Origin of the sequence: Cobetia sp. Dlab-2-AX, from assembly GCF_024124625.1 — a bacterium.
Lineage (GTDB): Bacteria > Pseudomonadota > Gammaproteobacteria > Pseudomonadales > Halomonadaceae > Cobetia.
Map to the genome: position 1 here is coordinate 403,055 of NZ_JAMXRV010000002.1, position 57,671 is coordinate 460,725.

Below are 57,671 nucleotides of genomic sequence, written 5' to 3' on the forward strand. Positions count from 1 at the left end.
AGCAGCAGATTGGCCGCCAGCGGCAGCGATACCATCGAGGACAACAGGTACTTGGACCACTGGGAAAGCAGCGCCTGCTCATCGGGGCCGCTGTGGTGAGAAGCGGCGTCTGCCGAGCTGGTCTCGTATTGCATGCCATGCGCGGCGATGCACGCCGCCAGCCAACCGGGGCTGAGCACATCGCGCGCCGGCACGACACGCTGGAGCGACGCCTCATCGCCTTCCTGCACCTGAGTGTAGGTAGTGATCAGGTCGCGATAGGCAACCATCGGACCGGCAAAGAGCGGGGAAAGCGCGTCGATCATCGGGAAGCTCGCAGACGTGAAGAAACAGACAGTGCCTCACATACTAACGAAAACTATTAGCATTTGCATATCAAAAGAGCATGATAAACCAGCAGGGCTTCCCATGGGGGAGCCAGCTCACTGCATCAGGCTCGTCGGCACTCACAACCTGCCATCCCGACACAGTCGACGCCGCACCCAGGCGTCGTAGACTCGCGTCAGCGCCGGCTCGATCAGCGGCCGCGTGATCAGCCACCCCAGCCAGGCAAGGCCGGGGATACGCGCTAGCAGCAGGCGGTACGCCGGCATGCCCTCACGGATCTGCCCTTGCGCTGTCTCGACATGCAACGACAGCAATGCCTGCTCAAGGCCGATGCCGCGAGCGGCGAGATGCTCGGCGTTATCCGTCGCATCCCACCACTCCACGTTGGCGTCTTGGCGCGACAGCCGCTCGTAGCGGGCGCGTTCACGACGACACACCGGGCAGCGCGCGTCGTAGTAGATCTTGATGAGTGGCAAACCGTCACGCTGAGGTCGCTGGCTGGCGGCATCCGGCATGCTGGCCCCCCTCTTGTGATGAAAATGCGCGGTACGCGTTCCTCAATGAGCGTTCAGCGCGACATGAGATCAGGACGCCGCGCCGATGCGGTCGGAATATTCCTTGTCTTCATAGCGATGCAGCGGCGCGTCTTCGGCACAGTCCGGGCTGGTCTGGAAAGTCTTGCGCACATCGAGCACACCCAGGCTCTGAATGGTGCGACGCCCCAGCAGCACGGGATAATTCATGCCGTCACGATCGCGCAGACTGAACTGCTCCTCGTAGCGCTCGCCGCCCATGCACAGCGTCATCAGCACCACCGGGCGCGTATCACGTCCGCCTGCACCGGACACCGTCAGGTCACGATACAGGGGGCGTTCGAAGGTATTCTCGACCTTTTCACCCTTGGTCTCATCCTCGACCTCGACATCGAAACGCACCCATTCCTCGTCATCACGCTCGAAGGTCTCGATATTCTCGGCATGCATCGAGGAGGTCAGCGCGCCGCTATCCAGCTTGGCCTTCACCATCACGCCCCACGGCTCGATGGTCGCCTTTTCCACCCAACCGAAGACTTCATCGTCTGCCGCCTGGGCCACGGCTGGCGCGGCAAGCGAGGCAATCAAACCGATACCGGCGAATTGACGTGCGGCGCGTGCGAGGGATGTAGCAGCGTGTCTCGACATGATGGCTCCAGGAAAAAGTGGCGACGTTGCAAGGACAATACCCGACATCCTTCACCATGGAGGCTTGCGGCAAGGTTAACAAGGCGTGAGAGCACACCCTCGCCTGTTCTTCTGCCCCCTGTCCCCCTGTCAGGCGAAAGCAACTGGCGGTTGCGAGCAGGCGATGACAAGCCACCCTTGATATGGCGCGCTGCCCCCACCAGCTATCAAGGAGGGCCGCGCCATCAGCGGGCTGCCACCTGCAACATCCACTCGACGGAGGTCATCATGCAAGACCTGTTACGTGAGTCACTTTCCCACTGGAGCCTGCTGCTGTGCTGGCTGTTGCTGATGGTACCGGCGCTGATCTGGGTCGTGCGCGATCTGACCACGAAGAATGCCCACCTGGCCCCGATGATGAAGTGGGTGTGGGGACTGACCACGCTCTACTCCGGTGTCGTTGGCCTGCTGGTCTATCGTTTCGCCGGGCGCCGCCAGATCGCCGCCAACGGTGATGCCCGCAAGGGGCTGAGAAGCGTCGCGCACTGCTACTCGGGCTGCGGACTGGGGGAATTCGTCGGCGTCAGCCTGGCGGTGGGCCTGTTGGCCATGGGCAATATCTCCACCGCCATCATCACCTTCCTCTTCGCTTACCTGTTCGGTTTTCTGCTGACGGTCGGCCCGATGCTGCAGGGTGGCAGTGACGACAAGCCGCAGGTGATTCGTGATGCCTTCAAGAGCGAGACGGCCTCCATCGTGGTGATGGAAGTGGTGGCGATTTCCGTGGACCTCTGGCTTGCGGGCGGCGCCGGCATGCATCAGCCGCTGTTCTGGAACTCGCTGATCATTTCCTTGAGCCTGGGTCTGCTCGCCGCCTGGCCCGTCAACGTCTGGCTGGTGAAGCATGGCGTCAAGGGTGGCATGGCGGACCCACGCGAGACGGCCCCGCAAGCGCAGCACCATGCACATTGCTGAAGCGCGTGCACTGCTGAGACACGCCGAGCGTTGAGTATTGAGTGTCGAGACATGAAAAAGCCCCGTCGGCATGCCGACGGGGCTTTTCTCTGACTGACCTCCCACACTGACATTCACATTTCTGTCAGCGTGAAGCCGCCAGTCGCATCACGTTCAAGATGCTGCCTCAGACGAACTCGCCATTGTGATAGACCTGCTGCACGTCTTCACAATCATCCAGCAGCTCGAGCATCTTGTTGAGCAGCTCGGCGTCATCGCCGCCGACTTCGGTATGGATCTGCGGAATGAAGCTGATCTCATCGACTTCGAAGTCGAGATCTTCACCGTAGATATCGGTCAGTGCCCCCTTGGCCTTGAAGTACTCGGTCGTCGGCGCGAGAACCGTGATGATGCCGTCGTCGAGCTCGATATCACTGACATCGACGTCGGCTTCCATCAGCGCTTCCAGGACCTTTTCCTCATCCTCTTCCGCACCCTTGAAGGCCAGGATGGCGCGGTGGTCGAACATGTGCGACACCGAACCCTGCGCGCCCAGCTTGCCCTTGCCCTTGTTGAAGCAGGTGCGGACTTCGCCGAAGGTGCGGTTGTTGTTGTCGGTCAGACAATCAACGATGACCATGACATTGCCCGGACCAAAGCCTTCATAGCGCGCCAGAGCGAAGTCTTCTCCGCCGGTGCCCTTGGCCTTGTCGATCGCCTTGTCGATGACGTGAGTCGGCACCTGGTCCTTCTTGGCCTTCTCGATGAGACGACGCAGGCTCAGGTTGCCGTTGGGGTCGAGGCCACCGTTCTTGGCCGAGACGTAAATCTCGCGCCCGTAACGTGAATACACGCGTGCCTTGTTGAGAGAGGTACGCGCCATTGATTCTTTACGGTTCTGGAATGCTCTTCCCATGCAAGTCGACTCTTGTCCGCCTGAATTCAAATGCCCTTGCGACCATGTCGCGGGACCTGAAGCAGTGTCGGCCTCCTGGCCGACACTGCAACGCTGTGACGAATAGTAACGCAGACAACGCCGTACGTCGCCATCCCTGCCGGGTCTTGCGCGTTGAGCGCAGCGCACCACGACGGGCAAGGCGACTCAGGCATGCTGCTGACCGTCACAGACAGTTGGTCGGCTTGGGCAGCCCGGCGATGCGCGCGCCCACCTTGGGCGGGCTGTCCGGGAACAGGCGCATCAGATGCAGCGAGCGGCCCTTGTCGGAGCCAAACCGCTGGGTCATCGCCTTGCTCAGCGGGCGCATGGCCGGCGAGAGCGAGAAGCGCTGATAGAAGTCACGCAATACCTCGATCACCTCCCAGTGCTCCGGCGTCAGTTCACGCCCCTCCTCGGCGGCCAGCATTTCCGCCAGCGCCGGGCTCCAGTCATCCAGATCGACCAGATAGCCTTCCGCATCCAGTCTGATATCACGTCCATCAAGCGTCAGTGTGCGCACCGTTTCACTACTGGCCATACAGATCCTGATTCACTGTCTTGCATGAAAATTGAAAGGGAGAAGCGCCTGACGCCTCAGAACCAGCTGACGGTCTTGTCGGCGGCCTCGGTCAGGGCGACGAAACCGTCGACGTCGACCACGATGACGTTCTCCGCGCAGCGTCCCAGCAGGCCGCGGGACTCAAGGTCTTCGCGCAACGCGAACAGCCGCCCCTCAAGCCCGGCAAGGTGCTGCTCGGCGTTGTCGAGGGCGCCATTGACGCCATCCTCGATCAGCAGCAGCTGGTCTTCCGGGCCCATGGCATTGAGCACATCATCATGGATGCGGCTGGAGAATGGCGAACGATTGAGTAGATGTAGATTCATGCAATTATCCAGGCAAGGAAAGCTGGGGCTGACGCTGGCCATCAATCAAGAGATATCAACGACATGGCATCAGGAAACTGATGCGAGCATATCAGTCGCCAGCGTTGGCGGCAGTGACGTGTCAGAAGCTCAGCACGCGCGAGAACGCGACTGTCAGCGCGACCACCTCGTCGTGCTCGAGCAGCGTGACCGGCAACAGCGTGACATCCTGCGCTGTCAGGCCCCGTGCGCGCAGCGCCGCCGCATCGACATAGCAGCGCTCGACGTCATACATCTCAAGCGCCGCCAGCAGGTTGTCACTGCCCTTCTGCCCCAGCGGCCCGACCTGCTGCCCTTCCAGCAGCGCCATCACACCATCACCGGTGAACAGCAGCCCGACCTCGCGTCCGAAGGCCGCCGCGACCATCGCCGCCTCCAGCCCTTCGCGCAGCCAGCTGCTGCCATGCGGGCCATGGCGCAGCATGACCAGCAGATCACCGGCGGCCATCCCGGCGTCTTCACCTGCCAAGGGTGCCGTCATCACATCGCTCATGGTCTGCTCCTCACTTGATAAGTGGCGTCATCATCAGTGATGACAAGAAATGACGTCATGCAAAGGTGATCAAGTGTTCATTGTCCAACGTCGCCTCGACCAGCTGGCCCAGCCCCGTCAGCTCGAACGGCGCCTCGAGGGTGTGCCCCTGCTTGCCATGCCGCGCCGCTTCGCGCTCATCGAGCATGCCGCGCCTCAGGCCCGCAGCGACACACACCTGCAGGCGGGTAGCGTGGTTCTCGGCAAGCGACAGCCAGCGATCACGCAGATGCGGCTCGTCCTGAGGCGGCGCCATCATGTTGGCGGCGTTGTAGACGCCATCGTGATAGAAGAACACCGTGGTCAGCTGATGGCCGCGCGCTAGCAGGGCATCGGCAAAGCGCAGCGCCGAATGGCTGGCCTGCTGGCTGTAGGGGCCGCCGTAGACGGCCAGAGCATAACGCATGCGAACCTCGTGTGACTGCTCATGAATGGCCGCCATTCTAGCGCGAGTCACGCCACCTGACACCCGAACGCAAACGACCCCGCCGAGGCGGGGTCGTTTGCAGGTCTCATGTTCCTTCGCTTGACGATCAATCGTCGGAAGCGAAGCCCAGCAGGGCCAGCAGGCTGACGAACATGTTGTAGATGGAGACGTACAGGCTCACCGTCGCCAGCAGGTAGTTGGTCTGCCCGCCGTGGATGATCTGGCTGGTCTCGAACAGGATCGCCGCGGAGGCGAACAGCACGAAGCCGGCGGAGACAGCCAGTGCCAGGCCGCTGATGTTGAAGATCATCGCTGCCAGCATCGCCAGAATCAGCACGATGGCGCCGGCGAACAGGAAGTTGCCCAGGAACGAGAAGTCCTTGCGCGTCACCAGTGCCACCGCGGACAGGCCGGCGAAGGTGATGCCGGTCATGCCGAGCGCGGTCATCACCAGCTGGCCGCCGTTGGGCAGGCTCAGGTAGGCATTCAGTACCGGACCGAGCGTGAAGCCCATGAAGCCGGTGAAGGCGAAGGTCGCGAAGATGCCGGCGGTGGAGTTCGCGGTCTTGTGGACCAGGAACATCAGGCCGTAGGCACCGATCAGCAGCACGAAGATGTTCATGCGGCCGACGCCCATGCTCATCGCCACGCCAGCGGTCAGCGCGGAGAACAGCAGCGTCATTGCCAGCATCATGTAAGTGTTGCGCAGTACCTTGTGAGTACTGAGCGAGCGGCTCGCGGTATCCTGCGAGACCTGCCAGGAGCTGTTAGCCATGGTGTCTATCCTCAGGTTGCTACGATGGATTCATCGAATTGACCCCAGCATGCCCTCAGGGGTTTGCCTAATCAAGAGACAGAACGATGAAAAGCCCCATTGAGGCAACCATCCGGCGCGCGCAAGGCAACGACATCGTCAGTCTCCGCGGCCATTGTGGCATGTGCGACCTTTCAAGCATCTGAACGACAAGGAAATTTACGCCAAGTCCTTGACGCTGACTGAAAAATCCGTAGTATTTCATCCCGTGAGTCGGAGGGATGGCAGAGCGGTTGAATGCACCGGTCTTGAAAACCGGCGTAGGTTAATAGCCTACCCAGGGTTCGAATCCCTGTCCCTCCACCACCTTGATTCCGAAAGCCCCGTCTACCTTAGGTAGGCGGGGCTTTTTCGTGGTCATGACTCATGATCCGAGTCATGAGCTGAATCATGGCCTGGTACCAGCAGGCGGCTTCCGGCGGCCTCACCCCAGCGCCATCCTGCTGCAAGTGTTTGTCCGCGATGGCTTTTCCGAATATTTTTCTTCGCCTACCTCTTGCTATTCTCATCAGATTCGGTAGTATTTCGCTCCGTGAGTCGGAGGGATGGCAGAGCGGTTGAATGCACCGGTCTTGAAAACCGGCGTAGGTTAATAGCCTACCCAGGGTTCGAATCCCTGTCCCTCCACCACCTTGAATTCCGAAAGCCCCGTCTACTTCAGGTAGGCGGGGCTTTTTCATTGTTGCCGCGCAGCGCCCATCGCCGCCACTTCGCTACCCTGCCTGAGCGATGCCCAATGATGCGCCGGGCCGTCAGCGGACTTTCGGCTACAGTGAGCATCACTGCGCCAGACATTCCTTGCCGCAGAATGTGCGCTTGCCCCTCCCCCTTTAGACAAGTCGAGACACCATGCCATTTTCTGCCCTTGGTTTGAGCGATCCCATCGTCAAGGCCGTCACCGAGCAAGGCTACCAGACCCCGACTCCCATCCAGGAGAAGGCGATCCCCGTCGTGCTGGCCGGTGACAACCTGATCGCCGCCGCCCAAACGGGTACCGGCAAGACGGCAAGCTTCGTGCTGCCCATCCTGCAGACCCTGCAACAGGCGCCCAAGGTGCGCGCCAAGCGCGTACATGCCGTCATCCTGACCCCGACGCGGGAGCTGGCGATTCAGGTCGAAGACAACATCCAGCACTACGCCCGGCATCTGGAAGTCAGCTCCATGGCGATGTATGGCGGCGTGGAGATCGAGCCCCAGCAGCAGCGTCTGATCGAAGGTGTGGACATCCTGGTGGCGACGCCCGGCCGCCTGCTGGACATGCTGACCCGCCGCGCGATCCATCTCGACGAGACACGCACTCTCGTCATCGACGAAGCGGACCGCATGCTCGACATGGGCTTCATCGCCGACATCAACAAGATCATCGAGAAGCTGCCAAGGGAGCGCCAGAACCTGCTGTTCTCGGCAACGCTCTCGGCCCAGGTGCGTGTGCTCGCCAAGACCGCAGTGACGGACGCCGTCGAGATCATGATCGCACCGGAGAACGTCACCGCGCCCGACATCAGCCAGTATCTGATCACGGTCGACAAGGAGTTCAAGTCCGCCCTTCTGAGCCACCTGATTCACGAGAAGCAGTGGCAGCAGGCGCTGATCTTCATCGAGACCAAGCGCGGCGCCGCCAAGCTGGTGAGTCAGCTGGAGAAACGTGACATCGCCGCCGAGTCCTTCCACAGCGGTCGCAGCCAGGCCATGCGCGAGCAGCTGCTGGCCGACTTCAAGGCCGGCACCATCAAGTATCTCGTGGCCACCGGCGTTGCCGCGCGGGGCATCGACATCGATGATCTGCAGCGCGTGGTCAACTACGACCTGCCGGACGCCGCCGAGGATTATGTCCACCGCATCGGGCGCACCGGCCGTGCCGGGGCCAGCGGTGAAGCCATCTCGCTGGTCTCGCGTGATGACTTCCGCAACCTGTGCGCCATCGAGCAGCACCTGGGCTATTTCGTGACGCGCGAGGTCGTGGAAGGCTTTGCACCCAAGCTCGCGGTACCGGCCTCGAACAGCGACTACGCCCCCAAGCCCGCAAGCAAGAGTCGCCGGCGCCAGTCCAACCGCCGCTGACTTATCTCAGGGCAAGCCTGGTGACGCCCTGACACAAGCACGCCCCCGGAGACATGAACGTCATTCTGCGGGGGCGCGCCGGGTTGTATACCAGGCTTTGTGCACGAAGCTCTGCGCGCAGTGCTCCATGGACAGAGCTACGCACAGTGCATTGCGCTCAATTGATGGCGGCGATGCCCGGCCCGCCCACGGGCCCCAGCTGGGTGTCACTGACGAAGCCATTGCCGCCATCCTGCTTGGCGCGGAACAGATTGACGTCAGCCTTGGCGATCAGGCCTTCCAGGTCCTTGTCGCCGGACTGACGCTGGGCGACACCGATCGACAGATTGACATCCAGACTGTTGAGGCCGTCATTGATGACGAATGGCAACGCCGAAGCGCCCTTGCACAGACGCTCTGCCACCTGGTCGACGCGCTCGCCATGCAGCCCCGGGCATAACAGCACGAACTCCTCGCCGCCATAGCGCCCGACCAGATCCTCCCCGCGCAGGATGCTGCGCATGCGCCGCACCAGCTCCTTGAGCACCTGATCACCGGCCTGGCGACCCCAGGTCTCGTTGATCAGCGCCAAGTGGTCGACATCGACCATCATCAGGCTCAGCGGCCCGTTGTTGATCAACATGCCGCGTCCGCTGTCGACCAGCTCCGCGCGACTCAGGGCACCGGTCAACGCATCGAAGCGCCCTCCCGTCTCGAAACGCTGCTGCAGGCGCTCCACCGACCAGCCCATCTGTACCAGCACCAGCGTGAAGAAGATGGTCAATACACCCAGATTGATGATGCGAAATGCCAGCATCCAGCCAGCGGGCAGCAGATGGGTCGGCCCTTCCAGCATCAGGATGATATAGGCCAGCAGCGGCATGCTCAGGCAGGCGGCACACAGAAGTACGCGCCGCATGAACGACATGCGGATCGAGTAGATGCACAGCAAGGCACCGAAGTAGAAGTAGTCGAATCCGGCCTCCGAGCCGAAATAGCTTAGCGAGAAGCTGATCTGCGCACAGGTGCCCAGCGCCATCAACGTGGCCGCCAGGGCTTCACGGCGAGCACGGTGCAGCTGCAGGCAGACCAGATCGACGATCAGCATCGCCAGATTCAGCGCCAGAATGCCCATCTCACCCAGCCACAACAGCAGGATGGCGTAGATCAGATGGCAGCTGACCGCCAGCACGTAGACCATGTTGAAGGTGGCATGAAAGGTCTTCTCATCCGCCGTGAGCCCGGGCGGGAATTGCTCGAATCGTCGCAGAAAGCCCGCGAGATGAGGATGTGGGCTGGCCATGTAGTCACCTCCTTGTCGCTGGCCACAAAGGATGGCCAGGCGCTGTCACGGACAAATTGGCCTGACATCAACAGAGTACGATATTGATGAGTCCAAACACGACGCCCCCATTACACGCAGTGCAATGGGGGCGTCGTAGTGCGTGAAGTTCAGACAGAGGCTCAGGCTCAGACACGGAGTCAGGCTCAGTGCAGTCGCAGCCCGACCTTGGTGATGCGATTGCCTTCCACCTCGTTCACCACCCAGTGGATGCCATGCCAGTCCACATCGTCGCCGACCACCGGCACCCCACCGACTCGACGAGTGATGAACTCGGCGATGGTCAGATGCTGCTCGCCCTGGGAGAGTGTCAACCCGTAGACATCGGCGATATCCTGCATGTTGGCATCGCCTTCCAGCGTGAAGGTCCCGAAGAAGGCGCGCTGCTCATGCTGCAGGCTCTCGCCATTGAACATGCGGTTGAGGCTTGGCACATCACACGAGCGCCCTACCACGCACAGCACATCCTGCTGATGCAGACAGGTGCTGCCCTTGGGGTGGATCAACACCTTGTTGCGGAACAGCGCCCCGACCTTGGCCCCCGACGGGAAGCGCAGCATGCGCAGCGCCACGCCTTCCAGCGCCGTGTTGTCGACGCGATAGACCAGCATCTCGTAGTCGTTGACCGGCATGATGCCGAGCAGGTTGCGGCGACTGGGCTGTGCGCCCGGCGGCACCACCACCCTCAACTTGCGCGCCATCGGCGCCAGCGATGAGCCCTGTACCAGCAGCGAGATGATGACCACGAAAAAGGCGACATTGAAGTAGAGACCGGCATTCTCGACCCCGGTGATCACCGGGAAGATCGCCAGCACGATCGGCACCGCCCCTCGCAATCCCACCCAGCTGATGAACCACAGCTCGCGCCAGCGGAAGCGGAAGAACGGCTTGAGACACAGGATGACCGCCAGCGGGCGCACCACCAGAATCAGCGCCACGCTGAGGATGGCGGCCGGCAGCGCGAACTGCAGCATGGTCGACGGCGAGACCAGCAGGCCCAGCATCAGGAACAGCACGATCTGCGAGAGGTGTGCCATGCCATCATGCACCGGCAGGATGTGCTCCAGATGACGACCGGGGTGATTCCCGATCATCAGGCCGCACAGATAGATGGCGAGGAAACCGCTGCCGCCCATCTCGTTGGTGGTGGCGAACAGGCTCAAGCCAAGTGCCAGCGCCAGCAGCGAATAAAGACCGGGGGCGAGGTCCAGATAACGCATCAGGCGTGCGATCAACCAGCCGCCGGCGATCCCCATGGCGGCGCCGACACCGAACTGCAGCAGGAAGCTCATGATGCCCGACGCGACGCCGGAGAGCTGACCGGTCAGGATCTCGGCCAGCGTGATGGTCAGGAAGATCGCCATCGGGTCGTTGGTGCCGGACTCGATTTCCAGCGTCGCACCGACACGCTCATTGAGGTGAACGCCCTGGCCTCCCAGCAGCGAGAAGACCGCCGCGGCATCGGTGGAACCGACGATGGCCCCGACCAGCAGGCCTTCGATCAGGGTGAGATCAAACAGCCACATGGCCAGAAGGCCCACCAGGCCACTGGTCATGAAGACCCCGACGGTGGCCAGCACCAGCGCCGGTTTCAGGCCGGCACGAAACGTGGACAGCCGCGTACGCAGGCCGCCATCGAGCAGGATGAGCGCCAGCGCCAGATTGCCGATCATGTAAGCGGATGAGGCGTCGTCGAACTGGATGCCCAGGACGCCATCTTCACCCGCCAGCATGCCAAGACCGAGGAACAGCAGTAGCAGCGGCATGCCAAGACGCGCCGAGACGCGGCTGGCCAACACGCTCAAGGCGATCAGCGTGCCTGCCAGCAAGAAATAATAATTCAGGTTCTCTACCACGAGTGCTCCCCCGCCAAGCCCTACATCAGATCTCGAATGACGTCCATGACGACTCACCCACAGTATTCCATGTCAGCGAAGGGGCTGCAGAGAAATTTCACACCTTTCATGTACTTGCAGTGTACAGCACGCGAATTTCACGCCAGGCTGCGCGGCGAGACCCAGGCAGGGGCTGCCGCAAGCTCAGCATAGGACCGCGGGCCGAATGCCTCCATCGCCCACAACAGCGCACGGCACAGCTCACGCTGGCCATCGAGATCGACCATGCGCCCATGGCGCGAATAGCCCTTCATGAAGGCCTGACGCTGCTCCGGCGTTTCCAGCAGCAACTCCACCAGCGCCCAGTCGAACTCGATCGGCGCCCACACCAGCGCTTCCCAATCGCTCCATACCCAGCCGGTGGCGGCGCACAGATACTGATCGGCGCGCATGTCCGGCAGACACCACACCGCGCGAGTCGGCGCCGGGAAGGTGCGCTTGAGCAGCGTGCCGAGTTCCGCGCGACGCGGGTGATGGGCCAGAAAGCGCGTGACGCGGGCATTCCAGTGCAACAGCGGCATCGGCTGCGCCAGCGGCTGACCGAAGCCCGACACCGTATCCTGATGCAGGCGACCGAGCTGGTCGCCCAGCAGCTCACAGAAGGTGATGCTGAGATTGCTCGGCTGACCGCTGGACCACGGCAGGTGCCAGATGGGCGCGCCATCGAGACGCCCCAGGAAGGTCAGGGGCAGCGGCGGAATCGGCAGGCGCGCGGGCAAGGCGCCCGCCAGTCGCGTCAAACCCTCCGGCGTCGCCCAGCGATCGGCACCGAAGACCCCGCGCATGGCGTGCCAGAAGGGGTCGTGGTCTGGCCCGGTTCGCGCCAGCTTGATCAGCCCCGGCGTGCCGCCACGCTGGCGCCACAGCCAGTTGGCGCTATCCGGCCAGGCGAGTGCCAGCGGTTCGAGCGGTTGCCCCAGATAGGTCGAGAGCCGTCGAGTCAGTGACTCCTCGGGCCAGCCCCTGGGCACGGGGTGCGGCTCCCCCGTGGCGTCAGCTGCGCTCGGCCGTCGCGGGGGGACGGGATAGCTGGAACAGGTCGAGAGATCCGGTGTGTCGGGCATGATGATCTCCTTGGGCAACACGTCTTGTTACAGTCATGTTCAGCATACCCAAGGCGTGCCACATCGGCATAGTCCGTTTCGCCCCACTCAGGAAAGCCAATCAGGAAAGCCACTCAAGAAAGTCGCCGTCTCCCCTGTCCCGACTTGCGTCGGACAAGACACCGGCAAGACAGTGACGTTACACTGTCGGCCTGGATGGGGGTGCCCGAGAATGGGCTGAGAGTCGCAGCGATACGTCGCGCGACAACCCCTGGAACCTGATCCGGTTGATACCGGCGGAGGGAATCCCCGACGCGTGCCCTGCACGGCGCGTCACCTGCTTCCTCCTGCCGGCACGCCGCCTGACCACGGAATTGCCTGTGTCGCTGGGACTCACCCTCAACAACGCACGAATCGATTACGCCGGCCACACGCTGTTCCGCGATATTTCCGCGCGTCTGGAGGCTGGTAGCTGGACGGCACTGCTGGGGCGCTCCGGCTGCGGCAAGAGCTCGCTGCTGCGCCTGCTGGCTGGCCTGGAAATGTCAGATCTCCACCAGCTCGACCTCGCCACCGATGACGGTCAGCCGCTGACCGACCGCGTGGCCTGGATGGCGCAGCAGGACCTGCTGCTGCCGTGGCGGCGCGTCATCGACAACCTGTGGCTGGGCGATGACCTGCGCCGGCGGCCGCGCAATCGCGAACTCGCCCATGAGCTTCTGGCCGCGGTCGGGCTTGAGGGTCGTGAGCAGGCCTGGCCGGACGCCCTCTCCGGCGGCCAGCGCCAACGCGTCGCTCTCGCCCGCACGCTCTATCAGCAGGCGCCGATCGTGATGATGGATGAGCCGTTCTCGGCGGTGGATGCCATCACCCGTCTGGAGCTGCACGATCTGGCCAGCCGCCTGCTCAAGGGCCGCACCGTCCTGATGGTGACCCACGACCCGCTTGAGGCATTGCGCCTTGCCGATCAACTGCTGGTGCTGCGCCCGTCGAGCGCCCCGGGCCACGGCGCCGAGCTTGAGCATCTGCCGGGGCTTGGCGCCGTGCGGCCGGTGCCGCTGGATGACCCGGCCCTGCCGCCGGCGCAGGCGCAACTGATCGCCCGCCTGCGTGATAGCGAGGAGGCCGCATGAAACGTCTGCACGCCATGCGTCACCTCGTCATCAGTACGCTGCTCCTGCTGGGACTTTGGCAGCTGATCATTGCCGTTACCGCCGTACCGCCCTACATTCTGCCCACGCCCCAGGCCGTGCTCGAGGTGCTGATCCAGAAGGCACCGCTGCTGGCCCATCACGCTGGCGTCACCATCAGCGAGATACTGGCCGGGCTGGTGCTGGGCATCCTGCTCGGGCTTTCCACCGCGCTGGCGCTGGCCTTCATCCCCCGCCTGCGCCGTACGCTGTTGCCGATGCTGCTGATCAGCCAGGTGATACCGCTGTTCGCGATCGCCCCACTGCTGGTGCTGTGGCTCGGCTATGACATGCTGTCCAAGGTAGTGATGGCGACGCTGATCATCTATTTCCCGGTCGCCTCCACTGGCTACGACGGCCTGCGCCAGACCCAGCAGGGCTGGCTGGATCTGGCCCACACCCTGGGCGCCAGCCCATGGCGCAGATTGATCCACATCCAGCTGCCCGCCGCACTGCCGGCGCTGGCCTCCGGCATTCGCATGGCCGCGACTGCCGCCCCCATCGGCGCCGTCATCGGGGAATGGGCCGGTGCCAGCCAGGGGCTGGGCTATCTGATGCTCAACGCCAACGCGCGCATGGAGATCGACCTGATGTTCGCCGCCCTGCTGGTGCTGGTTGCCTTTTCCCTGCTGCTCTATTTCTCGCTGGATGCGCTGCTGCGCACCCTGATGCCCTGGCACCGCGACCGGCTGACACGTCTGAGCTGACACGCCTTGCCTTCGGAAAAATACTGCATGACCGCATGACCGCATGACCGAAAGACGCAACGACGCTCGACACAAACTGCAAGAGCCTGACGACTGCCGCCCACGAACGGCAGCACCACTACCCTGTGATCACAAGGAACTCCGCCATGTCTCATTCGTCATCGGCGCCACGGCGCAAAGCACAGCCGACACGTTCACCGCGTGCCTCGCTGCTGTCCACCGCCTTCGCCACCCTGCTGACCACGCTGTGCCTGAGCAGCCTGCCAGCCACTGCCATGTCGGCCCACGCCGCCGAGGCAGAACCCGCCGCGACCAGCACCCAGTCAGCGCCGGAAATCGTCGCTCAGCAAGCCGAGGTCGGAGTGAACGGCGACTCAACCGCCTCCGCGCCGGTGGCGAGTCAGGAAGCCGTGGAAGCGACTGCCGGCGCCGCCGAGCAGGCGAAGAACGGTGCTGAACCGACCGCGGAAGCCACGCCAGCCGGCGACGAACAGAGCGCTGATGCTGACTCGAAGGACGTTGCCAAGGACGCTGCCACCGCCGAGCAGCCGCTGACGCAGTTCAAGGTCATGCTCGACTGGTACACCAACCCCGGTCACGCCCCGCTGGTGCTGGCACAGGAGCTGGGGCTGTTCAAGAAGCACGACCTTGATGTCGAATTGATCGCCCCCGCCGACCCGAGCGTGCCGCCCAAGCTGGCTGCCGCCGAGCGTGTCGATATCGCCATCAGCTATCAGCCGCAACTGCACCTGCAGATCGATCAGGGCCTGCCGCTGGTGCGTATCGGCACCCTGGTCGCCACGCCGCTGAATGTGGTGGTGGTGCGCGCCGACAGCGACATCCAGTCGATCGCCGACCTCAAGGGCAAGCGGGTCGGCTACTCGGTCGGCGGTGTCGAGGAAGTGCTGCTCTCCACCATGCTGCAGCACAGCGGCCTGACGCTGGATGACATCACGCTGACCAACGTCAACTTCTCGCTGACGCCGTCACTGCTGACGCGCAAGGTCGATGCCGTCACCGGCGCCTTCCGCAACTTCGAGCTGGCCCAGATGGCTCAGGAAGGCGTCAAGGGCCGCGCCTTCTACATCGAGGAAGAAGGCGTGCCGACCTATGACGAGCTGATCTTCGTCGCCAACAGCGACAGCTACGAGCGCAAGCAGGCGCAGTACGCCGGCTTCCTCGCCGCCGTCGGCGAAGCCACCGCCTGGATCATCAACCACCCGGACCAAGGCTGGGAGATGTTCCGTGACTCCGATCCGGCACTGGATACCGAGCTCAACAAGGAAGCCTGGTACGCCACCCTGCCGCGCTTCGCGCTGCGTCCTGCCGCGCTGGATGCCGGCCGCTACCGTGACTTCGAGGACTTCCTGTTCGAGCGCGGCATGATCAAGAAGCGCCAGTCGCTGAGCCACCTGGCCGTCGACGTCAACGCGCCCTGAGACGTTGAGCGCTTGAGCGCGCCCCATGCAAAACGCCCTGCCGGAATCTCCGACAGGGCGTTTTGGGTTTAGGTCCGGCTCACTCTCGCCATCTTGTACCGATTCCACAAGCGCTAGCGGCGGGCCAGGCGACGCGACAGCCACAGGATCTGCAGCGGCTGGATCACCAGCGCGATCATCAGCACCGCGACCAGCAGCGGCATGCCTTCCAGCGCGCCACTCGGGGTGCTGACCAGCAGTCCGGCGCCCACATAGCTGCCGGCGGCAGAACTCAGATGCTGCACGGCACTCTGGGTGCTGGTGAAGGCTGCCCGCTCGTGATCGGCGGGAATGAAGCTGTTGAGCGTATTCTGGGTCACACGCCGCGCCGACGAGAACAGCATGTAGGCGCCAAAGCCGATCCAGATCAGCGACGGCCCCGGCGAATGCAGCAGGAAGGCCCAGCCGACCAGCGCCGTCATCAGGCAGGTGATGGTGCCCGGCCAGACACAGCCATAGCGATCACACAGCCGCCCCGTCAGCTGCATGCCGACCAGCGACAGCCCGCCGCCGATCATGTAGAGCCCGCCGAGATCCTCCCGCGGCAGGCCCAGATTGAACAGCAGATAGCTTGCCAGGTTGGGAATCACCAGGAAGTTGCTGAACATCGCCGTGGCGATCAGCGCCAGCCCCAGGCGATGGTCGGGCTGGGCCAGGATGTTCAGGATCGTGGTGCCCTTGCGGCTGCGCAGGCGGGTCTCGGGGTTATCGAGATGACCGCGGATCGGCGGCAGTATCCAGGCCAGCAGCCCGCACACCAGCAACGCCAACAGCGCCACTGCGCGAAATGGCGCCTGCCAGCCGAAGCCCTGCGACAACCACAGCGCAAACGGCAGCCCCAGCACCGAGGCCACCGAGAAGGCACCCATCACCAGCCCCATGGCACGCCCCCGGCGGACTCCCGGCACCACGTCGATCACGATGGCCAGCGCCGTCGCCGCCGCTGGCCCGCCGAACAACCCACCCAGCATGCGCGCCGCCAGCAGGGTCTCGAAGTCGGTGGCGAAGCTGGCGATCAGATGACAGAGCGCCGCACCGAACAGGAAACCCAGCACTGCCCAGCGGCGATCGAAGCGATCGGCGTGCCGTGTCCACAGCAGGGTACCCACCGCGGCGGCCAGCGGATAACTGCCGACGATATAGCCTAGGTGATCCAGCGGAATGCCCAGCGAGGTAGCAAAGTCAGGGCCCAGCGCCATCACCATGGTGAAGCCCATGATGACGGCGAACTGCAGCAGGGTGACCAGCGCCACCACCAGGCGCTCGTGGGTGGTCACCGGCGGGATGACCCGATCACTCGCGGCCGGCTGACGATTTTCGGAGTGACTGCTCGGCGTACTCAAGCGCGTGCGACGCGATCAAGAAACGCCACCACCGCCTGCTGGAACTCGCTGGCACGCTCGGCATGCAGCCAATGGCCGGCCTCCAGGGAGTCATCTTCCAGCGCAGGGAAGTGTTCGCGCATCGTCGCCAGGCCCTCGGCCTGCACGTAGTTGGAGCGCGACCCCCACAGCAGCAGCGCCGGCAGCTCGACCGGCCCCTGACCGTGCGGCGCCTCGACGATCTGCGGGTAGCCCGCGGCGATATGGTCCAGCCCGACGCGCCAGCCCATGGCGCCATCGTCGAGACGCACCAGATTGGTGGCGAGGAACTGGCGGATGGCCGGGGTATCGACATGCTGCGCCATCACCGTGTCGGCCTCCTTGCGTGAGGCCGGGCGCGCGTCACGCACCGCCTCGAAGGCAGCAAAGATATCGTCATGCCCGTGGCCATAGGCGACCGGCGCGATATCGGCGACCAGCAGGCTGCGCAGACGCTCGGGCGCCTCGAGCGCGACCTGCATGGCGACCTTGCCGCCCATCGAGTGGCCCAGCAGGTCACAGCGCTTGATGGCAAGGCGGTCGAGCAGCGCGATGACATCCGCGGCCTGCTCGGGGTAGCTCATGCCGGCCACGTGCGGGCTGCGGCCGTGGTTACGCAGATCCACCGCGATCACACGGCGCGTCCGCGACCACGACTTGATATGCGAACGCCAGTTGTCGGCACTGCCGAACAGGCCGTGAAGAATGACCAGCGGCGTCGCGTCCTGCTGGCTCGTTGTCTGTTCCTCGGCGCCATCACGAGCATCGCTCTCGTGGTAATAAAGCTCGACCGTTGTGCTCATCATCATCTCCATGGACGCTAGACAGACCGTTACGCTCCCCGTGGCTCAGGCTCAGCGGCGTGGCTCGGCGGCAGCCGGATCGCGGGGAGCGCCTATGTTAGCAAACTATCAAGCGCGCGGCGGCTCCGCCCTCGACGGCTCAGCGCGGACTGGCTTCCAGATAGACCTTGACCGCCTGCCACAGCGGGCTGCGGTAACGTTCCGGGTGCCACAGCATCGAGAAGCGCCGCTTCAGGTTGAGCTGGGGCGTGGCCAGCACCACCAGCTCGCCACGCGCGATCTCGGCCGCCACCGACAGCCGCGACAGACACCCCAGCCCCAATCCGGCGAACACGGCCTGCTTGATGGCCTCGTGCTGGCCCAACTCCATTCGCACCTTGAGACGTTCGATCCGCCCATGCAGCGCACGCTCGAAGACCGCCCGCGTGCCCGAGCCACCCTCGCGCAGAATCCAGTCGGCCGTGGCGAGATCCTCATCGCTGAGCGCCGTACCGCGCATGGCCAACGGATGGCTCGGCGGCGCCACCACCACCAGCTCATCCTCGCGCCAGGTCTGGCTCATCAGGCGCGGCGCGTGGCAGTCGCCCTCGATCAAGCCGAGCTCGGCGTCATAGTTGAGCACCGCCTCCACCACCTGGTGGGTATTGCGCAGGCGCAGATTGAGCTCGGTGCCCGGATGTTCGCGCATGAAGGCCCCTGCCAGCCCCGGCAGCAACCAGGTGCCGATGGTGGCGCTGGCGGCGATTTCCAGTTCGCCACGCAGGTTGCCATCCACCACGCCGGGCTCACGGGCCTCAAGTTCCAGCGCGTGGGTCTGCTCCAGCAGTTGCTCGGCGCGCGCCAACAGGCGGCGACCATTGGCGTTCAGGGCCAGGCGGCGACCGAGGCGCTCGAACAACTGCACCTCGAGATGACGCTCCAGTTCGGATAACCCCTGACTCGCCGCCGATTGCGACAGGCCGATCTCGCGCGCCGCGGCGCTGACGGAGCCGTGGCGTGTCACCGCCACGAACACTTGCAACTGACGCAGCGTGATGTGGATCTGCATATCGGTTTTTCCGGTATGTAATAAAAGAATAATCGACTAACTGCCGAATAATATTCCCGAATAGACTAATCATCAAACCGGAGGCACTAAGCAAGCAACGCAAGCTCAAGCGCCCTTGGCGATGACAGCCGTGCCCCCCACGCCAGCGCACGCCCCATAACAAGACAGGCCATGTTCCGCACGGGATAGGCCACTTTCCTCAAGGAGAATGCTCATGGACGCACAGACCCTGACTCCCCCCGCCACTGCCGAGCGCTTGCGCCGCATGTTGCCGGGCCTCGCCCTGTGTGGCGGCCTGACCCTGGTGGGGCTGGCACTGCATTCCATTCCGGCGCTGGCCTCCACCGGCATCAGCCCGCTGGTCTTCGCCCTGCTGTGCGGTATCGTGGTCGGCAACCTGCCGATCACCAGCCGGCACGCCGCGGCGCTTTCCCCGGGGTTGCATATCGCGACCAAGAAGCTGCTGCGTCTCGGCATCATCCTGTTCGGCCTCTCCATCACCCTGCAGCAGATTCTCGGCCTGGGCTGGAGCGTCGTCTTCCTCGATGTGCTGGTGATCACCGCAGTGCTGAGCAGCGGCTACTTCATCGGTACGCGCTGGCTGGGGCTGGACCGCGACACCGCACTGCTGACCAGCGCCGGTTCCGCCATCTGTGGCGCCGCGGCGGTACTGGCGACCGAATCGATGATCAAGGCTCGCCCGGCGGCCACCGCCATGGCCGTCGCCACGGTGGTGCTGTTCGGTTCGCTGGCGATGCTGGTCTACCCGCTGCTCTACCCACTGAGCGGCATGCATGAAGGCCTGTTCGGCATCTATATCGGCTCCACCATCCACGAGGTCGCTCAGGTCGTGGCCGCCGGTGAAGCGGTCGGCCCGGACGCCCTGGCCAATGCGCTGATCGTCAAGTTGATGCGCGTGATGATGCTGGTCCCCTTCCTGCTGCTGTTGCCGAAGCTGTGGGCCATGCGTGCCCGTACCGAAGGTGATGACCGCGAGACCGGCGGCGGCATGACGATTCCGTGGTTCGCGCTGGGCTTCATCGCCATGGCCGGCATCAACAGCACCGGCGAGATTCCGGCGGCAGTGCACTCAAGCCTCTCTACCCTCGGCAGCGTGGCACTGACCATGGCCATGGCGGGCCTGGGCGTCGAGACTCGCATCGATCGTCTGCGCTCACTGGGCATGAAGCCTTTCCTGCTCGCGCTGATCCTGTTCACGCTGTTGATCGTCGGTGGCTTTGGCGCCAATCTGCTGTTGATGGGCTAGTCCCCGGCACGGCAGTGATTGATTGCCACAATGACTTTGGTAGTACGGCTCAATTGGCAAACCCGGGCAGGCTCAAGCACAATGGCGGTCATCGATTACTCACCGGCAGTGCCGGCGCCATTTTCTCGGCCCCTTTAGTACGGGCTGAACGAGAATCACGAACCTTAGGAGAATCTCATGCTTGCAGTCATTTTCGGTCGTCCGGGTTGCCCTTTCTGTGTCCGCGCCAAGGACCTCGCGGAAGAGCTCACCGCCAAGCGCGATGATTTCGACTTCCGCTACATCGACATCCATGCAGAAGGCATCAGCAAGGCCGACATGGAAAAGACCATCGGCAAGCCGGTCGAGACCGTGCCGCAGATCTTCGTCGATCAGACCCACATCGGTGGCTTCACCGAGTTCAACCAGTACGTGCAGGACGAAGCTCTTATGCCGCAGGCCTGATCGCCGCCATCAGTCGTTTCACTGCTGAAGCCCTCGCCATTGGCGGGGGCTTTTTTGTGCCTGCGTCACATCCCCTCCACTCATGCCCCGCTCACAGCAACACGCTGCGCACAAGGTCGCATCCAGCGCGTCTTGACGCTTGCGACAAAAGGAGGGGCCAGCGACAATCGCTGCCTCCTCCGCCCGTGTATGCACAAGGACACGCACATGAACATGTTGATGGAAGGCGCCGTGCTGCTGGGATGCGCGGTGGTTGCCGTGCCACTCTTCCAGCGTCTGGGCCTCGGTTCCATCCTGGGCTATCTGGCCATCGGGGTGCTGCTGGGTCCGTCGTTGATCGGCTTCATCTCGGAGCCTGGCGAAGTGTTGCACTTCGCCGAATTCGGGGTCGTCATGCTGCTGTTCATGATCGGTCTGGAACTGGAGCCCAAGCGCCTGTGGGACATGCGCCTCAAGCTTGCGGGCCTGGGCAGCGCCCAGATGCTGTTGTGCGGTGCCTTGCTCACCCCCGTCGGCCTGTGGCTGGGGCTGGAATTGCCCGCAGCCGTGTTGCTGGGCCTGATTCTGGCGCTGTCCTCGACCGCCTTCGCGCTGCAGGTATTGAGCGAGAATCAGCAGCTGGCGACGCCGCACGGCCAGTCGACCTTCGCCATCCTGCTGTTCCAGGACCTGGCGGTGATTCCGCTGCTGGCCCTGATGCCGCTGTTCGCTGACAACTTCGATGCCTCCACCGGCACCAACTGGATCGGCATCGCCGAGGGCATTGGCATGATCGCGGCGGTCATCATCGTCGGGCGCTTTGTCGTGCCGCGCCTGCTCAAGATGGTCGCGCGCAGCGAGATCCACGAGATCTTCACCGCCGCGGCCTTGTTCGTGGTGATCAGCACGGCGCTGCTGATGGAGTGGGTGGGGCTGTCCATGGCCCTGGGTGCCTTCCTGGCCGGGGTGCTGCTCGCCGATACCGTCTACCGCCACGAGCTGGAAGCCAACATCGAGCCCTTCAAGGGGCTGCTGCTGGGGCTGTTCTTCATGGCCGTAGGCATGTCGGTTGACGTCTCGCTGGTGATGGAGCGGCCGCTGACCGTCCTGGCGCTGACGCTGGCACTGATGTTCGGCAAGGTCATCGTCATCACGCTGGTCGGACGCGTTGCACGCCTCAAGATGGCCGAGGCCCTGCCGCTGGCCGCGGTCCTGTCACAGGGTGGTGAGTTCGACTTCGTGCTGCTGACCGCCGGCATGGCCGCCGGCATCTTCGATCAGACCCTCACCAGCCTGGTGATCAGTGCGGTGACCTTGTCGATGGCTGCCACGCCCTTCCTCTATCGCTATGCCCGCCACCTCGGCGCCACCAGCGAAGCCAAGCGCCCCTATGATGAGGACTTCGGTGAGGAGACGCCCCAGGTGTTGATCGCCGGCTTCGGTCGTTTCGGCCAGATCAGCGCGCGCATGCTCAAGAGCCAGGGCATCAACTTCACCGCGCTGGACCCCAATATCACCCAGGTCGAGTTCGTGCGTCAGTTCGGGTCGCGCATCTTCTACGCCGATGCCAGCCGCGCCGAATTGCTGCGGGCGGCGGGTGCCGAGCAGGCCAGGATCATGCTGGTGGCGGTCGATGATGCCGAGACCTCGACCGGCATCGTGCGCATGGTGCGCCATCAATTCCCGCACCTGAAGCTGTTCGTGCGTGCCCGTAACCGCCACCATGCCTGGGAGCTGATGGAATTGGGCGTGGAGCACGTGATTCGTGACACCTATGCCAGCAGCCTGGAGATGGGCGGAGAATTGCTGGTAGCGATGGGCTACCCCAATGCTCGCGCGGCGGAAGTGGCGCGCGCCTTCCGGGAAATGGATGACAACATGCTCAAGCAGAACTATGAGCACCGCCACGACCAGAAAGCGCTCGTCAACAGCGAGCAGGCCGCCATGATCGAGCTCAAGCGTCTGTTCCAGAACAATCAGGATTGATGCCTGCACGACTCGCCAGAGCGCTCAGTCGCGCCGGAAAGGACACAAGGGCCGCCCCTGCCGGGGCGGCCCTTGTCGTTGATGCATTCGGCAAGGCATTGCGTGCAGATCCGCTGCGCGAGAGACAGGCAGGATGGCGGCCCGAAGCCTGCTCAGCCCTGCAAGCGGCGGGATGTCAGGCGCGCCCGCCACTGCGGGCCGAACAGATAGGCGCACAACCCGATCACGATCAGCAAGGCCCCGGCGAGCACACGGCTGGAGATCAGCTCATCATTGAGCACCGCGCCCAGGCTCATGGCGAAGATGGGAGTGATCAAGGTCGCCAGCGCCACCGTACTGGCCGACAGGCGTGACAGCACGAAGTAGTAGCACAGGTAGCCGATCAGCGAGCCGAAGATGCCGAGATAGAGGATGGCAGCCATCGGGCGTCCCTCCGGCAGGGCTTGCGGCACGCCATCGACGAGCAGCGCACACACCAGATAGAGCGGCAGAGAGACCAGCAGCGCACCCTCCGTCTGCACCAGCGGATGAAGCCCTGCCCGCTCGCGTTGCACCAGTACCCCCGAGGCGGCAAAGCAGTTGACGGCCAGCAGCATGGTCAGGACCCCCTTCCAGCTGCCCGGCGGTAACGCGAGGGAATCCGAGACCGCGACGGCCAGTCCACTCAGTGCCAACGCAAACCCCATCCACTGCAACTTGTCAAGTGGGGCACTTTTCAACCACCAGCGTGCATAAAGCCCTGATAGCAAGGGTGCCAGTCCAAACAGTAACGACATGATACCGCTTGGTAACCAGGCCGCAGAGAGGTAGGCGAAGTACATGCCACCCCAGATACCCAGAGCGGCTGCCGAGTAGCTGCGCAATGCCCCACGTGAAAGGTCCATTTTCAGCCCCATCATGCGTAACAACGGGTAACCAAGGCATGCGGCAATTAACATTCTGCCCATCGCCGACCAGGCAGGCAGCCAGCCCGAAGCGCTCCACGAGATGGCCAGCGGTGTCGTCGACCACACCATGAGAACCACGCAATACGCCACCAGCACTGGCATTTTTACTCTCCGATCAAGAAACGCGAAAAAACGGATAATGGCGTTGAATGACCCTTTGCACGACTACCTATAATCGCTCCAGCACTGAGGTCATAGGGGCCGTTCAAGGAGGCATCATGCAACGCAAGGAATTCCAACAGCAGCTATGGCTGGACTTCGTCCACCGCCATCCCGACATCGGGGCGCTGGATATCTGGCCAGACAGCATCAACCCTGAATATCTGATGTTCCTGACGCTGAACCAGGGGCCCTTCAGAAGCGAGAAGCTGTTGCCCAGTCTGTATCACCAGGGCTATCGCCGCGTGAAACAGTACGCCATGGCCGACCGCGGCCTGCTGGTCGATCTGCTGCTTCCCCCGGATGGTGGCGCTGCCGTCATGCTGGCGGAACTGCAGGCCAACAGCCTGCCGCCGATGCATCGCGACCTGCTCAAGCGCCTGATCAGGCAGAGTCATCGTGATGACTGCAAGGGTCAGAACCTGCTCGCGCCCTGCCGTCCGTGGGACATGCCGGACTGGCCGACCTTCGAGCGCCTGCTCGAGGCCAACCCGCTGGCTGCCTGGCTCTCCGTGATGGGGCCGCGCCTGCACCATGTCGGCTTCAATGCCGAAGAGCTTGGCGAAACGCTGGAAGCGGTCTGCGAGGGCATGCTGGCCTACGGCATGGCACCGCAGACCGGGCGTCATCATGCGGTACTGCCCATCAATCCCAAGCTGCAATATCACTACTACCCGGCCCACGCCCAGCGCATGGTGTTCGCGGACGGTGACGAGCATATGGTGGTGCTGGGTGGCATCGCCCTGCTGGCGACGGCACCGGTGACGACTCAGCAAGAAGGAAAACAGCGTCCCGCAGAACAACTGCTGCCGGAACATACGCTGTGCCAGCTCAGCGCGTGATGGCCTGCTGGCAGCACTGCGCAATGAGATGAGTCGCATTCAGCCCCCTACGCATGCGCAGGGGGCTCTTCTGTGCAGAAGATGGCATGCCCTTTCATGCCATACCCTCCACGCCCCTTCTGCCATCACTCTTCATGGCAACACCCCATGGTGTCATCGCCGCATGACTCGCCGCTTACCCCCCGCCATGCCTGCGCCTTGTGCCTGAGGCTCTAAACCTAACGTCGCAGACAGGTTATCAACAGAAGCTGTGGAAAAAGCTGTGAATAATCTCTGTACATCTGGGTATCGCCATCGAGATCAGGCGAGCGCAGACAGATTGATCAAAAAATGATCAGCCGACCAGGAACAGCGCCAATTCCTCTCCCGATAGCGCATCCGGCAGTGCGTCCAAAAGTAGCTCAGACGGCCACTGTGGCAGCGACTGCGGCAGCGGCTGTGGCCGTAGTGAACGCCCTCCAGCGACCCAACATCAGCCCAGAGACGACAGCGCCAATGTCACTGGCGTGTTCGTGATCTGCCCGCCCAGCCAGTACGCCCCCAGATAGCCCACGCTGTAGGCCAGCAACAATGCCGGGAAGAAGCGCAGATAACTCATGAAACTCACCTCACGCACCTTGGAAAGCGCGATCACCCCGGCGGCGGAGCCAATCACCAGCAGCGAGCCACCCACGCCTGCGGCATAGGTCAGCGCCAGCCACTCTGCATCATTCATGCTGACATCCGCCTTGAGCACTGCGGCGGTCAGCGGCACGTTGTCCACCAGTGCCGAGAGCAGCCCGACCAGATAATTGGCCTGCATCGCCGGCATCAAGGCATAGAGCTGTGCCAGGCCTTCCAGCAGACGAGCTTCCTTGAGCGCCCCGACCATCAGCAGGATGCCGAGGAAGAATAGCAATGTATCGAATTCGATAATACGAATGTAATCAAGTATACGGCGCTCTTCGCTGTCGCTGCGCCGTTCAGCGACATGTCCAAGCAGGAACATCAGCGACATCCCGAACAGGAAAGTCAGCAGCGGCGGCACGCCAAACAGCACGTTGAGCCCGAGGGTCGACAGGATAGTGGCCAGAAACAGCCAGGCGACCAGACGATCAAGACGCCGGGTCTCGCGCGGCTCGCGCACCAGATTCACCTCACCTCCCAGCCCGGGCAGCAGTAGCGTCGCCAGCAGCATAACGCTGAGGAAGGACGGCAGCGCCAGCAGCATCAGCTCGCTGATGCGCACCTTGCCCGCCAGGAAGATCATCAGCGTGGTCACATCCCCGGTGATCAGCGCCACGCCGCCGGAGTTGACGGCGAATACCGCCAGCACCGCAAAGCGCAGCGTCTTCTTCGGCGCCAGGCCCAGCGACAGCACCAGGGTCAGCGATACCAGCGTCGCGGTGATGTTGTCGGCCAGCGATGAAAAGGCGAAGGCAAAGAGCCCCGTCAGATACAGCAGCCCGCGCTCCCCGATGCGTTTGGGCAGCAGGCGGTAGATCAGATTGGCGATCAGCCCCTTGGCATTGAGAAAGGCCACGAAGGTCATCGCAGCCATCAGAAACAGCCACAAGGTGGCGATCTCGAGCAGGTTCTCGTTCAAGGCCTCGGGGACATCCTCCACCGCCAGGGCCGCGGGACCGAAGATGAACAGCAGCAACCAGCTGAAGGTGCCCAGCAACAAGGTCGTCTTGGCCTTGTTGAGATGGATCACATCCTCGATGGCAATCAACACGAAGGCGGCCAGCGCCAGCCCGATCAACAGTCCCTGCAACCACATGCCACTCTCGCTCCCTGAGATATCGCCGCGAAGCGGCGGCGATGATTGACGGTGCCCGGCGTGACTTCAGCGTGAACCCTGCCACGACCTCTCCCTTGCACCGACCAGTCACACGACCGGCGATGCATCTCACCACAGCTGCGTGCGCCCCGCCATTCGACCTGAGGGGGCGTTCGCTTCGTGCAACGCAGGGTTGCCACCCCTCACGCAAGCGGGGTGGGCATCCACTCCTGGGTGAATTACGATGGCGCCACCTGATGAAGGAGTCATGCATGTCGAGTATCAGAGGTGTCATCAGCCTTGTCTTTCTGATCATCAATACCCTGTGCTGGGCGCTGCCGCTGTATCTGCTGGCCGCACTCAAGCTGATCACGCCATCGCGCCGCCTGCAGTTGCACATGCTGGAGGGGCTCAACCGTCTCGCCATGGGCTGGATCGGCACCAACAACCTGTGGATTCGCCACGTGCTGCGCCCGCGCTGGGACATCCAAGTGCCGCAATCGCTGCGCGATGGGGCTGCCCGGCGTCGCTGGTGGCTGGTGATCGCCAATCATCGCAGCTGGACTGACATCTTCGTTCTCCAGTACGCCCTGCACCGCCGTACGCCGATGCCCAAGTTCTTCCTCAAGCAGGAGCTCATCTGGGTACCGGTGATCGGCCTTGCCTGGTGGGCATTGGAATTCCCGTTCATGCGCCGTTACAGCCAGCAGAAACTGGCCAGCAACCCACGGCTTGCCGAGCGTGATCGTGAAGCGACACGACGCATGTGCGAGCGCTCGCGTCAGGCGCCGATGGCGATCTTCAACTTCGTGGAAGGCACTCGCTTCACGCCCGCCAAGCACAACCAGCAGCAGAGCCCTTTCCAGCACCTGCTCAAGCCGCGTGCCGGCGGCAGTGCCCAGGTGATCAACACGCTTGGCGATCGACTTTCCGGTATTCTGGATGCCACTCTCGATTACCGACATGCCGATGCCAGTTTCTGGCAGTTCCTGTGCGGTCACGGGGGCAACATCACGCTCGTCATCACTCAGCGGCCCCTGGAGCCCTGGATGCTCGACGGCAACTATCATGCGGACGCCGCCTATCGCGAGCGCTTCCAGCAATGGCTCAATCAGGTCTGGAAGGACAAGGATGCCCGACTGTCACGTGCAGGGAATGACATTGATGAACACTGAATGTGGCTTGGATGCCGCGGGCTTCACGGCACGAGCGCAGGCCGAACCCGACGTAAACCGTCCACTTCTGCAGCGTGCCGGCCTCACGTTGCGCTGGCTGGCGCTGATCTGCCTCAGCCTGTGGCTGAGCGGCTGCGCGACCAGCAGCTACTCCGGCTCGCCGGCCGGCCAGTGGGTCACCATCCAGAAGGGCGATACCCTGGGGCAGATCGCTCGCGATGCCGACATTCCCCTGCTGCGCCTCACGCGCTTCAATCCGGGTGTCAAGATTCGTGACCTCAAGGTCGGTCAGCGCATCCTGGTGCCCACCGCGCGCGAGCGGGCGCCCTCCGGCGGCCCGTATCGCTATCAGCTGCGCCCCGGCGATACCTACTCCAAGATCGGACGCTATTTCGGCGCCAGCCCGCAGCGCATTCAGGCCGCCAACCCCGGCAAGGACCCCAATGATCTCGACGTCGGCATGCTGATCTCGGTGCCGCTCAACGGTGGCCCGAGCCGCAGCGCCCCGGCCGCGCGCGCCAGCGGTGGCAGCCTGGTCGCCCGCCCGGACCCCGGCCCGCTGCAGAAGCCGGGCCAGTCGTGGCGCTGGCCCGCCGCCGGCAGCGTGACACGTGAATTCGGCACCAACGGCAATGGCCAGCTGGCGCCCATGCAGATTCGTACCGCCGCCAGCGGCATCGCCAGTGCGCCGGCGCGGGGCGAAGTGCGCTTCGCCGACGCCATGCGCCAACTGGGCAACGTGGTCATCCTGCACCATTCCGGCAACCTGCAGAGCGTGCTGGCCCAGTGCGGCGAGATTCTGGTCAAGGTGGGCCAGCAGGTCACTCCGGGCACGCCGCTTTGTCGCGTCGCACGCGGCAACAACGGTCAGCATGAATTGCTGTTCGACGTACGCCACGGGGGCAAGCCGATCGACCCGCGCGAAATTCTCGAGAAGCGCTGAAGCTGCGTTGCATCGCGGCGCCAGCCCGGCATGGCGCCACCTCCAGTCCCCGCCAGTTGACGATAGCGCCGGTGGCTGTCGTCCTTGCTTGACGATTCATGAGACAACCCTCATACCTCTGAGTTGTGAGGGGTTGAAGGTGTGTCATCGCTTCGTCACCTGCTTGTTATGCCGCCGTCACTCCCTCTCTCGATAATGACCACAATAGTCATCTAGGGAGACGTCATGGAGCGCATTGCCTTCGTCAGTGAAACTTGGCATCCGGAGATCAATGGCGTGGCTCATACCTTGAGTCATCTGTGCGATCAACTCATCGCGCACGGCTGTGAGCTCCAACTCATTCGTCCCGCCACCCGAGATGGCAGCCTGGAGCCGCGTGTCCAGCAGGAGCTTCAGGTACGCGGCTTCCGCCTGCCAGGGTATGACAGCGTGCAGGTCGGCGTGCCGGCGCCGCAGCGCCTGATGCGCATGTGGCGCGAGCATCGCCCCTGTGTCGTCTATATCGCCACCGAAGGCCCGCTGGGCATCAGCGCACTGATGGTCGCCCGCCGTCTGGGCCTGCCGGTGGTCGCGGGCTTTCATACCAATTTCGATCAATACAGCACCCACTACCGGCTCAAGGCGCTACGCCCGCTGGTGCGGCGCGGCCTGCGCCGCTTCCACAATGCGGCCAACATGACGCTGGTACCGACGCGCACCCAGGCAGACAGCCTGATGCAGCAAGGCTTCGAGCATGTGCAGGTGGTGGGGCGCGGCCTGGATTGCGAGCGCTTCTCGCCCCGTCATCGCAGCGAAGCATTGCGCAAGTCATGGGGCGTCAGCTCACAGCAACCCGTCGCGCTGCACGTCGGGCGCCTGGCCGCCGAGAAGAACATCGACCTGCTGATCCGTACCTATGAGGCCATGCTGGCCGTGCAACCGGACCTTGCCCTGGTGCTGGTGGGAGACGGTCCGCTGCGCGAGCGCCTGGAACAGCGCCTGCCCGAGGCGATCTTCGCCGGCTTCCAGACCGGCGAGGCGCTGGCCGCCCATTACGCCAGCGCCGACCTGTTCGTCTTCCCGTCACTGTCGGAGACCTTCGGCAACGTGGTGCTGGAAGCCATGGCCAGCGGACTGGCCGTGATCGCCTTCGATTACGCGGCGGCCGCCGAGGTGATCCGCGACGATCACCAGGGCCTGCTGGCGCCCTGCAGCCAGCCGGAGCGCTTCATCGAACAGGCGGTGGAGGCCTGCCAGCGGCCGGCCCGCATCGCCAGACTGGGACGTGCCGCCCGCGTGCGCGTCGAACCATTGGGCTGGAGCCGCATCGCCGAGGGCTTTCTGACCTGCCTGCGTCACGCCGAGGAGAAGCCCGATGCACGATCGCAGCCTTCCCGTCTTTGAGCGACTGGACCTTCTGGAGTGGCGCCTGTGCCGCCAGGTCGCGCGCCTGGCGCTGTTCCGGCCGATACTCACCCTGTTTCGTATCGTCTCGCGGCTGGGCGACTGGCCGGCGTGGGCGCTGCTGACGCTGAGCCTGCCGCTGCACCATGCCATGGGCGGCTGGCTGTTTCTGGAATTCGGCCTGGCGGCCGGCGCCGGGGCACTGCTCTACCGCGCACTCAAGACGCGACTATGTCGGGAACGCCCGTTCATCACCTTCAATACCATCAACTGCACCATGCCACCGCTGGATCGCTACAGCTTTCCCAGCGGTCACACCCTGCATGCTGCCCTCTTCGCCAGCCTGACCGCTCAGCAGCTGCCGGAGATTGCCATTCTCGTCACGCCACTGGCACTGCTGATCGCGCTTTCCCGAGTGATCCTCGGTCTGCATTACGTCAGTGATGTGCTGGCCGGCGCGCTGCTGGGGCTGGGCCTTGCCGAGGTGGCCATCCTGACCTTCGAGACATTGCTGACGACCTGACGCTTGTGAGGCTCGCGTCAGCCCCGGGTCGGCGCGAATCGAGAGCCACTTGCCCAACCTGACGCGGCTCTGGCACTCTCGCCGCATGACGACTCCTTCTGCTGGCGATGATCTCTTCGCCGCCCTCTCGACCTCTGATTCCACGTCCGCGGCTGATGGAGCTGCGCACCAGACGGCGGCGGATGGCTCGGCCCTGGCAGCTCGCCCGCGCGAGCTGCCCGAGGACTGGCTTGCCCTCGCGCACGGCTGGTACCGCCACCCTCTGCACCCGCTCTATCTCAAGCCGCGCGCCCTGACGCCGCTGCAGGCCGATCAGGCCCTCGTCACGCTGGAGGGCGATCTCGACTGGCAGCGCCCCAGCCTGAGCGTGCATGGCAAGACACACCCGATTCCACGCCGCCAGGTGTGGATGGGCGATGTCGGCGCCCGCTATCGCTACTCCGGCAGCCTGTTCGAACCCAATCCTTGGCACATGACCGCCTGGCAACTGGGCGAGCTTTCACGTCATGCCATCAACCATGAGCTCAGCCCGCAACGCGATGATCTGGGGCGCAGCGAGTCCGTGATCCCGGAGCATTTCAACAGCCTGCTGGCCAATCGCTACGCCGACGGCGCCGACCGCATGGGCTGGCACAGCGACAACGAGCCGGAGCTGGGCACTCGCCCGATCGTGCTCGCCATTTCATTGGGACGAGAACGCCCCCTGCGCTTCAAGGGCCATCCGCGCAGTCCCTATGCCGACACGCCGGCGTTCAATCTGTGGCTGCCACATGGCTCGCTGCTGGTGATGGGCCGTGGCTGTCAGGATCGCCTCCATCATGCGCTGCCGCCGCGCAAGCTCGACGGGCTGCGCATCAGCCTGACCTATCGCCAGCTGCTGACGCCCTCCCGGTGAGGTCGGCTTTCTTGTGCATTCTGCTTTCTCTCTTCTCGCTCTCCTCTTGCCTTCTTGCTGCCCTCTTCCTGCGCTAACGCCTTCTTTGTTGTCGCTCCCTGTGTCACTGCGCCCCGGACTCAATCCGCCGCTGGGTAACGCGCGCGCAGGGTCTCCAGCATCGCCTGTACCGCCACCGACAGTTCATGACGGCCGCGACGGATCACGCCGACCCGCTGCTGAACCTCGGGGCCTGTCAGCGGCAGGCACTGACAGCCCAGCGCGCTCATCTGCGCCGCGCTCATCGCCGGTACCGCACTGACACCCAGACCCTCCGCCACCATGCGCCCGCAGGTGACCAGCTGGTGGGTCTCGAAGGCGACATGCAGCGCCATGCCCGCATCCTCAAGACGTTTCTCGAGCATGCGACGCACCCCCGAGGGCCGCTGCAGCGTGATGAAGTCTTCCTTGAGCAGCCGTGACCACTCGATGGAGGTCGGCGCCTCTGCCAGCAAGGCGTGGCCGGGGGGAATGATCGCCACATAGCGGTCTTCGAACAGCAGCTCGAACACCAGGTCCTGGCGTACGCCGGGGTCGAAGCAGATCCCCAGCTCGACGCGACCATCGGTGACCCGCTCGACCACCTCTTCGGCGATGACGTCATTCACTTCGATGGTGATCTCCGGATATTGGCGGCGAAAATCGGCCAGCACCCCGGGCAGCAGATTGCCGGCGAAGGTCGGCATCGCGGCCAGGGCCACGCGGCCGCGCCCGAGGCTGAAGCGCTGGCGCATCTCATCCTCGGCATGTTCCCAGTCCGACAGCAGACGCCTGGCCAGCGGGAAGAAGGCGCGCCCTTCCGGCGTCAGGCTGACCTGTCGGGTCGAGCGCTGAAACAGGCGCCCCCCCAGCGACTCCTCCAGATTCTTCACCGCCAACGACAGGGCCGGCTGCGAGAGATGTACCAGCGTGCCCGCCTCGGCGAAGGACAACGTGCGCGCCACGGCCACGAAGGCCTTCAGCTGTTTGAGAGTCATGTCGTGTCCTGTCCCGGGGTTGTTTCAAGAGATGTCACAAGAAGTGATGTGGCGCAGTTCGTTGGCTGTCGCTCGCAGAGCAGGCGCTCGCAGGGCATCTAGGCCATTGGTCATAGATGACAGCCACGAAGCTCTCACCTGGCTGAGCGCACAGTTCAGGCCGTTCCGCCCCGCTACCGCATCAGCCCCGCCAGCATGGGGTCTGGCAGGCTTTTTCCTCGCGAGCAGGCTCGATAAGTCGCGAATCAATTATTATCAAAAACTGATCAATGGATAGAAAAAACAAACTTATTAAATATATACAGACTCAGGATTGTCGGCAATGATGAAGACATCCCGACGACAACAGCTTGGATACTCAAGGAGATTCGCATGGCAGGATTCAACAAGGTGGTGACCAGCTACGCGGAGGCCATGGCAGGCCTCGAAGATGGCATGACGGTAATCGCCGGTGGCTTCGGCCTGTGTGGTATCCCGGAGAACCTTATTGCTGAGATCAAGCGCCTCGGCGCCAAGAACCTCACCGTGGTTTCCAACAACTGCGGCGTCGATGGCTTCGGGCTCGGCGTCCTGCTGGAAGACCGTCAGATCAAGACAATGATCGCCTCCTACGTCGGCGAGAACGCACTGTTCGAGAAGCAGCTGCTCGACGGTGACCTGGAAGTGATCCTCACTCCCCAGGGCACGCTGGCCGAGAAGATGCGTGCTGCCGGCGCCGGTATCCCTGCCTTCTTCACCGCCACCGGTTACGGCACACCGATCGGCGAAGGCAAGGAAGTGCGCGAGTTCGATGGCCGCCATTACATTCTGGAAGAGTCCATCAAGGGCGACTTCGCCATCGTCAAGGCCTGGAAGGCAGACCGCTATGGCAACGTCGTCTACCGCCACACCGCGCGCAACTTCAACCCGCTGGCCGCCACCGCCGGAAAGATCACCGTGGTAGAAGTCGAAGAGCTGGTCGAGCCGGGTGAACTGGACCCCGCCGACATCCACACGCCCGGCATCTATGTGGATCGCGTCATCAAGGGCAACTTCGAGAAGCGCATCGAGAAACGCACCGTCCGCTCGCGTTGAGCCCAGGGCTCCGCCGGCATGAATCGCTGTCATCAGGGCGACAGGCCCGTCGGCGAACTTTCTCGACCGCCTTCACGACAAGGCACAGTGCCTCATGGCTGATGGCACCCAAGACAAGGAAACAATCATGGCTTTGACACGCGAACAGATGGCCCAGCGAGTGGCTCAGGAAATCCAAGACGGCTCCTACGTCAATCTGGGGATCGGCATCCCGACACTGGTGGCCAACTATATCCCCGACGGTATCGAGGTGATGCTGCAGTCCGAAAATGGCCTGCTCGGCATGGGCCGCTACCCCTATGAAGACGAAGTCGACGCCGACATGATCAATGCCGGCAAGGAAACCGTGACGACCATCGATGGCGCTGCCATCTTCGATTCGGCCGAATCGTTCGCCATGATCCGTGGCGGCCACGTCGACCTCACGGTGCTCGGCGCCTTCGAGGTGGACGTGAACGGCAATATCGCCAGCTGGATGATTCCGGGCAAGCTGGTCAAGGGCATGGGCGGCGCCATGGACCTGGTCGCCGGTGCCGAGAACATCATCTGCACCATGACCCACGCCTCCAAGCACGGCGAATCCAAGCTGCTCAGCCAGTGCGAACTGCCGCTGACCGGCGCCGGCTGCATCCGTCGCGTGCTGACAGACCTCGCCTTCCTCGAGATCAAGGAAGGTGCCTTCCACCTGCTGGAGCGCGCGCCAGGCGTGAGCGTCGAGGAAATCAAGCGTCTGACCGCAGGCAAGCTGGTCGTCCCGGAACACGTGCCGGAAATGCAGCTGGATGCCTGAGGCACTTTCTGCCTCCGACCACTGGCCACCCTCGCGCCGCCTTTGGCCTTCGAGCCACTTTTGACTCACGAAACAATTGCGCTCGAGGGTGACGAATCACGGCCCCGGCATCCCACGGATTTTTGCCGACCCTTTTGAGGAAAATCTCTCATGATGTGATGGGCGCATCACATCCTCTCTCCGAGAGCCTTGATGGCTTCGACGCCATCCGCCGGCAGCGCTGCCATCGCTGCCGGCTTTTTTGTGTCTATCGCCCGTCGTACGGGGCTTTGCGCCATTCAAGCTCCTGCACAGGCAAAGCCGCACCATGGTCTTTTTCCTACAGGCGTCATCGCTCATACCAAGATAACGGGATAAAAAAACAAGCGAGCTCCCCGCCCTTGATGTGGCGAAATTCTCAGCACTATTGGCACGGATTTGCGGGCGAATTCTGCACACGATCATTAGGCAAAAGGATAAGTTTTTGATATTTCATTTGACCTTGCCGCCCGAGCAGCGCAGTATTGCTCTCGTTGGTTAGCAAGTCGAATATCGTCAGTCGTGATCGAAGCACTTCGGTACCTGGTGTATATCCTCCTTGTTTTACCCACGTTTATCGGGTAACTCCCGGCAATATCATCAGTAAGGAATTACGATCATGGCAACTGGCACAGTCAAGTGGTTCAACGACACCAAAGGTTTCGGCTTCATTTCTCCGGACGACAACGGTGACGACCTGTTCGCACACTTCTCCGAAATCCAGGCTGAAGGCTTCAAGTCTCTGCAAGACGGTCAGAAGGTTTCCTTCGACGTCACCCAGGGCAAGAAAGGCCTCCAGGCCGCCAACATCAAGATCGTTGACTGATCATGATCTGGCTGGAAGAGGCTAACCCCTCCTCCGACAGAAAAGCCCGCTTCGGCGGGCTTTTCTGCGTCTGGCGTTCGCGCACGGCGCGGGGCATCGCCCCCTCCCACATGCCCGTCTGCCAGACATGAAAAAGGGACTGCCTGGGCAGTCCCTTTTTCATGTCTGGTCAAAGTGCGTCCAGCAGCGGGTGATCGTCACGCCTCGTTGGCAATTCCGCTGACTGTGTCTCATCTGGCCACGGCGTGCTCAACCCCGATAGTAGCGCTGCTCGACGAACGGCATCTTCGTCACCGTCATCGGCAGGCGCTTGCCACGCACATCGGCAAACACTTCGGTCTCGAGTGCGCTGTGAGCGATGCTCACATAGCCCATCGCCACCGGCTTGCCATAGGTCGGCCCGAAGCTGCCGGAGGTCACCACACCGATACGATTGTCCTGGGCATCATAGAGCTCAGCCCCTTCGCGGATAGGCGCACGCCCGTGCGCGACCAGCCCTACCCGCTTGCGGGTGTGATCCTTGTTGGCGATCTGGGTCAGGATGACATCGGCCCCCGGGAAGCCGCCTTCACGCTCGCCACCCTGACGACGCACCTTGCCCAACGCCCAGATCAGGCTGCCTTCCACCGGTGAGGTGGTGGTATCGAGATCGTGACCGTACAGGCACAGCCCCGCCTCGAGACGCAGTGAATCCCGCGCGCCAAGCCCGATGAACTCCACCTCTTCCATCGCCAGCAACAGCCGCGCGAAGCGCACTGCGTCGGCATCGGGCACGGAGATCTCGAAGCCATCCTCGCCGGTGTAGCCACTGCGACTGACCCAACACTCGATACCCTCGATGGTGACATGGGCATGATGCATGAAGGTCAGCTCGCAGGCCTCGGGCGACAGACGCTGCATCACCGCATGAGCCATCGGCCCCTGCAGTGCGAGCAGCGCCCGATCTTCCAGCACCTCAAGCTCGATATCCATCGGCAGTCCTACCCGCAGATGTGCGATGTCCTGATCCTTGCAGGCAGCGTTCACCACCACGTAGAGGTGTTCACCGCCATTGACGATCATCAGGTCGTCCAGGATACCGCCGGTGTCGGAGGTCAGCAGGCCATAGCGCTGCATGCCCACCGGCAGGTCGATGATATCCGTCGGCACCAATGCCTCCAGCGCCGCCTGCACATTCTCGCCCCGCAGGATCAACTGCCCCATGTGCGAGACATCGAACAGCCCTGCCTTGGCGCGCGTGTGTTCATGCTCCTTCTTGACGCCAAGCGGGTACTGCACGGGCATGGAATAGCCGGCGAACTCGACCATCCTGGCCCCCTGCTCGACATGCAGGTCATGAAGGGCGGTCTGCTTGAGACCCGTCACTGCGGCGGAATCGGACATCGTCATTCTCCTGGTTGGCTTGCGATGACTCTCAGAGATGGCACACGAACGGCACACGCTCTCTGGAGGCTTGTTGTCATGGACACTGCTCACAAGAGCACCGTCGACTTGAACAGGGCGCCCTGCGCCTGCACCGCCCAGATCAGGTGGCCCGGGCGATGCACAAGGCAGTCAGTGGCACGGTAGGGCCAGGCGAGTCATCAGCGTCGTTCAGCGATCTTCGCCAGCCAGCACTTCCTTGCCATCAAAATAATCACGCGTCAGCTTGAAGACCACCGGCGACAGCAGCGCCAGACCGATCAGGTTCGGGATCGCCATCAACGCATTGAAGGTGTCCGCCATCAGCCAGATCAGGTCGAGCTTGGCCATCGCACCCAACGGAATCGCGATCACGAACACGATGCGATACAGCATGATGGCACGCGTACCGAACAGGTACTGGAAGCACTTCTCACCATAGAAGGACCAGCCAAGGATGGTGGTGAAGGCGAAGACCGCCAGCGCGATGGCCACCAGGTGGTTGCCCACACCCGGCAGCGCCTGATCGAAGGACATCGAGGTCAGGGCCGCGCCGGTCTCCCCGGAAGACCACAGGCCAGAGGTGATGATCGCCAGCGCCGTGATGGTGCAGATGATGATGGTGTCGATGAAGGTCCCCAGCATCGCGACCAGACCCTGGCGTACCGGGTTCTTGGTCTGCGCCGCCGCGTGGGCGATGGGCGCACTGCCCAGACCCGCTTCATTGGAGAAGATACCGCGCGCCACACCGAAGCGGATGGCGGCCATCACTGCTGCCCCGGCAAAGCCGCCGGTAGCCGCGACCGGATTGAAGGCATAGGTGAAGATGAGGCCGAAGGCATGACCGATCTGGTCGGCGTTGATCACCAGGATGATGATGCCGGCCAGGAAGTAGGCGATGGCCATGAACGGCACCAGCTTGCCGGCCACGCTGGAGATGCGCTTGATGCCACCGAGAATCACGGCGCCAGCCAGCACCATCATCACCACACCGGAGACCCAGTGCGGAATGTCGAAGGATGTTTCCAGCGCATCCGCGACCGAGTTGGACTGCACGGTGTTGCCGATACCGAAGGCCGCGAAGCAACCGAAGAAGGCGAAGGCACCGCCCAGCCAGCCCCACTTGGCACCCAGACCGTTGCGGATGTAGTACATCGGGCCACCGACATGGTTGCCGGTGTCATCGACTTCACGATAACGCACTGCACACACGGCCTCGGCGTACTTGGTCGCCATGCCGACCAGCGCGGTGATCCACATCCAGAAGATCGCCCCCGGGCCACCCAGCGCGATGGCGGTTGCCACGCCCGCGATGTTGCCGGTACCGATGGTCGCCGACAGCGACGTCATCAGGGCATTGAAAGGAGAAATCTCGCCGTCGCCATCCTTGCCCGGCGCACGACCATTCCACAACAGCTTGAAGCCGGTACCCAACTTGCGGATCGGCATGCCCTTTAGGCCTGCCTGAAGATAGAAGCCGACCCCGAGCAGCAGGATCAGCATCAATGGACCCCAGACGACGCCATTGATGGCACTAAAGACGGAACTGATCATTTCCACGCAGATTTCCTCCGCTGAATTGTTGTTATCACACGATGCGCAGTGACTCGTGGCGGTGCCATCCCCAGGTGGGTGATCGACCCGCGACGAGCCTCCCACGGCATTTTCACCGTTGGGACAGCCCACATTAGCGGAAGCTATCTCACTTCACTAGCCTAACAGGGCTTTACGCTGGCAGGTGAGGCAATCATTGCGTAAAAAGTACGATGAGACTGCGCCAACTCGCATGTTTCATCGCCTCATCGTGTCTTCTGGCAGCAGATCCTTCGCCCGGTGATCTCGAGACTGTCGAAAAAGGTCTCACAACAAACCGAACCGAATGACGAGCTAGATGCAGAGCCGCATGCCCGGCGCGGTCACGCTCAGGTGAACCTCGTTCAGCGTCTCCAGCGCTCTCATCAGGTTCGCTTTGCTTGAACGCATCAGGCATTGACAGCCGAGTCTTCACGACACAACATGGAAACAAGTTTCCGATAAGAAACTGCCGGCACCATAACGCGAGTTTGAGCGCCTCGCAACAGTGACCCGGACATCCTCGCCCACTGGCGCGACCCATCTCCCGCACTGCTGCGAGGTACTCAACCTCTCACGAGGTGTCACGGCGCACTAACAAGGCGCCGGGCGGCCCGGCCAACGATGCATAGCAATGGGCCAGGCAGGCCCATGATGGCGGGCTTCATGAGTGAACCACGCAAGACACTGGACGCCCGAGGAGTGACAGACCACGATAGAGGGACGGCCGTCAGCAGCACACGCCCAAAGTCGTAGCATCACGCGGCAGTCTGCCACTGCCACACGCTGGGACCTTGGGGCATAATGACGTACCGATTCCCTGAATCAGAAAATCTTTTCACATAGGAAAACACTCATGAGCAATATTCCCGCCACGCTGAAGTACACCGAGAGTCACGAGTGGGTTCAGGACAACGGCGATGGCACCGTGACCATCGGGATCACCGACCACGCCCAGGAGGCGCTTGGCGATGTCGTCTTCGTCGAACTGCCGGAAGTCGGCCGTGAGCTGGCACTGGAAGAAGAGTTCGGGGTCATCGAGTCCGTCAAGGCGGCCTCCGATCTGTACGCACCGCTGGCCGGTGAAGTCATCGCCGTCAACGAGAGCCTCGAAGACGCGCCGGAATCCGTCAACGAGAGCCCCTATGACGATGCCTGGATTCTGAAGATGAAGGTCGCTGACAGCGCCGAACTCGAAAAGCTGCTCGACGCTGATGCCTATTCTCAGCTGGTCGAAAGCGAAGCCTGATCGCCGTCAACCTCCTGTCCAGGCCGCAGTCACTCAGGGCAGGAGGTTTCAGCGCGTATCCGTGCTCGCATAAGTCACACTCGCGCACAGCCACCTTCTCGTGATTGCGCCACCCCGTTTCGATGGCACGACACCCCTGACACGACCGCCCTTGCAGGTCGCGCGGGGAGTGAAGCAACTGCAGCATGCTCGGCAGTGATGTCGATGCCCCCATGATTCCCGACGCCCTGCCCGCAGCCTCCTCGCTGGCACGGTGATGTTCCTCCCGCGGACTGCCCTCTGCAGTCCCCGTTGCAGCACAGGATTTCTTGCATGGCTCACGAGACGCTTACCCTGGCCCAGTTGGCCGGACACGACGATTTCATCTCCCGCCACAATGGGCCGACCGATGCCAATGTGACGCGCATGTTGGCGACGCTGGGCGAAGAGAGCATCGCCACGCTCATCGACCGCACGGTGCCCACCGCCATTCGTCTGGGCCGTGAGCTGGATCTCGAAGGGCCACGCACGGAATCCGAAGCACTGGACTACCTGAAGCGCCTCGCGCGTCAGAACAAGGTGTTCAAGACCTATATCGGCCAGGGTTACCACAACACCCACCTGCCGGCAGTCATCCAGCGCAACGTGCTGGAAAATCCGGGCTGGTACACCGCCTACACGCCGTATCAGCCGGAAATTGCCCAGGGCCGTCTCGAAGGACTGCTCAACTTCCAGCAGGCAGTGATGGACCTGACCGGCATGGAGCTGGCCAACGCCAGCCTGCTGGACGAAGCCACCGCCGCTGCAGAGGCCATGGCGCTGTGTCAGCGCGGCAACAAGAAGAGCAAGAGCAAGCGCTTCTTCATCGCCGATGATGTCCTGCCGCAGACCCTGGACGTCATGCGCACCCGCGCCGACTACTTCGGCTTCGAGCTGGTCATCGATGCCGCAGAGAACGTCGGCGAGCACGACATCTTCGGCGCCCTCTTCCAGTACCCGGGCAACACCGGCCAGGTGCGAGACCTCGCGCCGCTGCTGGACGCCGCGCGCGCCAATGGCGCGATGACCGTGGTGGCCGCCGACCTGCTGAGCCTGGTGCTGCTCAAGTCGCCGGGCAGCCTCGGTGCCGATATCGTCGTCGGTACCTCCCAGCGTTTCGGCGTGCCGATGGGCTTCGGCGGCCCGCACGCGGCCTTCTTCGCCACCACCGACAAGCTCAAGCGCTCCATCCCGGGCCGTATCATCGGCGTCTCCAAGGACTCACGCGGCAACCCGGCACTGCGCATGGCGATGCAGACTCGCGAGCAGCACATCCGCCGCGAGAAGGCGACTTCCAACATCTGTACCGCCCAGGCGCTGCTGGCCAACATCGCCGGCTTCTACGCCGTCTATCACGGTGCCGAGGGCCTCAAGCGCATCGCTACCCGCGTGCATCGCCTGACCAGCATTCTCGCCGAGGGCGTCAGCCGTTGCGGCATGGCACTGGCCCACGACAGCTGGTTTGACGCCATCACCGTGACCGGCGTGGATGAGGGCAAGATCCACGGTCGCGAACTGACCCACGAGATCAACCTGCGCCACCATGGCGACGGCCGCATCACCATCAACCTCGACGAGACCACCACCGCCGCTGACGTCGGCGTGCTGTTCGACGTGCTGCTCGGCGAAGAGCACGGCCTGTCCGTCGCCGCGCTGGACCAGGACCTGCTGGCCAAGGGCGCAAGCGCGATTCCGGCGGCCTGCCAGCGTGACAGCGACTTCCTGACTCACCCGACCTTCAGCCGCTACCACTCGGAAACCGAGATGCTGCGCTATCTGAAGCGTCTGGAGAACAAGGACCTGTCGCTGACCCACGCGATGATCCCGCTGGGCAGCTGCACCATGAAGCTGAACGCCACCACCGAGATGATCCCGGTCACCTGGCCCGAATTCGCCAACGTCCACCCCTTCGCACCGTCGGATCAGGTGGTCGGTTACAAGCAGATGATCGATGAGCTGTCGGCCTTCCTGGTCGAGATCACCGGCTACGACGCCATTTCCATGCAGCCGAATTCCGGCGCGCAGGGGGAATACGCTGGGCTGGTCGCGATCCGTCGCTACCAGGCCTCCATCGGCGAAGGCGCACGCGATATCTGCCTGATCCCAAGCTCCGCTCACGGCACCAACCCGGCTTCGGCCGCAATGGCCGCGATGAAGGTGGTGGTGGTCGAGTGTGACGCCAACGGCAACATCGACATCAAAGACCTGCGTGCCAAGGCCGAGCAGCACAGCGACAAGCTGTCCGCGATCATGATCACCTACCCGTCCACCCACGGCGTGTTCGAGGAAACCGTGCGCGAAGCCTGTCAGGTCGTTCACGACCACGGCGGCCAGGTCTACATCGACGGTGCCAACATGAACGCCCAGGTCGGCATCTGCCGCCCGGGGGACTTCGGCGGCGATGTCTCGCACCTCAACCTGCACAAGACCTTCTGCATTCCCCACGGTGGCGGTGGCCCGGGCATGGGCCCGATCGGCATCAAGGCCCACCTGGCGCCGTTCGTCTCCAACCACGTGGTCACCCCGCTGGAAGGCGTGAAACCGGAGTGCACCGCCGTCTCGGCCGCCGCCTTCGGTTCCGCGGCGATCCTGCCGATCTCATGGGCCTACATCAAGATGATGGGCGCGCAGGGGCTGCGTGAAGCCACCGAGCTTGCGATCCTCAACGCCAACTACATCGCCACGCGTCTCGATGGGCACTATCCGGTGCTCTACCGCGGCAAGAACGGCACCGTGGCGCATGAGTGCATCATCGATATCCGCCCGCTGAAGGCCGCTTCCGGCATCAGCGAGGAGGACATCGCCAAGCGTCTGATCGACTACGGCTTCCACGCGCCGACCATGTCGTTCCCGGTGGCGGGCACCCTGATGGTCGAGCCCACCGAGTCCGAGTCGCTCTACGAGATCGACCGTTTCTGTGAGGCGCTGATCGCGATCCGCGCCGAGATCGCCCGTGTCGAGCAAGGCGAGTGGACACTGGAAGACAACCCGCTGGTGCACGCGCCGCACACCCAGGCCGACCTGATGGACGCCGAGTGGACGCGCAGCTACTCCCGCGAGATCGGCGCCTTCCCCAGCGAGCACGTCAAGGCCGCCAAGCAGTGGCCGGCGGTCAACCGGGTCGACAACGTGCACGGCGATCGTCAGTTGATCTGCTCCTGCCCGAGCATCGATCTCTACCGTGATTGAGAGCGGCGATTGAGGGCCGTGACTGAGAGCGGTAATGGAAGGCCGTAACGGCAAGCCAGCCATGAGGCAGTGATGAAACGCTGTCGCTGATCGCTCTGGCACAAGAACGCCCCTGCCGGGAAACCGGCAGGGGCGTTGTCGTTGCTGCTGTCTTTCACGAGACTGCTCGAAGGCGCAGTGTCGCGCCAGTCGCGTTTACTCCTTCCAGCTCTTGAGCAGCTCGTCGTAGGCGATGGTCTCGCCCTTGGGCTTCTCGTTGTCCAGCTTGGCCTTCGGCGCACCCGGCTGGGCGAACCAGTACTCCGCATCACGCTCCTCGTTGAGCTTCGGACCACAGTTGTCCATCACCTTGGCGCGCTCGAGACGCTCGAGAATGCGGTCCTGTGCCTTGGCCAGGCCATCGAGGGCTTCCTGTGGCGTGGCTTCGCCACTGGCGGCCTGGGAGATGTACTGCCACCACAGCTGAGCAAGCTTGGGATAGTCCGGCACGTTGGTCCCGGTCGGCGACCACTGCACTCGCGCCGGGCTGCGATAGAACTCGACCAGACCGCCCAGCTTCGGCGCGGCATCGGTCATCGCCTGGGACTGGATATCCGACTCGCGGATCGGCGTCAGCCCTTCCAGGGTCTTCTTGAGCGAGACGGTCTTGGCAGTGACGAACTGCGCGTACAGCCAGGCCGCGTGACGATTCTTCTCCGGCGTGGAATCGAAGAAGGTCCAGGCGCCCACGTCCTGATAGCCAAGCTTCATGCCCTCTTCCCAGTACGGGCCATGCGGCGACGGCGCCATGCGCCACTTCGGGGTGCCATCGTCGTTGACCACCGGCAGGCCATCCCGCGTCATGTCGGCGGTAAAGGCGGTGTACCAGAAGATCTGCTGGGCGATGTTGCCCTGGGACGGCACCGGACCGGACTCGGAGAAGGTCATGCCCTGGGCTTCCGGCGGTGCGTACTTGCCCAGCCAGTCGACATACTTGGTGGTGGCATAGACGGCCGCCGGGCCGTTGGCCGCGCCGCCACGTGTCACCGAGGAGCCCACCGGCTGACATTCCTCGACACGAATGCCCCACTCGTCCACCGGCAGGCCATTGGGCAGGCCCTTGTCGCCGGCACCCGCCATGGAGAACCAGGCATCGGTGAAGCGCCAGCCGAGTGACGGGTCCTTCTTGCCGTAATCCATGTGGCCGTAGACGCGCTCACCGTCGATTTCCTTGACGTCATTGGTGAAGAAATCGGCGATGTCCTCATAGGCCGACCAGTTGACCGGCACCCCCAGCTCGTAGCCGTACTTGTCCTTGAACTGCTTCTTCAGGTCTTCGCGCTCGAACCAGTCGGCACGGAACCAGTAAAGGTTGGCGAACTGCTGGTCCGGCAGCTGATAGAGCTTGTCATCCGGGCCGGTGGTGAAATCCAGCCCGATGAAGTCGTCCAGATCCAGCGTCGGCGAGGTGAAGGCCTTGCCGTCGCCTTCCATCATGTCGCTGATCGGCACGACCTTGCCATAGCGGAAGTGCGTGCCGATCAAGTCGGAATCATTGACGTAGCCATCGTAGATATTACGCCCGGATTGCATCTGGGTCTGCAGTTTCTCGATGACGTCGCCTTCCTGAATCAAGTCGTGGGTCAGCTTGATGCCGGTGATCTCGCTGAAGGCCTTGGCCAGCACCTTTGACTCATATTCATGGGTGGTCAGGGTTTCCGAGGCCACCTTGATTTCCATGCCGCGCAGCGGTTCAGCGGCCTTGATGAACCACTCGAGTTCGGACATCTGCTCGTCCTTGCTCAGCGTGGAGGGTGAGAACTCCTGATCGATCCACTTCCTTGCCGCATCCTGATACTGATCGGCCGTGGCCTGGCTGGAGAGGCCGGCGAGCCCCGCCGCCGTGGCGAAGGCGATGGCGTAACGCAGGCGTGCGGGTCGAATGATGTGCTGACTCATGGGATGTCCCTTCATTGGCGTTATTGTTGTGTCGCGTCTTCCAACAACCACTTCCGTCAATCACGTGTCGCGCGGCGCGATTCGCCGCCTTGCTTGCTCTCGGTGCTGCTCGTCCTCCTGCCGTTCCAATCTGCTGTCGTTGGCTGCTGCTCTGTTGTCCTCGTTGCACTGCGGCCCTGCTGCTCGATGGGCCGAGCGGCTGGCTATCACTCTTGCGTCTCATGCAACAGCTCGCGTTGGGCGCGGTAGAGCGAGGCAGGCTTCACGGCCTCGCCCGGTGACTCGACGCGTGCCTGCAAGGCATCCATCGGCGGCAAGGGGTCATACTCGGTCACGCCCTTGGCATTCATCACCCGGGCATAGTCATGACGATTGGCGATGCCCAGCGCATGCCCGGTCGCCCCGACGACCGTCGGCATGATCACCTTGCCGAAATGAGAATCGGCGCGCATGAAGGGCCAGGCAGCATGTGGCTTGCCGGTATTGACCGGATTCCACAGCACCAGCCCGCGCAGATGATTGGGCTGATGGCCGACACTGGCGCCCCAACGGTCGCGCACATGACCACCGCGCTTTTGATCGAACACGTTGTCGCGCGATTGCTGACCATGCAGTTCGATACCACTGTCACCGGCGTGCTCCAGTTCAAGGTAGACGTTATGGGTCGCGTAGCGGGCCACTCCCGGTGCATGCCAGGCATGACTTTGGTCGACTACCTGGCGAGCCAGTACCTGATTGCTGTCACTGATCGTCATCGCGATATGCCCGGGCTTGCCGGTCATCGTAACGTCTTCGAGTGTCAGCTGTGAGCTGTGGCGCACCTTCACCCCCTGATTGAAACTGTCGAGCCGTACGTCACGCACCCAGCCATCCGTGATGCCATCCAGGTCCAGAAGGCCGAAGCCGCTGTCATCCTCGGCGCTGCGGTGATGCTTGAAGTGCCCACGCCAGTTGCCCTTGAGCGTGATGCCCTGCACCCCGACTTCCCGCGCCGGGTGCAGACGAGCGATGCGCCACTGCTCACCGGGAAAGCGCTCATGCACCACCGGCAGCGAGAGCGTGAGGCGGTGGCCGTCACGTGCCACCACGCGGTAGCGCGCCCGCTTGAACACTCCATCACGCTCGATCAACCAGCGTGACTCGCCGGTGCTGGCGTCCTTTTCCATCTGATAGGGCGCCAGGGCACGGGCCACTGCCTCAGGCCGCTTGTCGATGCTCTCAAGCAGCACCTCATCGCCTGGCGCGAGCGCTGCGTCATCTGATTCATCCGTCTCATCCGCCAGCGTGATCGTGTCCTGCGTATCCGCCGGCTGCCGGTGACTCGTCGGCGTGACGGCTTGCCATGCTTCCTGCTTGCCACCCTCGGCCAGATTGCCCAGATGGAGCAGCCAGGGAGTGCTCCAGTACCAGCTGGCGTGCAACGGCAGCATCGGCCGGGTCTGCCTGAGGTGCGTGACATCACTGCCCGCGCCCATCAAGGTCCAGTGACTGCCTGCCAGACTCAAACCCTGCATCTTGAGCAGTGCCTCGCGCAGCGCCTGCTGGCGTTCTGAGTCCGCCACCGCGGCTTTCAGTGCCACCAGGCGGGAATGAAACCAGTCGCGTTCGGCCGCCCCATACACCACGTACTCCCCCGCCGGGAAATACAGCACGCCGCGGCGCGCGGGGCGGTCGGCGTCATCACTGCCCTGGCGCTGCCAGTCACGCATGGCGGCATGCGCCTTGAGAATGGCGCGGCGATCACTCAGGGTGTCACTGCCATCCGCGCCGTAGGCCGTGACATCGAATCGGCGCAGCGCGCCTTTTTCGCTCTCGTCTGGCGTGACCTTTTCTGCCTCGCCCTTTCCTGGCGCTTCACCAGCATCATGTGGCTCAAGCGCAAGTGCCGGCAGTGCCTCGCCCTGATGGTAGCCGGCGCGGGAAACGTCAGGCAGTGGCAGTGGCTTGCGCGCCTCGGCTGGGCGGGTCTGATTGGCCTGCCACTGGAGCTGATACTGCTGCCACAATGTTGATTGCCCTGCATCTTCCGTTTCGCCATTCCCAACCTGCTGATCAGGCGTCGTGGCGTCCAAGGTGGCGAGCGGTGTACCGGCCCACCAACCGAGGACGACAACGCAGGCAATGCTCAGCCCTGTCACGCCCGTCCAGAGTCGACGGCGGTTCTTGCGGCCCGGCGAGGGAGAATCGCCATTCAAGGCCCCTTTTGAGGCACTATCTGCAGACGAGCGATGCGGTGAGCGAGATGACGACATGCAACGAGATTCCAGAGCGGCGAATGTCACTGGCGGATGCCAGTCAGAACCGCTTGGGACTCCCCTCAGGCTGTCCAGTTCCGTGTTGCCACCGGGCGACGCTGCCTGTCGTCAGCGCTCTCCTCTCCACCTCTCCCCGCATGTCATCCCCACTTCATCAACACCAGCATCCAGACGACACACACGATGCTGATGATCCACAACACCTGGTCGGTAAAGCCCAACCACAGCAGATGCAGCCAGCCACTGGAGAGCAGGCCGATGAACAGTCTGTCGCCCCGCGTGGTCGCGATGGGCAGAAAGCCCTGACGACTCAACGTCGGGGTCACGAACTGCCAGGCGGTCATGCCCAGCAGCAGGATGCCGATACCGGCAAAGAAGAGTGACGTGGGCAGTGTCCAGGCCATCCATTCCATCATCATGTCCTCTTGTGAGCCGCCAGCAGAGACTTGCTGACGGCAATGACAGCGGCGCTCGACCTGGTGCCGATCATACCCGGCCCAGGGCGAAGCCCTTGGCGACATGGTTGCGCACGAAGTAGATCACCAGTATGCCGGGAATCAGCGTCAAGGCACCGGCGGCGGCCAGCACGCCCCAGTCGATGCCCGAGGCCGAGACCGTTCGCGTCATGACCGCCGCTATCGGTTTCGCCTCCGTCGAGGTCAGGGTTCGCGCCAGCAACAGCTCCACCCACGAGAACATGAAGCAGAAGAAGGCGGTCACCCCGATGCCCGGGCGAATCATCGGAATGAACAGCGTCAGGAAGAAGCGCGGGAAGCTGTAGCCGTCGATATAGGCCGTCTCGTCGATCTCCTTGGGCACGCCGGACATGAAGCCCTCCAGAATCCAGACCGCCAGCGGCACGTTGAACAGACAGTGCGCGAGCGCCACCGCCAGCGGGGTATCGAACAGTCCCACCGAGGAATAGAGCTGAAAGAACGGCAGCAGGAAGACCGCCGGCGGCGCCATGCGATTGGTCAAGAGCCAGAAGAACAGATGCTTGTCGCCCAGGAAGCGATAGCGCGAGAAGGCATAGGCCGCCGGCAGCGCCACCGCCAGCGAGATGAGCATGTTGAGCACCACGTAGCTCATCGAGTTGAGGTAGCCCATGTACCAGCTGGGGTCGGTGAAGATCACCCGATAGTTGTCGAAGGTGAAGTTCTCGGGCCACAGGGTCAGGCCGCCGAGAATCTCCTGATTCGACTTGAAGGACATGATCAGCAGCCAGTAGATCGGCACCAGCAGAAACAGCAGATAGATCGTCATTACCAGACGCTTGCGTGTGGTCATCACTCGTCTCCTCAGGCGTCGTCACTGTCCTGATGGGTCATGGCGGTATAGAACAGCCACGAGACCAGCAGGATGATGAGGAAGTAGATCAGCGAGAAGGCAGCGGCACGTCCAAGATCGAACTGGCCGATCGCCATCTGGGTCAAGGTCTGGGACAGGAAGGTAGTGGTGGTACCCGGCCCGCCACCGGTGAGCACGAAGGGTTCGGTGTAGATCATGAAGCTGTCCATGAAGCGCAACATGATGCCGATCAACAGCACGCTCTTGAGCTTGGGCAGCTGGATGTAGCGGAACACGGCCCAGGGCGAGGCACGGTCGATGCGCGCGGCCTGGTAATAGACATCGGGAATGGCACGCAGCCCCGAATAGCACAGCAGCGCCACCAGCGACGTCCAGTGCCAGACATCCATCACCAGTACCGTCACCCAGGCGTCGGCCGGATTGGAGGCGTAGTTGTAGTCGATGCCTAGCTGGCCCAGCGCCCAGCCATAGAGGCCGATGTCCTCACGACCGATGATCTGCCAGATGGTGCCGACCACATTCCAGGGAATCAGCAGCGGCAAGGCCAGCAGAATCATGCACAGCGAGACCATGAAGCCCTTGCGCGGCATCGAGAGCGCCACTGCGATCCCCAGTGGAATCTCGATGGCCAGCACCGCGAAGGAATAGACGAACTGCCGGATCAGCGAGTCGTGCAGGCGCTCGTCACGCAGGATCTCGCGATACCATTCGGTGCCGACGAAGAATCGCGTGGAGGGATCGAAGATGTCCTGCACCGAGTAGTTGACCACCGTCATCATCGGGACGATGGCCGAGAATGCCACCACGATGACTACCGGCAGCACCAGCCACCAGGCACGATTGTTGTGTGTGCGTTGCATCAGGCATTCCCTCCCGGCCGCTCTCCACTTTCCCCTCTGACAGAGCCGCCACTCTCCCCTCTGGCAAAGCCGTCCGCCTCGCCACTGTCGGACACACCGGCCTGTGACAGGTCCAGCAGATGCTCATCGAGATAGAAGCGCTGCCAGCGGGCCGGCAGGCGAAGACGCACGCGGCCTGCCGGCAGTGGCGCATCTTCCTCGATACGCGCCTTGAACAGGCAGCCGCCGCCGATGTCGAGGTCCACCACCTTGTAGGTCCCCAGGTCCTGCACCAGCGTGACCTGACCACTCAGCCAATGCTCGCGGGTGTCGGGAACCACCGCCGCCGATGAGCTGTCGCTGGCCTCGAGTTCGACGAACTCCGGCCGGATGCCCAGCTTCAGCTCGCCCTTGCGCTCCGCCAGTGTCGCCAGCAGCGCTTGTGGAAGATGCAGCAGGGGGGCGTCCTCCCCCGTGCCGAGCCGCACGCCCTGCGATTCCAGCGTGATGCTGGCCAGATTCATCCCCGGCGAGCCGATGAAGTAGCCCACGAAGGTGTGAGCAGGGTCCTCGAACAGCTCGCGCGGGGTGCCGAACTGCACGATGCGGCCTTCATACATCACCGCGATCTTGTCGGCGAAGGTCGAGGCCTCCAGCTGATCATGGGTGACGTAGACCATGGTGATGTTGAATTGCTCATGGATCTGCTTGAGCTTGCGGCGCAGCTTCCACTTGAGGTGGGGGTCGATGACCGTCAGTGGTTCATCGAACAGGATGGCGGCCACGTCATCGCGCACCAGGCCACGGCCCATCGAGACCTTCTGCTTCTCATCGGCCGTCAGGTTGCTGGCACGTCGCGTGAGCAGGTCTTCCAGCTCCAGCACCTGAGCGATCTCACGCACCCGGGACTGTACCTTGTGCTCCGGCTGGCGCTGATTGCGCAGCGGGAAGGCCAGATTGTCGAAGACCGACATGGTGTCGTAGACCACCGGGAACTGGAACACCTGGGCGATGTTGCGCTCTTCCGGCGGCAGCCGATTGACCACGCGATCATCGAAGCGCACCTCGCCCTCGGAGGGGGCCAGCAACCCGGAGATGATGTTGAGCAACGTGCTCTTGCCACACCCCGACGGGCCGAGCAGTGCATAGGCGCCGCCCTGCTGCCAGACATGATTCATGCGCCGGATGGCGTAATCACTGTCCGCGGTGGGCGCCGCCAGGTAGCTGTGCGCCAGGTCATTGAGGTGTATTTCCGCCATCAGGCCAGCCCTCCGCCAGTCGTGGTGGGTCGCTCGGGCGAGCGGATCAGTGCCCCATCGCCACGCTGTACCGCACCGTCATCGCCATCGGCGGCGTAGACGAACAGCTTGTGGGCGGGGGCATAGACGCGGATGGCATCATCCACGGCGAAGTCGTGAATGCCGGCCAGATGCAGGACCAGCGAGTGATCGGCATTGCTGACATGCAGGAAGGTCTCGGAGCCGGAGATCTCGGCGATATCCACCGTGACGGCGAACTCCAGATCATCATCGGCCAGCGGTGCCAGCCCCAGATGGCTGGGGCGGATACCGAAGCGATAGGCCCCGCTCTCGATCCCCGCCAGTGGCGCGGGCAGCACGAAACGGCTGCCCTGCTCGCTGGCACTGGCCGCACCGGAGAACGCCAGCTCACGCCCGCGCACCTCGGCCTCGAACAGATTGATCTGCGGCTCGGAGTAGAGCTTCGCCGCCTCGACACTCAGCGGATGATGGTAGACGGCCTCGGTAGGCCCGGACTGCAACACCCGCCCTTCATGCATCAGCGTGGTGGTACCGCCGAGCGCCAGTGCCTCGCCGGGCTCGGTGGTGGCGTAGACGGCGATGGTGTTGCGGGTCGCGAACAGGCTGCGCATCTCGTGGCGCAGTTCTTCGCGCAGCTTGTAGTCGAGATTGACCAGCGGCTCATCGAACAGCACCAGGTCGGCGTCCTTGACCAGCGCCCGCGCCATGGCCGTGCGCTGCTGCTGGCCACCGGACAGCTCCGCTGGCTGACGCGCAAGAAACTGCTCGATATGCAGCATCTCGGCAATCTCGTGTACGCGGCGGCGGATTTCCTCAGGCGCCATGCGCGCCAGCTTCAAAGGCGAGGCGATATTGTCGTAGACGCTCAGGCTCGGGTAGTTGATGAACTGCTGATAGACCATCGAGATGTTGCGCTCGCGCACCGGACGGCCGGTCACGTCCTCGCCGTTCATCACGATGCGTCCGTCACTGGGCACATCGAGACCCGCCATCAGGCGCATCAGCGACGTCTTTCCTGACAGGGTGCGTCCCAGCAGCACATTGAAGGAGCCGGGTTCGAAGGTCAGATCCACCCTGTCGATATGGGTCTCGCGGCCAACCCGGCGGGTGACCGCCTCAAGGCTCAAGGACATGGCGCTGTCTCGTCTGGTGAAAGTCATCGGGGCAAGGACACGGCCAACCACTGCCGAGTGTTCACACCCGCCTGGTGACTATCCTCAAGCGAACCCTGTGCCAGCCGCGCGCCGACACTTGCCCACAGACACCCTCCATCGACCACCGGAGGTCGCCAGATTCCTCTCTTTTGTCGATCATTCAGTGACTTGCCAGATGCGACCAAGGCAGGGGCAGACCATGGTCTAGCCCGTCATACGCGCCGTCTGCCGCTACTCTGGTGAACAGTATCTGAACACTGGAGTCCTCGGAACTGAACACTCACCACACACAAGTGAACATTGCCGTGAACACTCCCCCCAGATCGATAAAAGCACCGAAAACAGCATCGATCACAGCACCGGTCAAAGCACCAATAACAACAGAGGCCTGAAAGGCCCGCCGCACAAGGGACGTCGCATGCCACTACCCCACGCCGCCAAGCATTCAGCGCGCCACGCTGCCCAACATTCGGCCAAGCATCCAGCCCGCCACGCGGAGGATCAGGCGCTCGATCCAGGCGCCGCCTGCGCAACGCCTGCGGCGGCTCTCTCCTCTGCCCTTCCCTCTTCTCCTCCCTCTTCTTTCCCCTCGGCGCTGCCGGCCTCAACCCTCAGGTGTCCGCCGGAGGAGCTCGTCTGGCGTCAGCGTCAGGCCGCCAGCCTGATGGCGACGGTGGCGTCAGCAGTCACCGGCCATACCCTCAACCTGCTCGATCATTGGCAGGCGTGTCTGGTGTTGACCGACCGCGACGGCGTGGTGCTGGCAAGCTACGGCCATCAACAGCTGCTGGGCCATGACGCCGCCCTGTTGCACCCCGGCGCGCGCTGGCGTGAGGAGTCATTGGGCCACAACGCCATCGCCGAGACCCTGAATGCACCGCGCGCCAATCGTCTGGCGCGCATCGCGCTCGAGGCGCATGACGCCGAATGTCTCAAGGGGCTGGCCAGCGCCAGTGCCGCTCTGCTGGCACCCGCCAGCTGGAGTGCCAGTCGCGGCCTGACGCCCGGCGCCTGCGAGGGGTGCCTGGGGCTGATCTGCGATCCCTACCGTGTGCGCCAATACAGCCTTGGCATGCTCGGCGTACTGGCGGATGACATCGAGCAACGCCGTCTGAGCGAGGCGCACGGGCACGACCATCACCTGTTACGCCTGCATCTCAACCGCTCGCAGCTGGATTCGCCCAGCGCGGCCCTGCTGGCCATCACGCCGCAAGGTCAGGTCGCGGCTGCCAGTCGCCGGGGGCTGCAGTTGCTGGCGTCTCATCTTGAGCTTCCGTCAGACCCTGACAGCGCATCCCATGAAGCGAACAGCACAGTCCGCGCAGCGGGCAGCGATAGCTGCGCCACCCGCGATGACATCCACCTGCTGCTGGGCCAGCCGCTGGCACGCTGGCAGCTGGACTGGGCGCCGCTGGCCCAGCTCGCCGATGCGCAGTGCCTGACGCTCACCCAGCACCCACGCTTCACTGGCTACACCCTGCGCGCAGTCCTGCCCAGGCCACGGGTCGTGGCCCGCGCACCGGCTGAGCCCCCGGAAAGCAAGACACCGGCCGAAACCGCCACTCGAGAGACTGCGTGCCACCCGAGCCTCGCGCGCCTGCATCATGGCGATGCCGGCTGGGCCAGGGTCTGCGAACTGCTGGCACGGCTGGTGGACGCACGCCTGCCGCTGCTGCTGCAGGGCGAGACCGGCGTCGGCAAGGAGGAAGTGGTCAAGGCGCTGCATCAGGCCAGTCATCGCGCCCATCAACCGCTGGTCGCCATCAACTGCGCCGCCTTGCCTGATGAGCTGGTCGAGGCAGAGCTGTTCGGCTATCGGCGAGGCGCCTTTACCGGCGCCGACCCCGCCGGACGCGAAGGCCGCCTGCTCGAGGCCAATGGCGGGCGCCTGTTTCTGGATGAGATCGGCGACATGCCACTGCATGTGCAGGCGCGTCTGCTGCGCGTGCTGCAGGAGCGTGAAGTCACCCCGCTGGGCGGCGGCAAGCCGCAGCGGGTCGATTTCGAACTGGTCGCCGCCACCCATCAGCCCCTCAGTGAGCTGGTCAAGGCCGGGCGCTTCCGGGCGGATCTCTACTATCGCCTGTGCGGTGCCACCATCGCCCTGCCACCACTGAGGGAGCGTCACGACATCGCCGGCCTGAGTCGTGCCCTGCTGACACGGTTGTGCCGGGAGCAGCAACGTGAGCCGCCGCGCATCACGCCCGCCTTCCTCGATCGCCTCACCCAGCATGACTGGCCCGGCAACGTGCGCGAGCTGGACAACGTGCTGCGTCTGGCGCTGGCACTGTGCGATGGGCTGGCTCTGGAGCCGTGCCATGTGATGCTGGCGGGCGACTGTCTCGCATCACAGAACGAATGCCTCGCGGTAGAAGGCGACTGTCCAGCAGCAGAGGGCCAAATCGCCCGCCAGCCCTCGCAATCGAGCGGCCAATCCTCACTGCATGATCTCTCCAGCGCCGAGGAGCTGCAGAGTGCGCTGGACGCGCTGGGTGGCAACGTCTCGCGTCTCGCGCGGGAGCTGGGCATCAGTCGCACCACGCTCTACAAGCGACTCGGCGCGGCCTGACGAAGCAGGCTTTTTCTCAAGCCCTGTCTCCAAGCCCTATTTTCAAGCCCTGGCCCTGAAACACCCACGCCCCCGCAGAGTCTGTCTGCGGGGGCGTGGGTGTTTCTTGCGACTCCTGTTTCTCACCGCTATCAAGCGCTCAGCACTCAAGGGCAGAGAGCAAAGAGCAGAGGGCAGACGGCAGAGGACAAAGATCAGCTCGGCGTCAGGCCGCGCAGACGTTCATTGCGACGGCGAATCAGCTCCAGTGTCGCCAGCAGAAGGATCGAGACCAGCACCAGCAGCGTGGCCACCGCCAGGATCGTCGGGCTGATCTCCTCGCGGATACCGGACCACATCTGGATCGGGATGGTGGTCTGCGCCGGCCCGGCGATGAACAGCACCACCACCACCTCATCGAACGAGGTGATGAAGGCGAACAACGCACCGGACACCACCCCCGGCGTCACCAGCGGCAGGATGATGCGGAAGAAGGTGCGACTCGGACTGGCCCCCAGCGAGTGTGCCGCACGTGTCAGCGAGTGATCGAAGCCGGACAGCGTCGCCGTCACCGTGATCACCACGAAGGGAATGCCCAGCGCCGTGTGCGCCAGAATCACGCCCAGATAGGTCTGGGTCAGCCCCAGTTTCGAGAAGAAGAAGAACATCGCCGCGGCGCTGATGATCAGCGGCACGATCATCGGCGAGATCAGGATCGCCATGATGGTATTGCGAAACGGCATGAAGCGGCTGGAAAGCCCCAGTGCGGCAAGCGTGCCCAGTACCGTGGCCAGAACCGTCGCGCACACCGCCACGATGATGCTGTTCTTGATCGAGCGCATCCACTCATCCGAGGTGAAGAACTCCTGATACCAGCGCAGCGAGTAGCCCTCCGGGTCCAGCGACAGCATCTTCTCCGAGAAGGTGAAGTAGGGTTCGGCATTGAACGAGAGCGGAATGATCACCAGGATCGGCCCGATCAGGAACAGGAAGATCAGCGCGCAGAGCACGCAGAACACCCAATGCCAGATCCGCTCACCACGAGTTGCATAGGAAGGTATGGCCATCTGTCACCCCAGTTTGACCTTGTCCACACCGATCAGGCGGTTGTAGACGAGATAGAAGAGGATCACCACGACCAGCAGAATCGAGCCAATGGCCGCTGCCAGCCCCCAGTTGAGCGAGGTCTGCATGTGATAGGCGATGAAGTTGGTGATGAAGCGGCCCGACTGCCCGCCCACCAGTGCCGGCGTGATGTAGTAGCCGATGGAGAGGATGAAGACCAGAATCGAGCCCGCCCCGATACCCGGCAGGGTCTGCGGGAAGTAGACGCGCCGGAAGGCGGTGATCGGCCCGGCGCCCAGCGAGCGCGCCGCATGCATGTAGCTGGGCGGGATGGTCTTCATCACCGAGTACAGCGGCAGGATCATGAACGGCAGCAGGATGTGGGTCATCGCGATGATGGTGCCGGTCTTGTTGTAGATCATCTGGATACGCGCCTCCTCGGCGAGTATCCCGACACCCACCAGCATGTCATTGAGCACCCCCTGCTGCTGCAGGATCGCGATCCAGGTGGTGGTTCGTACCAGCAGCGAGGTCCAGAACGGCAGCAACACCAGGATCATCAGCAGATTGCCGCGACTGGCCGGCAGGGTCGCCAGCAGCCAGGCCACCGGATAGGCCAGCAACAGACATAGCCCGGTGATCGCGGCGCTCATCCAGAAGGTGCGGATGAACAGCGAGACGTGGATCTGCAGATACTCCGGTTTCTCGACGATCTCCCCTGTCGGTGAGAACTGGCGATCCACCGCCGCCAGATAGTAGGAAGCGGTGAGAGGCGACGATTCGCGCTTGATCAGACGCCAGATATCCGGGTCCTCCCAATCCTCATCGGCCTTGATCAGCGCGGCCTTGTAGGGGGCCTCCATGCGACCGGCACGGCGGGCGCTCTTCATGAACAGCGACCGCATGCCGGACTTTTCGTAGTTGAGACGCGAGGCGACGCGGCCGAGATTGCGCTCCTTGAGTCCCGCGGCCAGATCCTGCGCCAGGGCGGCGTAGGCAGCCTCTTCCGGCAACCCTTCGCCGTCCCAGTCGACCAGCACCTCGCTGGTGCGCGGCAGATAGGTGGAGACTTCCGGGTTGTCGACACTGCGTGACAGCATGTCGAAGATGGGCATGACGAATGCCAGCCCGATGAAGACCAGCAACGGCGCCACCAGCAGCAACGCCTTGATGCGGCTGCGACGGATGGCGCGATTGAGGCTCTGTTTCAGCGGTACGCCATCGGCGGTGGTCAGCGCCGCGCCGGGGGCACCATTGGGGTCATGTGCTGCGCTTCCGGACGTGGCCGGGGCGGAGGAATCGCTCATCCTGCACTCCTTGATCGGCTATCCGAGGATGCCTGGGCCGCCAGCCGGCTTCCGCGTGACAGTGACGGAAGCCAACCTGGCGGAATCGAGCATGGCCGACGGGCCATCAGGCATGATCAAAAAGGCCCCGGCGGGCGGGTGTGCGCCACCGGGGCCAGCGGGTCAGTGCAGGGATCAGCGTGCCAGCCAGGCGTTGAAGCGCTGGCTCAGCTCATCGAGGTTGTCGGCCCAGAATTCGTCATCCTTGGGGATGGCGGTCGCGAAGTTGGGGCCATAGGTCGGCATGTGCGGCTTCATGTCGATGCCAGTGTCCGCATGGGTCGAGACCAGTGCCGCGGAGGAGGTACGCGCCGGACCGTAGGAGATGTACTTGGCCTGATCCGCCAGACGCTGGGTATCGGTGGCGAACATCAGGTAATCCTTGACCTTGTCGAGCTTGCCGGTCGGCACCACCCAGCCATCCAGCTCGAAGACCTGGGCATCCCAGACGATGGAGAATGGCTGCTTCTCGTTGACCTCGGCATCGAAGATGCGCCCGTTGTAGGCCGAGGCGAAGGCCACTTCCTTGTCCGCCAGCAGCTGCGGCGGCTGTGCGCCCTCTTCCCACCAGATCACGCTGTCCTTGATGGTATCGAGCTTGGCGAAGGCACGTTCGATGCCTTCCTCGGAATCCAGCATCTCGTAGACATCTTCCGGGGCCACGCCATCGGCTACCAGCGCCCACTCCATGTTGTTGATCGGCTTCTTCTGCAGCGCACGCTTGCCGGGGAATTCCTCGAGATTGAACACGTCATCGATGGAATCCGGCTGTTTGTCCTCGGGGAACATCTCGGTATTGAAGGCCACGATGTTGGAGTAGACGATCTGCGGTACGAAGCACTCGCTGAGCGAATTCTCGATGAAGTCCTCGCTGGCCGGCGTGCCATCCGGCGCTGCCGCGAACAGGGTGTCCGGGTCCAGCGGCTCGATCAGGCCTTCCGAACAGGCGATCAAGGCATCACTGGGCAGCATGTCGACCAGGTCCCAGGTGACGTTGCCGGCCTGGACCTGTGCGCGCAGACCGGAAAGCGCATTGGATGACTTGTCGATATTGACGACGGTGTCGCCGCTCTTCTCTTCCCAGGGCTCGTGATAGGCCTTGTTCTGGCTGTCGGTATAGGCGCCGCCCCACGAGACGATATTGAGCGTCTCGGCCTGGGCCGCACCGGCGCTCATGCCGGCCGCTGCCACGGCAACCGCCAGCAGGCTGCGTAGCGGCATGCCCGGGCGCGAGGTAGTGAATGACGCGGTGAACTGATTGATGACTGACATGGATGAATCTCCCTGATTTCTTGTTGTTGTGCTGCACTCTTGTCGCGAAATCTGCTCTTGCTCTGCTGAGGAAGCGTGCTTCACCTCCCGTGCTGCCTTGTCTTTACTCGCCTGTCCTTTTCTAGTCTGTCCTTAACTGGCCTGTTCTGACCTTTGCTGGCCTCAGGCATCCAGCGCCCGGCAATCGCAGGCGTCCCATCCCACCTGCAGGGTCTGCCCGGGTCGC

At 63.2% G+C, this 57,671-nt stretch carries 51 protein-coding genes, 2 tRNA genes and 1 riboswitch (2 of these 54 running past the window's edge); of the genes, 22 read left to right on the plus strand and 31 right to left on the minus strand.

Going from position 1 to position 57,671, the window contains the following annotated elements; all coding sequences use genetic code 11:
* From fhuF to NH396_RS04795, 3 genes are all read right to left on the minus strand, one after another.
* A protein-coding gene (gene fhuF / locus NH396_RS04785; RefSeq protein ID WP_176676718.1) for a siderophore-iron reductase FhuF crosses the window boundary here: on the minus strand, positions 1-305 show its start. Its footprint begins 577 nt before the window's first position; the window shows 305 of its 882 coding nt (coding positions 1-305); its start codon is at positions 303-305; its stop codon lies off the left edge, out of view.
* A gap of 141 nt (positions 306-446) precedes the next feature.
* On the minus strand, positions 447-842 hold the full coding sequence (locus NH396_RS04790) for a DUF393 domain-containing protein (protein ID WP_176676717.1): 396 nt from the start codon (positions 840-842) through the stop codon (positions 447-449).
* Positions 843-911: 69 nt separating this feature from the next.
* Positions 912-1,508 (minus strand): RimK/LysX family protein, encoded by a 597-nt coding sequence (locus NH396_RS04795; RefSeq protein ID WP_176676716.1) that lies wholly within the window; start codon positions 1,506-1,508, stop codon positions 912-914.
* 267 nt (positions 1,509-1,775) lie between these two features.
* On the opposite strand from NH396_RS04795, the gene NH396_RS04800 reads away from it, so the two are divergent.
* Positions 1,776-2,462, plus strand: a complete 687-nt coding sequence (locus NH396_RS04800; protein ID WP_176676715.1) for a DUF4396 domain-containing protein — start codon at positions 1,776-1,778, stop codon at positions 2,460-2,462.
* A gap of 166 nt (positions 2,463-2,628) precedes the next feature.
* Here NH396_RS04800 and NH396_RS04805 read toward each other — a convergent pair whose 3' ends face one another.
* The 6 genes from NH396_RS04805 to NH396_RS04830 all read right to left on the minus strand — a co-directional run bounded on the left by NH396_RS04805 (position 2,629) and on the right by NH396_RS04830 (position 6,036).
* Positions 2,629-3,357, minus strand: a complete 729-nt coding sequence (locus tag NH396_RS04805) for a YebC/PmpR family DNA-binding transcriptional regulator (RefSeq protein ID WP_176676714.1) — start codon at positions 3,355-3,357, stop codon at positions 2,629-2,631.
* A gap of 205 nt (positions 3,358-3,562) precedes the next feature.
* The gene (locus NH396_RS04810) at positions 3,563-3,916 is read right to left on the minus strand and encodes a TusE/DsrC/DsvC family sulfur relay protein (RefSeq protein WP_176676713.1); all 354 of its coding nucleotides are present in this window, start codon (positions 3,914-3,916) and stop codon (positions 3,563-3,565) included.
* A gap of 56 nt (positions 3,917-3,972) precedes the next feature.
* On the minus strand, positions 3,973-4,263 hold the full coding sequence (gene tusB / locus NH396_RS04815; protein WP_043335056.1) for a sulfurtransferase complex subunit TusB: 291 nt from the start codon (positions 4,261-4,263) through the stop codon (positions 3,973-3,975).
* A gap of 121 nt (positions 4,264-4,384) precedes the next feature.
* The gene (gene tusC, locus NH396_RS04820; RefSeq protein ID WP_253062103.1) at positions 4,385-4,795 is read right to left on the minus strand and encodes a sulfurtransferase complex subunit TusC; all 411 of its coding nucleotides are present in this window, start codon (positions 4,793-4,795) and stop codon (positions 4,385-4,387) included.
* 55 nt (positions 4,796-4,850) lie between these two features.
* Positions 4,851-5,240 (minus strand): sulfurtransferase complex subunit TusD, encoded by a 390-nt coding sequence (gene tusD / locus NH396_RS04825; RefSeq protein ID WP_176676712.1) that lies wholly within the window; start codon positions 5,238-5,240, stop codon positions 4,851-4,853.
* 127 nt (positions 5,241-5,367) lie between these two features.
* Complete coding sequence (locus NH396_RS04830) at positions 5,368-6,036, minus strand: Bax inhibitor-1/YccA family protein (protein ID WP_054557334.1); 669 nt, start codon at positions 6,034-6,036, stop codon at positions 5,368-5,370.
* A 254-nt stretch (positions 6,037-6,290) separates the two neighbouring features.
* Between NH396_RS04830 and NH396_RS04835 the strand changes: the two genes are divergently transcribed.
* The 3 genes from NH396_RS04835 (at position 6,291) to NH396_RS04845 (ending at position 8,136) form a co-directional block, all read left to right on the plus strand.
* Positions 6,291-6,381: transfer RNA gene (locus tag NH396_RS04835), tRNA-Ser, on the plus strand.
* Positions 6,382-6,614: 233 nt separating this feature from the next.
* Positions 6,615-6,705: transfer RNA gene (locus NH396_RS04840), tRNA-Ser, on the plus strand.
* A gap of 219 nt (positions 6,706-6,924) precedes the next feature.
* Positions 6,925-8,136: a DEAD/DEAH box helicase gene (locus tag NH396_RS04845; RefSeq protein ID WP_176676711.1), complete on the plus strand. Its 1,212-nt coding sequence runs from the start codon at positions 6,925-6,927 to the stop codon at positions 8,134-8,136.
* Positions 8,137-8,293: 157 nt separating this feature from the next.
* Here the strand turns inward: NH396_RS04845 and NH396_RS04850 are convergent, their stop codons facing one another.
* The 3 genes from NH396_RS04850 to NH396_RS04860 form a co-directional block, all read right to left on the minus strand.
* Complete coding sequence (locus NH396_RS04850) at positions 8,294-9,418, minus strand: diguanylate cyclase (protein WP_176676710.1); 1,125 nt, start codon at positions 9,416-9,418, stop codon at positions 8,294-8,296.
* Between the two features lie 185 nt (positions 9,419-9,603).
* Positions 9,604-11,313 (minus strand): potassium/proton antiporter, encoded by a 1,710-nt coding sequence (locus tag NH396_RS04855; RefSeq protein ID WP_175089843.1) that lies wholly within the window; start codon positions 11,311-11,313, stop codon positions 9,604-9,606.
* A 137-nt stretch (positions 11,314-11,450) separates the two neighbouring features.
* Positions 11,451-12,416, minus strand: coding sequence for a hypothetical protein (locus NH396_RS04860; protein WP_176676709.1), 966 nt, complete (start codon positions 12,414-12,416; stop codon positions 11,451-11,453).
* 187 nt (positions 12,417-12,603) lie between these two features.
* A riboswitch (TPP riboswitch) is annotated at positions 12,604-12,717 on the plus strand.
* A 58-nt stretch (positions 12,718-12,775) separates the two neighbouring features.
* On the opposite strand from NH396_RS04860, the gene NH396_RS04865 reads away from it, so the two are divergent.
* From NH396_RS04865 to NH396_RS04875, 3 genes are all read left to right on the plus strand, one after another.
* Positions 12,776-13,528, plus strand: a complete 753-nt coding sequence (locus NH396_RS04865) for an ABC transporter ATP-binding protein (RefSeq protein ID WP_253062105.1) — start codon at positions 12,776-12,778, stop codon at positions 13,526-13,528.
* Positions 13,525-14,292: an ABC transporter permease gene (locus tag NH396_RS04870; protein ID WP_175089841.1), complete on the plus strand. Its 768-nt coding sequence runs from the start codon at positions 13,525-13,527 to the stop codon at positions 14,290-14,292. Before NH396_RS04865 ends, NH396_RS04870 begins: the two co-directional genes overlap by 4 nt.
* Before the next feature lie 146 nt (positions 14,293-14,438).
* Positions 14,439-15,731, plus strand: a complete 1,293-nt coding sequence (locus NH396_RS04875) for an ABC transporter substrate-binding protein (protein ID WP_253062107.1) — start codon at positions 14,439-14,441, stop codon at positions 15,729-15,731.
* Positions 15,732-15,844: 113 nt separating this feature from the next.
* Here the strand turns inward: NH396_RS04875 and NH396_RS04880 are convergent, their stop codons facing one another.
* The 3 genes from NH396_RS04880 to NH396_RS04890 form a co-directional block, all read right to left on the minus strand.
* Positions 15,845-17,113 (minus strand): MFS transporter, encoded by a 1,269-nt coding sequence (locus NH396_RS04880; RefSeq protein ID WP_176676708.1) that lies wholly within the window; start codon positions 17,111-17,113, stop codon positions 15,845-15,847.
* Positions 17,110-17,934, minus strand: a complete 825-nt coding sequence (locus NH396_RS04885; protein ID WP_306424376.1) for an alpha/beta fold hydrolase — start codon at positions 17,932-17,934, stop codon at positions 17,110-17,112. The genes NH396_RS04880 and NH396_RS04885 overlap by 4 nt, the downstream gene beginning before the upstream one ends.
* A 139-nt stretch (positions 17,935-18,073) precedes the next feature.
* Positions 18,074-18,982: a LysR substrate-binding domain-containing protein gene (locus tag NH396_RS04890; RefSeq protein WP_175089838.1), complete on the minus strand. Its 909-nt coding sequence runs from the start codon at positions 18,980-18,982 to the stop codon at positions 18,074-18,076.
* A gap of 214 nt (positions 18,983-19,196) precedes the next feature.
* Here NH396_RS04890 and NH396_RS04895 point away from each other — a divergent pair, with 214 nt between their 5' ends.
* The 3 genes from NH396_RS04895 to NH396_RS04905 all read left to right on the plus strand — a co-directional run bounded on the left by NH396_RS04895 (position 19,197) and on the right by NH396_RS04905 (position 22,658).
* Complete coding sequence (locus NH396_RS04895) at positions 19,197-20,249, plus strand: YeiH family protein (RefSeq protein ID WP_253062109.1); 1,053 nt, start codon at positions 19,197-19,199, stop codon at positions 20,247-20,249.
* 177 nt (positions 20,250-20,426) lie between these two features.
* Positions 20,427-20,693: a GrxA family glutaredoxin gene (locus tag NH396_RS04900; RefSeq protein ID WP_043335038.1), complete on the plus strand. Its 267-nt coding sequence runs from the start codon at positions 20,427-20,429 to the stop codon at positions 20,691-20,693.
* Between the two features lie 207 nt (positions 20,694-20,900).
* Entirely contained in the window at positions 20,901-22,658 is a 1,758-nt protein-coding gene (locus NH396_RS04905) for a monovalent cation:proton antiporter-2 (CPA2) family protein (RefSeq protein ID WP_176676707.1), read from the plus strand.
* Positions 22,659-22,810: 152 nt separating this feature from the next.
* Here NH396_RS04905 and NH396_RS04910 read toward each other — a convergent pair whose 3' ends face one another.
* Positions 22,811-23,707: an EamA family transporter gene (locus tag NH396_RS04910; RefSeq protein ID WP_176676706.1), complete on the minus strand. Its 897-nt coding sequence runs from the start codon at positions 23,705-23,707 to the stop codon at positions 22,811-22,813.
* A 116-nt stretch (positions 23,708-23,823) separates the two neighbouring features.
* On the opposite strand from NH396_RS04910, the gene NH396_RS04915 reads away from it, so the two are divergent.
* Positions 23,824-24,606 (plus strand): DUF1338 family protein, encoded by a 783-nt coding sequence (locus tag NH396_RS04915; RefSeq protein WP_176676705.1) that lies wholly within the window; start codon positions 23,824-23,826, stop codon positions 24,604-24,606.
* A 472-nt stretch (positions 24,607-25,078) separates the two neighbouring features.
* Here the strand turns inward: NH396_RS04915 and nhaD are convergent, their stop codons facing one another.
* Positions 25,079-26,368 (minus strand): sodium:proton antiporter NhaD, encoded by a 1,290-nt coding sequence (gene nhaD, locus NH396_RS04920; protein WP_176676704.1) that lies wholly within the window; start codon positions 26,366-26,368, stop codon positions 25,079-25,081.
* A 272-nt stretch (positions 26,369-26,640) separates the two neighbouring features.
* Here nhaD and NH396_RS04925 point away from each other — a divergent pair, with 272 nt between their 5' ends.
* The 5 genes from NH396_RS04925 to NH396_RS04945 all read left to right on the plus strand — a co-directional run bounded on the left by NH396_RS04925 (position 26,641) and on the right by NH396_RS04945 (position 31,287).
* Entirely contained in the window at positions 26,641-27,543 is a 903-nt protein-coding gene (locus NH396_RS04925) for an acetyltransferase (protein WP_176676703.1), read from the plus strand.
* Positions 27,533-28,486, plus strand: a complete 954-nt coding sequence (locus NH396_RS04930; protein ID WP_176676702.1) for a LysM peptidoglycan-binding domain-containing protein — start codon at positions 27,533-27,535, stop codon at positions 28,484-28,486. Before NH396_RS04925 ends, NH396_RS04930 begins: the two co-directional genes overlap by 11 nt.
* Positions 28,487-28,711: 225 nt before the next feature.
* On the plus strand, positions 28,712-29,869 hold the full coding sequence (locus NH396_RS04935) for a glycosyltransferase family 1 protein (RefSeq protein ID WP_176676701.1): 1,158 nt from the start codon (positions 28,712-28,714) through the stop codon (positions 29,867-29,869).
* Positions 29,841-30,392: a phosphatase PAP2 family protein gene (locus tag NH396_RS04940; RefSeq protein WP_176676700.1), complete on the plus strand. Its 552-nt coding sequence runs from the start codon at positions 29,841-29,843 to the stop codon at positions 30,390-30,392. The genes NH396_RS04935 and NH396_RS04940 overlap by 29 nt, the downstream gene beginning before the upstream one ends.
* Before the next feature lie 85 nt (positions 30,393-30,477).
* The gene (locus tag NH396_RS04945) at positions 30,478-31,287 is read left to right on the plus strand and encodes an alpha-ketoglutarate-dependent dioxygenase AlkB (protein WP_176676699.1); all 810 of its coding nucleotides are present in this window, start codon (positions 30,478-30,480) and stop codon (positions 31,285-31,287) included.
* 119 nt (positions 31,288-31,406) lie between these two features.
* On the opposite strand, the gene NH396_RS04950 is transcribed toward NH396_RS04945, so the two are convergent.
* Positions 31,407-32,303 carry a LysR family transcriptional regulator gene (locus tag NH396_RS04950; protein WP_176676698.1) on the minus strand — a complete coding sequence of 299 codons (897 nt, stop codon included), beginning with the start codon at positions 32,301-32,303 and terminating at the stop codon, positions 31,407-31,409.
* Positions 32,304-32,675: 372 nt separating this feature from the next.
* Here NH396_RS04950 and NH396_RS04955 point away from each other — a divergent pair, with 372 nt between their 5' ends.
* From NH396_RS04955 to NH396_RS04965, 3 genes are all read left to right on the plus strand, one after another.
* A complete protein-coding gene (locus NH396_RS04955) occupies positions 32,676-33,377 on the plus strand; it encodes a 3-oxoacid CoA-transferase subunit A (protein ID WP_176676697.1) in 702 nt (233 codons plus the stop codon).
* Between the two features lie 127 nt (positions 33,378-33,504).
* Positions 33,505-34,167 (plus strand): 3-oxoacid CoA-transferase subunit B, encoded by a 663-nt coding sequence (locus tag NH396_RS04960; protein WP_176676696.1) that lies wholly within the window; start codon positions 33,505-33,507, stop codon positions 34,165-34,167.
* A 637-nt stretch (positions 34,168-34,804) separates the two neighbouring features.
* On the plus strand, positions 34,805-35,011 hold the full coding sequence (locus NH396_RS04965; protein WP_175089832.1) for a cold-shock protein: 207 nt from the start codon (positions 34,805-34,807) through the stop codon (positions 35,009-35,011).
* A 249-nt stretch (positions 35,012-35,260) separates the two neighbouring features.
* On the opposite strand, the gene gcvT is transcribed toward NH396_RS04965, so the two are convergent.
* Both gcvT and NH396_RS04975 read right to left on the minus strand, forming a co-directional pair.
* Positions 35,261-36,376 (minus strand): glycine cleavage system aminomethyltransferase GcvT, encoded by a 1,116-nt coding sequence (gene gcvT / locus NH396_RS04970; RefSeq protein WP_253062209.1) that lies wholly within the window; start codon positions 36,374-36,376, stop codon positions 35,261-35,263.
* A gap of 228 nt (positions 36,377-36,604) precedes the next feature.
* Positions 36,605-37,972, minus strand: a complete 1,368-nt coding sequence (locus tag NH396_RS04975; RefSeq protein ID WP_253062111.1) for a sodium:alanine symporter family protein — start codon at positions 37,970-37,972, stop codon at positions 36,605-36,607.
* 868 nt (positions 37,973-38,840) lie between these two features.
* Here NH396_RS04975 and gcvH point away from each other — a divergent pair.
* Positions 38,841-39,233 (plus strand): glycine cleavage system protein GcvH, encoded by a 393-nt coding sequence (gcvH, locus tag NH396_RS04980; RefSeq protein ID WP_175089829.1) that lies wholly within the window; start codon positions 38,841-38,843, stop codon positions 39,231-39,233.
* Positions 39,234-39,545: 312 nt separating this feature from the next.
* On the plus strand, positions 39,546-42,440 hold the full coding sequence (gene gcvP / locus NH396_RS04985) for an aminomethyl-transferring glycine dehydrogenase (protein ID WP_176676693.1): 2,895 nt from the start codon (positions 39,546-39,548) through the stop codon (positions 42,438-42,440).
* Between the two features lie 195 nt (positions 42,441-42,635).
* Here the strand turns inward: gcvP and NH396_RS04990 are convergent, their stop codons facing one another.
* The 7 genes from NH396_RS04990 to NH396_RS05020 form a co-directional block, all read right to left on the minus strand.
* On the minus strand, positions 42,636-44,378 hold the full coding sequence (locus NH396_RS04990) for an ABC transporter substrate-binding protein (RefSeq protein ID WP_175089827.1): 1,743 nt from the start codon (positions 44,376-44,378) through the stop codon (positions 42,636-42,638).
* Between the two features lie 206 nt (positions 44,379-44,584).
* Positions 44,585-46,384 (minus strand): DUF4955 domain-containing protein, encoded by a 1,800-nt coding sequence (locus NH396_RS04995; RefSeq protein ID WP_253062122.1) that lies wholly within the window; start codon positions 46,382-46,384, stop codon positions 44,585-44,587.
* Between the two features lie 389 nt (positions 46,385-46,773).
* Positions 46,774-47,046, minus strand: a complete 273-nt coding sequence (locus NH396_RS05000; RefSeq protein ID WP_176678314.1) for a DUF2160 domain-containing protein — start codon at positions 47,044-47,046, stop codon at positions 46,774-46,776.
* 73 nt (positions 47,047-47,119) lie between these two features.
* Positions 47,120-47,920: a carbohydrate ABC transporter permease gene (locus NH396_RS05005; protein ID WP_043334505.1), complete on the minus strand. Its 801-nt coding sequence runs from the start codon at positions 47,918-47,920 to the stop codon at positions 47,120-47,122.
* An 11-nt stretch (positions 47,921-47,931) separates the two neighbouring features.
* Positions 47,932-48,801, minus strand: coding sequence for a sugar ABC transporter permease (locus tag NH396_RS05010; RefSeq protein WP_176676691.1), 870 nt, complete (start codon positions 48,799-48,801; stop codon positions 47,932-47,934).
* Complete coding sequence (locus NH396_RS05015; RefSeq protein WP_176676690.1) at positions 48,801-50,039, minus strand: ABC transporter ATP-binding protein; 1,239 nt, start codon at positions 50,037-50,039, stop codon at positions 48,801-48,803. The genes NH396_RS05010 and NH396_RS05015 overlap by 1 nt, the downstream gene beginning before the upstream one ends.
* The gene (locus tag NH396_RS05020; protein ID WP_176676689.1) at positions 50,039-51,193 is read right to left on the minus strand and encodes an ABC transporter ATP-binding protein; all 1,155 of its coding nucleotides are present in this window, start codon (positions 51,191-51,193) and stop codon (positions 50,039-50,041) included. Before NH396_RS05020 ends, NH396_RS05015 begins: the two co-directional genes overlap by 1 nt.
* A 439-nt stretch (positions 51,194-51,632) precedes the next feature.
* On the opposite strand from NH396_RS05020, the gene NH396_RS05025 reads away from it, so the two are divergent.
* The gene (locus NH396_RS05025) at positions 51,633-53,783 is read left to right on the plus strand and encodes a sigma 54-interacting transcriptional regulator (protein WP_176676688.1); all 2,151 of its coding nucleotides are present in this window, start codon (positions 51,633-51,635) and stop codon (positions 53,781-53,783) included.
* Positions 53,784-53,977: 194 nt separating this feature from the next.
* Here the strand turns inward: NH396_RS05025 and NH396_RS05030 are convergent, their stop codons facing one another.
* The 4 genes from NH396_RS05030 to NH396_RS05045 all read right to left on the minus strand — a co-directional run.
* Entirely contained in the window at positions 53,978-54,829 is an 852-nt protein-coding gene (locus NH396_RS05030; RefSeq protein WP_176676687.1) for an ABC transporter permease, read from the minus strand.
* Positions 54,830-54,832: 3 nt separating this feature from the next.
* Positions 54,833-56,134, minus strand: coding sequence for an ABC transporter permease (locus NH396_RS05035; RefSeq protein ID WP_176676686.1), 1,302 nt, complete (start codon positions 56,132-56,134; stop codon positions 54,833-54,835).
* 174 nt (positions 56,135-56,308) lie between these two features.
* Complete coding sequence (locus NH396_RS05040) at positions 56,309-57,445, minus strand: extracellular solute-binding protein (protein ID WP_253062124.1); 1,137 nt, start codon at positions 57,443-57,445, stop codon at positions 56,309-56,311.
* Between the two features lie 162 nt (positions 57,446-57,607).
* On the minus strand, positions 57,608-57,671 hold the 3' end of the coding sequence (locus NH396_RS05045; RefSeq protein WP_176676685.1) for a polyamine ABC transporter ATP-binding protein. The gene runs 1,085 nt beyond the window's last position; only the last 64 of its 1,149 coding nucleotides appear in the window; its start codon lies off the right edge, out of view — the gene reads right to left on this strand; its stop codon occupies positions 57,608-57,610.

Coding starts and splice junctions, on each gene's coding strand:
- NH396_RS04790 (WP_176676717.1), bottom strand. CDS start 842: ATGCCGGATGCCGCCAGCCAGCGACCTCAGCGTGACGGTTTGCCACTC.
- NH396_RS04795 (WP_176676716.1), bottom strand. CDS start 1,508: ATGTCGAGACACGCTGCTACATCCCTCGCACGCGCCGCACGTCAATTC.
- NH396_RS04800 (WP_176676715.1), top strand. CDS start 1,776: ATGCAAGACCTGTTACGTGAGTCACTTTCCCACTGGAGCCTGCTGCTG.
- NH396_RS04805 (WP_176676714.1), bottom strand. CDS start 3,357: ATGGGAAGAGCATTCCAGAACCGTAAAGAATCAATGGCGCGTACCTCT.
- NH396_RS04810 (WP_176676713.1), bottom strand. CDS start 3,916: ATGGCCAGTAGTGAAACGGTGCGCACACTGACGCTTGATGGACGTGAT.
- tusB (WP_043335056.1), bottom strand. CDS start 4,263: ATGAATCTACATCTACTCAATCGTTCGCCATTCTCCAGCCGCATCCAT.
- tusC (WP_253062103.1), bottom strand. CDS start 4,795: ATGAGCGATGTGATGACGGCACCCTTGGCAGGTGAAGACGCCGGGATG.
- tusD (WP_176676712.1), bottom strand. CDS start 5,240: ATGCGTTATGCTCTGGCCGTCTACGGCGGCCCCTACAGCCAGCAGGCC.
- NH396_RS04830 (WP_054557334.1), bottom strand. CDS start 6,036: ATGGCTAACAGCTCCTGGCAGGTCTCGCAGGATACCGCGAGCCGCTCG.
- NH396_RS04845 (WP_176676711.1), top strand. CDS start 6,925: ATGCCATTTTCTGCCCTTGGTTTGAGCGATCCCATCGTCAAGGCCGTC.
- NH396_RS04850 (WP_176676710.1), bottom strand. CDS start 9,418: ATGGCCAGCCCACATCCTCATCTCGCGGGCTTTCTGCGACGATTCGAG.
- NH396_RS04860 (WP_176676709.1), bottom strand. CDS start 12,416: ATGCCCGACACACCGGATCTCTCGACCTGTTCCAGCTATCCCGTCCCC.
- NH396_RS04870 (WP_175089841.1), top strand. CDS start 13,525: ATGAAACGTCTGCACGCCATGCGTCACCTCGTCATCAGTACGCTGCTC.
- NH396_RS04875 (WP_253062107.1), top strand. CDS start 14,439: ATGTCTCATTCGTCATCGGCGCCACGGCGCAAAGCACAGCCGACACGT.
- NH396_RS04885 (WP_306424376.1), bottom strand. CDS start 17,934: ATGAGCACAACGGTCGAGCTTTATTACCACGAGAGCGATGCTCGTGAT.
- NH396_RS04890 (WP_175089838.1), bottom strand. CDS start 18,982: ATGCAGATCCACATCACGCTGCGTCAGTTGCAAGTGTTCGTGGCGGTG.
- NH396_RS04895 (WP_253062109.1), top strand. CDS start 19,197: ATGGACGCACAGACCCTGACTCCCCCCGCCACTGCCGAGCGCTTGCGC.
- NH396_RS04900 (WP_043335038.1), top strand. CDS start 20,427: ATGCTTGCAGTCATTTTCGGTCGTCCGGGTTGCCCTTTCTGTGTCCGC.
- NH396_RS04905 (WP_176676707.1), top strand. CDS start 20,901: ATGAACATGTTGATGGAAGGCGCCGTGCTGCTGGGATGCGCGGTGGTT.
- NH396_RS04910 (WP_176676706.1), bottom strand. CDS start 23,707: ATGCCAGTGCTGGTGGCGTATTGCGTGGTTCTCATGGTGTGGTCGACG.
- NH396_RS04915 (WP_176676705.1), top strand. CDS start 23,824: ATGCAACGCAAGGAATTCCAACAGCAGCTATGGCTGGACTTCGTCCAC.
- nhaD (WP_176676704.1), bottom strand. CDS start 26,368: ATGTGGTTGCAGGGACTGTTGATCGGGCTGGCGCTGGCCGCCTTCGTG.
- NH396_RS04925 (WP_176676703.1), top strand. CDS start 26,641: ATGTCGAGTATCAGAGGTGTCATCAGCCTTGTCTTTCTGATCATCAAT.
- NH396_RS04930 (WP_176676702.1), top strand. CDS start 27,533: ATGAACACTGAATGTGGCTTGGATGCCGCGGGCTTCACGGCACGAGCG.
- NH396_RS04935 (WP_176676701.1), top strand. CDS start 28,712: ATGGAGCGCATTGCCTTCGTCAGTGAAACTTGGCATCCGGAGATCAAT.
- NH396_RS04940 (WP_176676700.1), top strand. CDS start 29,841: ATGCACGATCGCAGCCTTCCCGTCTTTGAGCGACTGGACCTTCTGGAG.
- NH396_RS04945 (WP_176676699.1), top strand. CDS start 30,478: ATGACGACTCCTTCTGCTGGCGATGATCTCTTCGCCGCCCTCTCGACC.
- NH396_RS04950 (WP_176676698.1), bottom strand. CDS start 32,303: ATGACTCTCAAACAGCTGAAGGCCTTCGTGGCCGTGGCGCGCACGTTG.
- NH396_RS04955 (WP_176676697.1), top strand. CDS start 32,676: ATGGCAGGATTCAACAAGGTGGTGACCAGCTACGCGGAGGCCATGGCA.
- NH396_RS04960 (WP_176676696.1), top strand. CDS start 33,505: ATGGCTTTGACACGCGAACAGATGGCCCAGCGAGTGGCTCAGGAAATC.
- NH396_RS04965 (WP_175089832.1), top strand. CDS start 34,805: ATGGCAACTGGCACAGTCAAGTGGTTCAACGACACCAAAGGTTTCGGC.
- gcvH (WP_175089829.1), top strand. CDS start 38,841: ATGAGCAATATTCCCGCCACGCTGAAGTACACCGAGAGTCACGAGTGG.
- gcvP (WP_176676693.1), top strand. CDS start 39,546: ATGGCTCACGAGACGCTTACCCTGGCCCAGTTGGCCGGACACGACGAT.
- NH396_RS04990 (WP_175089827.1), bottom strand. CDS start 44,378: ATGAGTCAGCACATCATTCGACCCGCACGCCTGCGTTACGCCATCGCC.
- NH396_RS05000 (WP_176678314.1), bottom strand. CDS start 47,046: ATGGAATGGATGGCCTGGACACTGCCCACGTCACTCTTCTTTGCCGGT.
- NH396_RS05005 (WP_043334505.1), bottom strand. CDS start 47,920: ATGACCACACGCAAGCGTCTGGTAATGACGATCTATCTGCTGTTTCTG.
- NH396_RS05010 (WP_176676691.1), bottom strand. CDS start 48,801: ATGCAACGCACACACAACAATCGTGCCTGGTGGCTGGTGCTGCCGGTA.
- NH396_RS05015 (WP_176676690.1), bottom strand. CDS start 50,039: ATGGCGGAAATACACCTCAATGACCTGGCGCACAGCTACCTGGCGGCG.
- NH396_RS05020 (WP_176676689.1), bottom strand. CDS start 51,193: ATGTCCTTGAGCCTTGAGGCGGTCACCCGCCGGGTTGGCCGCGAGACC.
- NH396_RS05025 (WP_176676688.1), top strand. CDS start 51,633: ATGCCACTACCCCACGCCGCCAAGCATTCAGCGCGCCACGCTGCCCAA.
- NH396_RS05030 (WP_176676687.1), bottom strand. CDS start 54,829: ATGGCCATACCTTCCTATGCAACTCGTGGTGAGCGGATCTGGCATTGG.
- NH396_RS05035 (WP_176676686.1), bottom strand. CDS start 56,134: ATGAGCGATTCCTCCGCCCCGGCCACGTCCGGAAGCGCAGCACATGAC.
- NH396_RS05040 (WP_253062124.1), bottom strand. CDS start 57,445: ATGTCAGTCATCAATCAGTTCACCGCGTCATTCACTACCTCGCGCCCG.